Raw genomic sequence first — 41,040 nt, 5'->3', positions numbered from 1 at the left:
TCGGGGTGCTTGAGCAGTGGCCTCGATGCGGAGCATCGTGGGCGCTGGGCAAGTGCCGCGAGGTGCGTGCCTGGGCGCCGAAAGCGCCGTCGAACTTCCGACTCAGGACACTAGGAGCCGGAGCACCCGACCGCACCCGAATTGCTGCGGCGATCAATGCCCCAGTTGGCCGTGGCCGTGGTTCTTGAAGCGCTTCTTGTGGCGTTTGGCTGAGGACTGACCGCCGACGCCGCCGAAGAGGGCCAGGCCCTTGACCACGACGACGGGCGCGTCGGGATGCGGGTCGTCGCTCCCGCGGGCCCCGAAACCGCCGAAGATGCCGACGCCCTCGTTGCGGACGGTGACGCCCTCAGGGACGGTGATGTCGATCCCGCCGAACACGGCGAACGCCCAGATCGTCACCTCGCGGCCCTCGAACACCGCGTCGGTCATGTCCAGGTCGTGCCCGCCGAACACCGCGACCGCGTTGGTCCGGCGCTTCACCCGCCAGCGGCCGGTCCGCTCACCGCCGCCGAAGATCGCCAGCATGGTGTCGAAGCTGTCCTGCGGGTTCGCCGGCTCCTCGATCGGGACCGGGCTGTTCGACGTGGCCGGCTGGGCCATCGGCGTCGGCAGCGCCGTCGTCCCGCCTGGGATGACTAGGTCACTGGTGATCGGCTCGAGCTCGCCGAGGGTCTTGGCCTGCAGCGTCTGCTCCAGCCGCTCGGCATGCTCGTCCTGAGACAGCCGCCCCGACATCAGGGCTTCCCGCAGTACGTCGACAACCTGGTCGCGATCGGTGTCGGACGCGCGCAGCCGCGCATGCGGGTTCTGGCGGTCGGGCAGGTTCTCCATAAGACCGAACGATATATCGAGACAGGCCCGAAACGGAGCCTGAATCTTCCGGATCGATTCCCTGACCGCCGGGGTCAGGTCAGGGTCGGTGCACGGCGTACTCGGACGGCGAACAGCACTGCGATCAGCGTGATCGCGGAGAACGCCAGGGCGGTGCCGGGGTAGCCGCCGAGCCCCAAGCCGAGGCCGCCGATAGCCGCGCCGAGGAACGTGCCGAGGCTCATCCCGGCGGCGTTGACGCTGAGGGCCGAGCCGCGGAGGTCTCCACTGCGGCGGACCAGAAGAGTGGTGACGCAGGCGGCCACGGTCGCGTGGCTGGCGCCGAGGAGTGCGGTCAGGAGGAGAGCCAGCGGGAGTGTCGGGGAGAAGTAGAAGAGCGCGACGTTGGTCAGCGCGACGCCGAGGCCGATGAGCAGCATCTTCTCCGGGCCGATCCACGGTCGTTCGAGCGCGATGTAGCGGCCGGTCAGGAGGTTGCCGAGGAAGAACGATGCGCCGCTCAGCGACCAGACGAGCGCGAACCAGCCCGGGGCGAGGTCGAACTTCTCGTCATAGAAGGCGGCGAGATAGGCCAGGTAGCCCATGAAGGCAGCCGTCCGAAGCATCGCGACCACCAGCAGCGGGAGGGCGCCAGGGACCCTGGCCAGCTCGCGGTACGTCGTGAGGTAGCTCATCCGCCGGCTGCCGCCGGCCCGCAGCGGTGCCTTCCGGCCGCGACCACGCCAGAAGAACGCGGCCGACAACGCCAGCGAGACGACCGATGCGGCGAGCAGGTTGCCCCGCCAGCCCCACAGCAGCCCTGGTACGGCGAGAACCGGCGCAGCCAGCATCGCCATCATCGAGGTAGTCGCGGACACGAGCGTCGCGGCCCGTCCGGCCGCGGCCGGAGACGTGAACCGATCAGCCGCGGCCGCACCGATCGACGGCGCCAGGATCGAAGTGGATGCCCCGATCAGCAAACAGAACGCCGCCAGCGAGAACACGTTGCCCACAGCACCAAGTGCCGCCGAGATCCCCAGCAATGCCAGCCCACCCGCAGCCACCAACTCCCGCGCCAACCGGTCGATCAACGGCGCCACCAAGAACCCGACCACCAACGCGGCCAACCCACCCAGGCCGCGCAACCCTCCAACCTCGGCCACATCCCCACCAGCCGCGGCCGCGATCGGCACCAGATACATCCCGAAGACCGTGAACGGAATCAAACTCACCGCTGAAGCCACCAAGAACGGCCACAACCGCCGCACCATCGACAAGTCCCCAGGTACGTCTGCCGGTCGCCCGCCGACGACGTGTGCAGTGATCGCTGGGTTCTGACTAGGGCTGCTCATGTATCCGTCCTGGAGGGGTAGCGGTAGAGAGTGGTGGGGCGGGCACTGAACTGGGAGAAGGGGAACGGCTCAGCGGAGAGGGCGGTGACTCCGGAGCCCAGGAAGGCGCGGACGACGGCGCTGCCGGTCTGCGCATAGATCGCCAGCGGCTTCGCTTGCTGGCGGCAACGGTTCAGGAGTAGGTCGAAACTCCCGTTGGACAAGGTCATCCCGGTCGCCACGACGGCGTCGGCGGCATCGATGACCTCGGTCATGTCACGCGACACCAGCAGCCCGGATGCGGTCTCGCGCAGGTTGAAGTCGCAGGGTAGGCAGATCCCACCTCGCTCGGTGATCGCGTCGACGAGTGGGTTCACCACCCCGATCAGCGCAACCTTCCAGCCCGGTCGAACGTCGAGCAGCCCGGCGACCGCCGCATCCCGGGCCCGTGCGCGGATGTCCGGCGTACCGGCGGGGAGCACGATCTCCTCGGCTCCGGACGCCGAATGATGCGGCTCCACCGAGGCGAGATAGGCGTCCAGCGCCGCGATCTTCACCGGCAACGGACCATCCGCGATCAACGCGTCCAGCGAGACCCCGGACGCATCCGCGCAGTACGACGGATCGAGCTCGCCCGCCTCGAAGGAGCAGGCACCGAACACCTCGCCCACGCGGAGCAGGACGTAGTAGTTCCGGTACGTCACCTCGGCCCCCGGCAGCCGAGTCGTGTGGTGCAACCAGAACGCGCTCGTGACAGACAACGTCGACGGATCCGGGCCAAGCGAACCGGCGAGGACGGAGGAGGTGAGCGCAGCCACGGAAGCGGTCATCGGCCAGCCTTTCGGTCGTCGGTCAGACCAGACACTAATGCGACGGAGTCGCAGATGGAAACTCCTCGTGCCGTGTCCACGCGGATTCCCGGCGGTCCCACGACATCGCCGACCACGGCACCGCGAGCTGGTCCAGCGAGTCGATCTCGCGCGGGCGCATCGACTCCATCGGCCGGGCATCGGCGTGCCGGGCGAACGCGGACTCGACGTACCGCGTCCCGGTGTCGGCGGCCAGGAAGACGTGCTTGCGGCTGCTGTCGCAGTTGTGTTCCCACAGCGCCGAGAGGTACGCCGCGCCCGCGGACAGGCCGGCGAACACCCCGGACGTCCGCAGCAGGTCCACCGCGGCCGACATCGCGTAGTCGAACGACACCCAGTGCAGCCGGTCGTACAGCTCGTGCCGGACGTTGCGGAACTCGATCGAACTGCCGATCCCCGCGATGATCATCTCCGGATCCTGGGTGTGCCCGGCGCCGAAGGTGATGCTGCCGAACGGCTGCACGCCGACCAGGTTCACGTCCCGGCCGCGATCGCGCAGGTACTCCGCGATCGCGCCTGTCGACGCGCCGGTCCCGACCCCTCCGACGAGACACAGCGGACCGGCCGGCACGAGTTCGGCCACGAGATCCGCCACTGCGCCGTACCCGAGGTAGTGGATGTCGTCGTGGTACTGCTGCATCCAGTGGTACGACGGGTTGTCGCGCAGGATCTCGCCGATCCGGCGGACCCGGAGGTTCTGGTCGAGCTGCAGGTTGTTCGACGACGGCACCTGCTCGACGGTCGCGCCGAGGATCTCCAGCTGGATCTTCAGCGTCCGGTCGACGGTGGTCGAGCCGACGATGTGGCACCTCATCCCGTAGCGGTGACAGGCCAGCGCCAGCGCGTGCGCGTAGATCCCGCTCGAGCTGTCGATCAGCGTGTCGCCGGGCTGGACCGCGCCGGTCTCCAGCAGGTGCCGTACGGCGCCGAGCGCGGAGTACACCTTCATCGTCTCGAACCGCAGGCAGATCAGGTGATCCCCGACGCGGATCGGATCCGGGTCCTTGATTGCCTCCGCCAGGTGGTCGTGCAGTCGCGTCATCGGCGCGGTTCGCTCCTCGTGTCGAGTGTCAGCACGGGCGGAGATTGTGGGTGACCGATCGAGGCGGCCCTCACCAGCCGCCGGGTCAGTTCGTGGCGTGGGTCGGTCATCACGGTCGCGGGTGGTCCCTGCTCGACCACGCGACCGGCGTCGACCACCAGGACGTGATCCGAGACCGCCGCGACCAGGCCGAGGTCGTGGCCGATCCAGATCAGCGCGGTGCCGCCGTCTTTCAGCTCGGTCAGTAGCTCGACGACGAGCGCCGTACCGTGATCGTCGAGCGCGGTGGTGATCTCGTCGCAGATCAGTACGTCGGGGTGGGCGAGGACGGCCCGGGCCAGCGCGGCTCGTTGCAGCTCACCACCGGAGAGGCGGCTCGGCGTACGGGCCGCGGTCATCGCGGAGACGCCGAGGCGGGCCAGGGTGGCGACGGCTTCGGCGTGGGCCTGCTCGGGGTCGAGACCGCGGAGACGTTGGGCTGTCCGGGCGACTTGCTGGTCGACCGGACGGCGTTCGTCGAACGAGCCGCGGACCTCCTGCCAGACGTACTGGACGCGGCGGGTCTGGGTGCGTGATCGCTTGCGCAGGACGGGTAGTGATTCGTCGTCGAGCAGGAGCCGGCCGGTGTAGCGCTCGTGCAGGCCAGCCAAGCAGCGGGCCAACGTGGTCTTGCCACTGCCGGAACGGCCGACGACGCCCACGCACGCGCCCGGGCGGACGGCGAGGTCGATCTCGTGCAGGATGGGGTCGCGGCCGCGGGGACGCAGCGACGCGGACAGCTTCATTGCCTGGAGCAACGGATGCCCGGTGCTGGTGGTTCCCGATCGCTCCAGGTCTGGTGCTTGCGGGAGTACGTCGGGACCGCCGGAGTCGATCACCTGGCCGGCGGACAGCACCACGACGCGGGTGGCGAGTGCGCGAACCAGGTCGAGATCGTGACTCAGCAACAAGATCCCGAGTCCGTCGGCGGCGAGTTCCCTCAGCTCATGGACCAACTGCAGCCGGGTGATCGAGTCGAGGCCGGTGCTCGGCTCGTCCAGCACCAGCACCTCCGGGCGGCACGTCAACGCCTGTGCGAGTGCGACCCGCTGCCGCTGCCCACCCGAGAACTGATGCGGAAACCGCCGCAACGTCTCGCGATCCCCCGGCAGCTGTGCCGCCCTGAGTGCTCCCGGGACCACGGATTCTCCACGATGATGCAGCCCCTCGAGCTCCCGCAACGTCGTACCGATCCGCCGCGCTGGGTTGAGCGCGCTCCCCGGATGCTGGGGCATGTACGCCACCACCCGCCCTCGAACCCTGGCAGCCGCCGTGGTCACCCCGTTGCCGTCAACAACAACCTCGCCCCCAACCTCCACGACTCCCTCCAGCCGAACCCCCTCCCCAACCTCCCCCAACAACGCCAGCGCCGAGGTTGTCTTCCCCGAGCCCGAAGCCCCCACCAACGCCGTAACCTCGCCCGCTACCACCTCGAACGACACCCCATCCACCAGCACCGCGGACCCGGCGTACGCCCCGAGCCCCATGACCCGCGCCACCACGCCCGGCACTGTCCCACCCGGCTCCGCCACCACCCCCAGCCCCGGCCCACCCGGCTCCGCCACCACCCCCAGCCCCGGCCCACCCGGCTCCTGCCGCGTCTGCTGGGTTGACCCAGCAGACGCGGGGTTGGCCAGCCGGATTCCGGGGGGCAAACCCACCGACGGGTGGGTCAGCCCACGAGATGGCGGATCGGTGGGCCGGTCGGCGGGCGGATCGGTGGGCCGGTCGGCGGGCGGATCGGTGGATGGGGTGGTCATTGGGTCGCCTCGGTGGGGCGGCGGGTGTGGTGGAGGAGGCGGTCGGCGAGGAGGTTGAAGCCGAGCGTGAACGAGACCAGGAGGAGGGCGGGGGCCAGGACGGACCACGGTTGGAGGAGGAGGCCCTCGCGGTTGCGGGAGATGCTGACGGCCCAATCGGGGGCGGTGGGACTCAGGCCCAGACCCAGGAAGTTGACCGAGGCAACCAGGAAGACCGCGAGGGTGATGCGGGTGCCGAGGTCGGCGGCGACCGGGCCGAGGACGGAGCGCCCGACGTACCCCAGGTTGATGGTGAACCAGGACTCGCGTTGCATGCGGAGAGCCTCGACGACCGGGCTGCTCGCAGCGTCCAGTGCGGCCGCCCGCACCAGCCGGGCAACCGTCGGAACGTTGACCAGGGCAACCGCCAGAGTGATCGCCAGTGCGGACGCTCGCCAGCCGACCGCGACCACGCTGATCACGAGCAGCGAAGGCAACGGAAGCAGTACGTCGAGCGGCCGGATCAAGCCTTCGTCCAACCACCGGTGCCGCGTCGACGCAGCCACCAGCCCGATCAAACCACCGATCACGTACGCGATCACCACCGCACCGATCGCCATCCCCAGCGCCGTCCGCCCACCAACCAGCAGGAGCTGCAGCACATCCCGCCCCAACCCATCCGTCCCCAAAACCCCCTCCGACGCATACGGCAACCCAGGCTCGGCCCGGACCCGCACCAGAGGCCCAAACACCGCAACCACCACAGGAACCCCAACCAACCCCACCGCCACCACACCCGACACCCGCCCACCGACCGCACGAGACCATCCGAGAACGGCGGCACGCGTACGCCACCGAGCGGCGGGTGCCTCGAGCCGGGCGGGCGAGGCGCCGAGCCGGCGACCATGAGCGCGGTTCATCGGAGTAGTTCCGTTCGGGGGACCAGGCGGTTGCAGACCAGGTCGGCGGCGAGGTTGAGGAGGAGGGCTGCTACCGCGAGGACCAGTGTCAGGCCCTGGACTACCGGGACATCGCGGGTTTCGACGCCGTCTACCAAGGCGGTGGCGAAGCCGGGGATCGCGAAGATTGCTTCCACCACGAGGACCCCGCCCAGCAACGTATCCCCGGTCCGCGCCAGCTCCTGGACCCCGGGGACCGCGGCGTTCGGCAGCACGTGCCGCAACAGCAACCGCCGTCGCGGAACCCCGAGCCGCCGCGCCTGTACGACGTACTCCGCGCGCAGCGCCGTGATCGTCCCCGCACGGACCTGGCGTGACAACAAGCAGACCGTCCGCCCAAGAAGTACCGCGACCGGCAGCACGAGCAACACCGGGGAAGCGAGCAATGACCCGCCGATCCACGTCGCCGGCAACCACCCGAGCTTCAGCGAGAACACCGCCACCAGCAGCACCGCGATCACGAAGTCCGGAATCGCACTCAACGCCAGCGTCACCGACGTGATCACCCGATCGAGCCGCCCGTTCTCCCGTGTCCCCATCACGATGCCGAGGGCAACAGCCAACGGTACGACGACTGCGAGCGTGGCCAGCGTGAGCACCAGCGTCGCCCCCACCGAGCTCTTCACGATGTCGACCACCGGTCCCCCGCTGATCAACGACGTACCCAGATCGCCCCTCAACACGTTGCCGAACCAATCGACAAACCGTTCCACCAAAGGCTGATCCAGCCCAAGCTCAGCACGCAGCCGCAAGACCTGATCCGGCGTTAGCGTCTCGGTGAACCGCATGTCCGCCGCGTCTCCAGGCAACAAGGCAGTGAGCACAAACACGAGCACCGAGAGCACAGCCAACTGAACGACGGCGAGCACGGCCCGCTGTCCGGCGTACCACCGCATTCAGGCCAGCCACACCTTGTCGAACCGGCCGGAGTCCAGGGTGTTCGGCGGCACCGCCTGCACCCCCTGCACCGTGGCCGACACCGCGACCAGGTAATCCGGCAGCCCCCACGCGAGAATGCCGCCCTCATCCCGCAGCGTCCCCTGGAGTTCGCCGTACTTCGCCGACCGCGCACCCTCGTCCGTCAGCCGCTGCGCAGCCGCAAACCCGACATCGAATGCGGGCCTGCGCCAATGCGTCACGTTGAACGGCGACTTACTCAGCAGCCGATCCGTGACGTACTGCGGAATCGGCATCGCGCCGGATCGATGGTTGCCGATGACACCCTTCGAGAGCAGGTCCTTCGCATACGTCTGCGCACTCCCCGGGACCACCTTGAGCTTCACCCCGGCCTCGGCGACCTGCTCCGCGAACAGCGTGGCCGACTCGACGAACCCTGCCGACGCATCCGCGGTCAGGAACTCGATCTCCTTGTTCACCAACCCGGCCTTCCTCAGCAGGTTCTTGGCCTCCGAGACATCCCGCCCCCGCTGCGCCAGGTCGGCCGGATAGTACTGATATCCCTTGCCGAACAGGTCGTTGCCGACCTCACCCCGCCCGGCCAGCACCACGTCGACCAGCCGCTGCCGGTCGGCGAGCAGCTTGAACGCCATCCGCGCGTCCGGGTTGTCGAACGGCGGCTGATCCACCTTCATGACGAACGCCTGCATCGTGCTGGCTTTGGCGGCCACGATCCGCACCGTCCTGCCAGCTGACGCGGTCCGCGCGAAGGTCGCGGTCATGTCGTTCGCGTACTCCGCCTGTCCGCCGTGTACGGCGTTCGCCCGGGCCTCGGAGTCGGCGGAGAGGATGTGCACTTCCTCGATCCGGGCCGGCTCGTCCCAGTAGTCGTCGTACCGGTTCGCGATCATCGAGCGGCCGGCCTCGAACGAGACGAACCGGAACGGGCCGGTTCCGACCGGTTTCGCCGGATCCTTGAATCCGTCCCGCACGATCTGGGTCCCGATTCCCGCCAGCAGGGCAGGGAACTCCGCGTTCGGAGCGGTCAACGTCAGCTCGACCGTGCGCGCATCGACGGCCCGGCTGCGCCGCAGATCCAGGGTCGCCAGCGACGACTGGGCGACACGCGCGGGCACGGCCGGGTCGGCGATCCGCGCGAGGCTGTAGAGCACGTCCTCGCTGGTCAGCTTGCCGCCGTCATGGAACGTCGCATCCCGGAGGCTGAACCGCCAGGTCGTCGCCTGTCCGTCGTGCTCCCACTTCTCGGCCAGCCGCCCCACTGGCTTCAGATCGGACCCCAGCTCAACCAGCTTCTCGTACGTCGCCTTGTGCCGCGCGATGTCCACGAACAGGCTCTGCACGTGCGGATCGAGGACCTCTTTGGCACCGCCACCGGCGTACACGGCCCGCAGCCGGCCGCCGTTCTTCGGTTGGGCAGCGGCCTCGCCATCTGCGCCGCAACCGGTCAGTCCGGCCAGTGCCGACGCACCGGCCAACCCCAGGAACCCGCGTCTGTTCAGAGCATCGGACACGCGCCACATCCTCACGTTAGTGAAAACGATTGTCAAATCCAGCGCGCATCCGAACCCGACGCCATCATTCTTCCGACACCACCCACCCACTGCCCTCCGTGACGGCGTGTCACTTCCGCATACCGGGAGTCACCACCAGAAAACGAGAGCCCGCCCCGGCGCAGAGCACCGGGGCGGGCGAGAGACGTGAAGTGTCAGACAGCGGCGGGGACTCGGACGCCGGCGAGGGCGTTGCTCCAGCTGATCACCTGGTCGAGCATGGCGTGGACCTCAGGCTCGTGGAAGTCGGCCGGGGCGAACTCGGAGTAGTTCTTGAAGTCGGTGGCCAGCGACAACGTGACCTGGTTGCGGACGTCGGCGACCTTGAGCTCGCCCATCACCAGACGCAGGTGCTCGACCGCACGGGCGCCGCCGACCGCACCGTAGCTGACGAAGCCGGCCGCCTTGTCGTTCCACTCCTTGAACAGGAAGTCGATCGCGTTCTTCAGCGCGCCGGAGGTGGAGTGGTTGTACTCCGGGGTGACGAAGACGAACCCGTCGAAGGAGGCGATCTTGTCGGCCCAGGCGTGCGTGTGCGGCTGGCTGTACTGGCCCAGCGACGGCGGCAGGGCCTCGTCCAGGTGCGGCAGCTTGTAGTCGGCGATGTCGACCAGCTCGAACTCGGCGTCACTGCGCTGCTTGGCGAGATCCAGCACCCACTGAGCCACGGCTTCGCCGTTACGGCCCGGGCGCGTGCTGCCGAGGATGATCGCGATCTTGGGCATGACTGTTCCTTCACGAAGAGAGGGCGCCCGAAGGCTCTTTGGTGATGCATCACCAAAGTAGCCGATCGAGATGACATGTCAACCCAAGGGTCGCAACTCTCACCTGCTGGGACCGCCGGGGTGATCTATTCCTCGCAGTCCGGTGTCGCGCACGGGTTCGCGGGCACCGCAGTGAGGACGCGTTCGAGGAGGACGCCGAGCTGGCCCTGCTCCTCGGGACTCAAGTGGTCGAAGAAGTAGCTGCGGACGGCCTCGACGTGGTCCGGTGCGGCCGCCTCGATCGCCTTCCGGCCGAGGCCGGTGAGCCGAATCATCGAGCCACGGGCGTCCGACTCGCACTCCTCGCGGGTGACCAGGCCACGCTTCTCCATCCGGCTGACCTGGTGCGACAGCCGGCTGCGCTCCCAGCCGACCGACTTGCCGAGATCGCGAGTGCGCAGTACGCCGTCCTCCGCGACGGACAGCGGATGCAGCAGGGCGTAGTCGGCGCCGGACAGCCCGGAGTTCGCGATCAGCCGGGCCTCGAGGGCGCGCGTCAGCTCGCGATGCGCGTCACGGTACGACTCCCACAGACGCGCCTCACGCGCATCCAGCCACCGTGGTTCCGTCATCCACCCAGTGTACGGACATCTGTTGACATATCACCGAGTCAGCACGTCACGGCGTGCGCGAAAGGGCAACGGCCAAGCCCACAGTCCCGGCCATGATCAGCAGCTCGATAATCGCCAAGCGCCGGAACGCCGCCGGATCCCCGGCCGCCAACTCCGGGAGCGTTGTCCGCCGATGCCACCACCCGACCAGCACCAGCATCGCGAACGCCACGGTCTTCGCGAACACCAGAGCGCCGTACCCGCTGGTGACCCATTGCGTGATCAGCGCCCAGCCGTCGTCCCGCCCGCCGAGGTGGATCTCCGCGGTCAGCAACCCGGTGACGCCGATCGCCATCGCACAGACCAGTGCGAGCCGGCTGAACCGCTCGACGGCCTGCTGATCCCGGGCATACCGCAGTACGGCGCCCAGGCCGCCGATCCACGCCGTCGCCGCGAAGACGTGGACGACCAGTGAGGTGGTCGCGAGGACGGACCACACGTTCGTTCGCTCGATCGCGCCGTGTCCAGTGAGCAGCGGACCGGTCAGTGCAGCTGCGGTGAGCACCGCCGCGAACCGCGCGCCACGGACCGTCCTGCAGCCACTCAGGACAACCGCGAGAATCGCCGTCAGTACGACGGCCACCGCCAGAGCCCTGACTTGCAAGAGCTCCCCCGCCACGGACGCATGCTCGGCAAGGTGCGACAACGGGATCCCCAGGATCACCGCGCCCGAGGTGATCAGCCCGCCGATACTCGCCACCGCCCAGACCGCGGCCGCGATCGCCGCGTCCTGGCAGGCCCGCAAACCCTTCGGCGACAGTCTCCCATCAGTTGCTGGAAGCAACAGTATGACCGCTACGAGTGCACCGCCCGTCGCCACCGCGGCAGCATCGGCGACGAAACGCAGTACCGGAACCGACCAGGACAAAGGCATCCCGGCACCGATGAGACCGGCCGGCAACGGTTGCGGCGCACCGCCGGCCGCGAGCAGGGCGACGACCATCACCACGATGCCAGCGGCAACCATTCCGCCAGCGACGGCCGGCTTCGCCGACCTCATTGCGAGGCGGGCCGGCGGCGTACGATGACGATCGCGAGCGCCACCACGACCAGCATCACCAGGCACAGGGCCACGATCGTGACCGTGTTCGAGCCGCTGTCCTGACTGGCGGTCGGCGTACCGCCCGGCTGGGTGGCCGGGTGGCCGGCGTGGGTGACGGTGAATGATCCGGTGACGGTGATCGGGTGACCGTCAGCCGACACCACCCGGGCGTCGACCTGGTACCGGCCGGCGTCGACCATCGCGCCGACCGGCTGGGTCACGGTGTTGTCGATCACCTGCACGTCGCCGGTGGCCACATTGGTCCCGGACGGCGACTTGACCTGCACCTGCGTGCCGTTGCTGCCGACCGGCTCGTTGAAGGTCAGCACCACCTTGGTCGGTGGTGCGGACATGGACGAACCATCGGCCGGGGTCATCGACTCGAGCTTGGCGTGCGCCGCCGCCACTCCGGTGGACACCACCAGAGCGAGCAGCGACGCCACCAGTACTGCGATCAGTCGGCGCACGACTATGCCTTCTCGGATCCAGCCGGCTTGCGGGACCGGAGTCCCAGGCCCAAGCCGATCAGGCCCAGCAGCAGGCCGGCGCCACCGAGAACGCGAGCCAGCTGATCCGACGAGTCCCCGGTCTCCGAGGTCGTTGCCGCGACCGGCGTGATCGCTGCGGCCAGCTTGAGCGTCGGAGCCGGGTGCTCCGGCTCGTCAGCACCCTCCTTGGCGAGTTGGTCCCACTTGACCACCTCGCCATCGCTGTAGGACTGCACTGCGGGGAAGCTCAGCGCATCGACGCTGTCCGGAAGGCGCCCGACGGACAGGGAGAACTCGTCGAAGTTGCCGGCCGGGACACCACCGGCCGTGGCAGTCCAGGTCACGGTGGTGATCGCCTTGGTCAGCGTGACGTCGCCGATCTTGACCGGCGCGGGCAACTGCTCGGTCGTCTTCACCACCGTCCAGCCGGGCTTCACCTGCGCGCCGACGCTGGCGAACGGGTGGTCCTTGGGCAACGAGACGACGAGCTTCGTGGTGGCGGCCGTATCGGACTCGGTCGGCACGCGGAAGACCAGCTTCGCGTACCCACCGGGCTTGGCGTCCGGCGACGACACCGTGACGTGGGCCGACGCCGAGGTGGCGGCGCCGGCCAGCACCAGCGTGGACGCCGCCGCGATAGCGACAGCACGCAGGGCGAACTTCTTGGACATGGGAACCTTTCGCGGTCACACGGCACAACCCGGCCGCGAAGGCACGCGGCCGGTCAGGACATCGCTGGGATCGCCCGGATGACCGGCGGTCCGCGCCGCGAGACGTTCGAGGCGGGCCACCGCTGAACCAGTCGCGGTGACGGCGGTACGTCGAGCAGTACGACGGCGTACCGGCGTACTGGAGTCAGGATCGGCAGCCGCGGCAGGACGCGCGCGAAGATCCGCAGTACTCGGTGGACCCAGCGATGTGCGCCTGTGATCGCGAGGACGCCTGCGAGCAGGACGGTCAGGTGCGCGGCAGTCATGACGAGACTGCCGCCGATCCCCTGCGGCATGCCTCCGTGGTGCATTGGCATGGCCATCGGCTGGTGGGCCGCATCCAGGGTGACGTGGACGAACAGCTGGATCGCGGCGAGCACGACCACGGACAGTGCGCGTTCGCCGGCGAGGTACTCACCCAGCAGCCAGCAGACCGCGGTCAGGGCGAGCAGCGGCGAGACCAACTGGAGGGCGACGGTGCCGCCCGCGAGCGCGTGACCGGCTACCGCGACCACGACGCTCAGCGCCGCGACCACGGGCGTCGCACTGCTCTCGGCGTGCATTCCCCGATCCCCTCGAGTGTCACTCGTACCAGACACTCTACGGACAGGACTGCCGCGAGCGGCCCGCGCACCCTGCTGCTGTCAAGATGACCGGATGGACGTAGCGGTGCTGGAGATCGGGGGCAGTCACGTGACGGCGGCGGTGGTGTCGCCGGACGACTGGTCTGTGAACGTGGTGGAGCGGGCGAATCTCGCGTCGCAGAAGGCGGCCGAGGTGGTCGTCGCGCAGGTCGCGACGGCGGCCCGGAAGTTGCCGCTGGCAAACGGTCTGGCGGTGGCGCTGCCCGGTCCGTTCGACTTCGCCACCGGCGTCGCCTGGTATCGCGGACAGGACAAGTTCGACCAGCTGTACGGGTACAACCTGGGCGACAGTCTGCGCGCCGAGCTCGCCCTGGACCGGCTGATGTTCATGAACGACGCCGAGGCGTTCGCTGTCGGTGAGTGGACCGCGGGCGAGGTCCGCGGCGTCGAGCGGTGCGTCGGAGTCACCATCGGCACCGGCGTCGGTACGGCGTTCCTCGCCGACGGCCACGTGGTCCGCGAGGGCGGCACCGTCCCGCCCGGCGGTGAGCTCTACAAGACGGAGTACGCCGGCAAGCCGCTGGAGGACTCGATCTCCGGACGGGCGATCCTCCGCAGGTACTTCGCACGCACAGGTACCGAAGTGCCTGGAGTCAAGGAGATCGCCGAGGACGCGCGGGCCGGTGACGCCGCCGCGAAGGACGCCCTGCTGACGGCCTTCGGTGATCTTGCGACCGCACTCACCCCTTGGCTGGATCGCTTCGGGGTGACGAGGACCGTGCTGGGTGGCTCGATCTCGGGGGCTTTCGACATCGTGGCGGAGGTGTTCGGCTTCGACGTCGCGCCGACCGGTGACACCGAGCACTCGGCGCTGATCGGCGCGGCGGCGCACTACCTGCGCTCGAACTGAAGTGTCCACGGCTCTGGCTACGGTCACACCATGAAGATCGCCGCGCCCCGGCTGCGCACCCAGCTCGAGTCCGCCTCGCCCACGCCGGAGGACATCGAGGACGAAGCCAGGCTGCTCGACCTGTCCCTGGAGGACGTGGATCTGAGCGATCTCGTCGCCGAGCATCTCGAGCTGAGCGGCTGCCGGCTGACCCGCGCCAAGCTGGCCGGGTCGGACCTGGACAAGCTGATCCTGGTCGACGCGGAGCTGTCCCAGTGCGACGTCGCGAACGCCCGCTGGTCCGATGCCGCCCTCACCCGGGTGGCGATCAACTCGTCCCGGCTGACCGGGTTCGCCGGGCCGGGGATGAGCATCCAGCACGCCACGATCCGTGACAGCGTGCTCGACTTCGGCTCGTTCCGCTTCGCGAAGTTCGTGAAGGTGGAGTTCTCCGACTGCCGCCTGCAGAACGCGGACTTCGTCTCCGCGGACCTGACCGGCGCCGTGTTCCGCGGCTGCGACCTGACCGGGGCGGAGTTCTCCCAGGTCAAGGCGTCCGGGGCGGTCTTCGTCGACTGCACCTGGGACGCCGCCCGCGGCCTCACCGCCCTGACCGGTGCGACCGTGGCCGCCTCCTCCCCGATCGACACCCTGACCTTCACCAGCGCGGTCACCACGGCAGCCGGCATCACCCTTGCTCACCCGGACGACCTGAACGGAGCGTGAGCATGGACACGTCCGGTCTGGGCCGGGCGGACTGGCTATTAGGGTGGGGGCGGAGCTTGCCGACCTGAAGTGGAGCACGTGGTGACCGACTCGACCATCATCTACACCCACACCGACGAGGCTCCGGCGCTCGCCACGTACTCGTTCCTCCCGGTGATCCAGGCGTACGCCGGTCAGGCCGGGGTCGGGGTGGAGACCCGGGACATCTCGCTGGCGGGCCGGATCATCGCCCTCTTCCCGGAGTACCTGAAGGACGACCAGCGGATCGCGGACGCGCTGGCCGAACTCGGCGAGCTGGCCCGGACGCCGGAAGCCAACATCATCAAGCTGCCGAACGTCTCGGCCTCGATCCCCCAGCTGAAGGCGGCGATCGCCGAACTGCAGGCCCAGGGCTACGCGCTGCCGGACTACCCGGACGAGCCGAAGACCGACGCGGAGCGGGAGATCCAGACCCGCTACGACAAGGTCAAGGGCTCCGCGGTGAACCCGGTGCTGCGCGAGGGCAACTCGGACCGCCGCGCCCCCGCCTCGGTGAAGAACTACGCCAAGACCCACCCGCACCGGATGGGCGCCTGGTCGGCGGACTCCAAGACCAACGTCGCCACGATGGGCCAGGACGACTTCCGGTCCACCGAGAAGTCGGCCGTGATCGAGGCCGACGGCTCGCTGCGGATCGAGCTGGTCGGCGACGACGGCACCACGACCGTCCTGCGCGAGTCGGTGCCGGTGCTGGCCAACGAGGTCGTCGACGCGTCGGTGATGCACGTCGCCGCGCTGCGCGAGTTCCTCACCGCTCAGGTCGCCCGGGCCAAGGCCGACGACGTGCTGTTCTCGGTCCACCTGAAGGCCACGATGATGAAGGTCTCCGACCCGATCGTCTTCGGCCACGTGGTCCGCGCCTTCTTCCCGAACACCTTCGCGCAGTACGGCGACGTACTCGCCAAGGCCGGCCTGACCCCGAACGACGGGCTCGGCGGCATCCTCAACGGCATCGCGTCGCTGCCCGAAGGCGCCGAGATCAAGGCGTCGTTCGACGCCGAGCTGGCCGCCGGACCGGCGCTGGCGATGGTCGACTCGGACAAGGGCATCACCAACCTGCACGTCCCGTCCGACGTCATCGTCGACGCGTCGATGCCGGCCATGATCCGCACCTCCGGACACATGTGGGGACCGGACGGCCAGGAACACGACACGCTCGCCGTACTGCCGGACAGCAGCTACGCCGGGATCTACCAGGTCGTGCTCGACGACTGCCGCGCCAACGGCGCCTTCGATCCGTCCACCATGGGCTCGGTCCCGAACGTCGGCCTGATGGCGCAGAAGGCCGAGGAGTACGGCTCGCACGACAAGACCTTCGAGATCCAGACCACCGGGACCGTCCGGCTCGTCGACGAGGCCGGCAACGCCGTACTGGAGCAGGCCGTCTCGGCCGGCGACATCTTCCGCGCCTGCCAGACCAAGGACGCCCCGATCCGCGACTGGGTCAAGCTGGCCGTCACGCGGGCCCGGGCGACCGGCGACCCGGCGGTGTTCTGGCTGGACGAGACCCGCGCTCACGACGCTCAGATCATCACCAAGGTCCAGAAGTATCTGTTCGACCACGACACCGAGGGTCTGGACCTGCGCATCCTCGCGCCGGTCGACGCGATCAGGTTCTCGCTGGAGCGGATCCGCCGCGGTGAGAACACCATCTCGGTGACCGGCAACGTACTGCGCGACTACCTGACCGACCTGTTCCCGATCCTCGAGCTCGGCACCAGCGCGAAGATGCTGTCGGTCGTGCCGCTGATGGCTGGTGGCGGGCTGTTCGAGACCGGCGCCGGCGGTTCGGCGCCGAAGCACGTGCAGCAGCTGGTCAAGGAGAACTACCTGCGCTGGGACAGCCTGGGTGAGTTCTTCGCGCTGGCCGCGAGCTTCGAGCACCTGGCCCAGGCGACCGGCAACGCACGCGCCCAGATCCTCGCCGACACCCTGGACCGGGCCACCGCGACGTTCCTGAACGAGGACAAGTCGCCGACCCGTCGCGTAGGTGGCATCGACAACCGCGGCAGCCACTTCTACCTGTCCCTGTACTGGGCCCAGGAGCTGGCCAAGCAGACCGACGATGCCGACCTGGCGAAGGCGTTCGGCCCGCTGGCCGAGGTGCTCACGGCGAGCGAGCAGACGATCGTCGACGAGCTGATCGCCGTCCAGGGCAGCCCGGTCGACCTCGGCGGCTACTACCAGCCCGACCCGGCCAAGGCCGCCGCCGTCATGCGCCCCTCCAAGACGTGGAACGACGCCCTCGGCTCGCTCTGACGTCCGCGTCCGAGCGGACGCAACGACCCCCTCGGCTCGCTCTGACGACCGCGTCCGAGCGGACGCAACGCACCTGAACATCCGCCCCGTCACGCTGCTCTGTTGTCTCTCGCAACTCCCGGCGCCCGCCAGGGCGCCGGGAGTTGCTGCTTGTTAATGCGTGGCCGCTCCAGCGATCGCCTTCCTACACTGACCGGCATGACCGCAACCCGATCCGTGCTTGCCACTCAGGCCACGGACTTTCCCCGATGGTTCCAGGATGTGATTGCCAAAGCCGAGCTCGCCGACAACGGGCCGGTGCGGGGGACCATGGTCATCCGACCGTATGGGTACGGGATCTGGGAGCGGCTGCAGGCGGCACTGGACGAGCGGATCAAGGCTGCCGGCGCGGCCAACGCGTATTTCCCACTCCTGATCCCGGAGAGCTACCTGCGCCGTGAGGCCGAGCACGTGAAGGGCTTCAGTCCCGAGCTCGCCGTGGTGACGCATGCCGGAGGCAAGCAACTCGAGGAGCCGGCGGTGGTCCGTCCGACCTCGGAGACCGTCATCGGTGAGTACATGGCGAAGTGGATCCAGAGCTATCGCGACCTGCCGCTGCTGCTGAACCAGTGGGCCAACGCGGTCCGTTGGGAGCTGCGGCCACGGTTGTTCCTGCGGACGACGGAGTTCCTGTGGCAGGAGGGCCACACCGCGCACGCGACCGCCGAGGACGCCCGCGCGTTCGCCACCAGGATCCTGTACGACGTCTACCGCGACGTGATGGTGAACGTGCTGGCGATCCCGGTGCTGCCCGGCCGGAAGACGCGGCGGGAGCGGTTCGCCGGGGCGGTCAACACGATGACGCTGGAAGCCATGACCGGTGACGGCAAGGCCCTGCAGATGGGCACGGCCCACGAACTCGGCCAGAACTTCGCCCGTGCCTTCGACATCGGCTTCCTGTCGAGCGACGGGCAGCGCGAGCTCGCCTGGACCACCTCCTGGGGCAGCACCACCCGCATGGTCGGCGGGATGATCATGGTGCACGGTGACGACGCCGGGCTGCGCGTGCCGCCGGTCGTCGCGCCGACCCAGGTCGTCGTACTCGCAGTCAGGGACGAGACCCTCGAGGCCGCTCGGCGGATCGCGGACGAGCTGATGGCGGCCGGTCTGCGCGTCGAGGTCGACGATCGGACCGATCAGCCGTTCGGGCGGCGCGCGGTGAACTGGGAACTGAAGGGCGTCCCGGTCCGCGTCGAGCTCGGCCCCCGCGACCTGGACAGCAATGTCGCGACGGTCGCACGTCGGCTGCGGGGCTCCGGCAAGGAGACCGTCGGCCTGCCGGATCTCACGTCGACAGTGGTCGCGGCGATGGATGCGGACCAGGCTCTCCTGCTGGACGAGGCAGCCGCTCGCCAGACCGCGCGGACCACGGCCGTCTCCACCGTGGACGAGGCCCTGGAGGCGGCCGCGACCGGGTGGGCCAGCCTGCCGTACGACGTGGTCGGCGAAGACGGCGAGGACCGACTGGCCACGGCCGGCATCACCGTCCGCTGCCTGCAGCGCCCGGACGGCACACTCCCGACCGAGGACAGCGAGAGCGGCCTGACCGCGATCGTCGCCCGCTCCTACTAGCGCGGCACGGACCGCCAGGCCATCACAATCACGCGCCGGCGCTCGGCGCCCGCGGAGCACTGCCGCGAACAGCCCGTTGTGATGGCCTGGCGGTCCACCGGTCAGCGCGCCAGATACTTGCGGACGTCGTCGGCGACCTGGGCGCGATGGACCATGCCGTACTTGCGCAGGATCGCGCTGAGGTGGGTCTTGACCGTGTTCAGGCTGATCCCGAGCTCGGCCGCGAGCTGGTCGTTGTCCAGGCCGTCGACGAGCAGGACGGCGACGTTCTGCTGGGCCTTGGTCAGGCTGGTGAACCGGCGCTCAGGACCCTCGTCGGTGTCCATCAGCATCTCGATCAACTCGGACTGGATGTGCTCCGTCGCGTCGACGATGCGATGCAGATGGCCTTCCACCGCCACGGCCAGCTCGGACTCACTCAGCGCCTCGGTCGCGATCTCGCGGATCGACGCGACCCGGTGGGTCAGGTACTCCATCACGTGGTCGGAGGTGAGCAGGTTGGGTCCGGCGTCACCGGCCGGCAGCATCCGCAGCGCCTCCCGGTCCTCGCCCTCGCGGGTCAGCACCCGCTCCACCACGCCGCCCAGCCACTCGAACGCCCGGACGGCGTTGTCGTCGTAGCTGTTCGGCTCGTAGCTCTGCATCGACAGCATCCCGAACAACTGGTCCGGACCATCCTTGGACGGCCGGAAGATCGGCACCGTCACCGCGTCCTCGGACTGCCGTCCGACATCACCGATCGGTACGCCGGCATGGAGCGCGGCACCGTTGTCGTAGGCGTACCGGTACGTCTGCCGCCGCTTCAGCAACCACGCGGTCTGGCCGTTCGGACCGAAGTTGTGCGTGTCCGGGTCGACGTACCGGCCGTCGTCGTGGCCGTAGGGATAGCGGACCCGGCTGCTGCCCTGCAGGAAACCGACGAAGAACACGTCGACCCGCGCGACCTTGCCGGCCACCACCCGCACGTAGTCGTACAGGCCGTAGTGATCGGCCCGGAACAGCGCCTCGATCTTGTGATATGCCTCGCGCAGGATGATCGCGGTCTCCGCGTCGACCCTCAGCGGGGCGGACTTGTCTGCCTCCACGACGTCGACCCTTCAATCGATCACTCGACTATGACGCCGCCGCCGGGATATTGCCAGGTGCTAGTCCGCCAGGCGGACCCAGGCGGGCCAGACCGACGTTTTGTCCAGGTACGGCGCCAGCAGGACGCTCACCTCCGCATCGTCGGCGCCCCGCAACTGGTCGGAGGCGATCTTGCGGGTGATGCCGGCCAGGAAATCGGCGATCTGGATGCGATGGTCGGTGAAAGAGTCCACCTGCTCCAGCGCGGCGAATCCCTCGGTCGACTCCTGCAACCGGCCGACCCGCTCGGCCGACAACGTGGTCTGCCGATCGTGCGCGATCGCGACCGCCTGCCCGCCGTCGCTCCAGAACTCCACCGCCCGGACGATCGCCGGTATCAACGGGTCCAGCCGGGGGATCGGCGACTCGTCGGCGGCCCGGACGAAGTCGTTGGCGGCTTCCAGGAAGACTCGCGCCTCCGCGGTACGACGGCCGGCGTCGTACAAGAACCGGATCGTCTCGGATCGGGCGCCGAGGAAGTCGACCAGCCCGGAGACCAGGAAGTAGGTCTTGTCGACCAGGAACACGTGCGCGTTGCCCTCCAGCGGGCCGTCCGGTCCGAGGAACCAGAGCAGGACCGCGCGGTGCTTCGACCGGAGCAGGTGCCCGGCCTTGTACATGGTCGCGGGCGACTTGATCCGGGCCCGGAGTTCGGCGACGCACGCCGCCGCGGTCTGCTCGTCCAGTCGCACGCTCGCGTGCGCGAAGACGTCCGTCACGCCGCCGACGAGCTTCTCCCCCTCGTACCCGGACTCGTCACACGCGATCTCGACGGACCTGGGTTCCGTTGGCGCGGTGGTCGGCACGTCCCGACTCTCTCACCGCACGCAAGCACCGCGCACGCCGATTACACAGAGAAGTCGCGGGTGGTGGGTCCGAGTTCCCGAGTCGCCCTCCCAAGCCTCGGCCGAACTCCCCTCACCACCCGCGACCAGATCAGGACGCCAATTCCTGTGAGCCCCCGCGTCTGTCGATCTCACAGCCCCCTGTCAGATCGGCGACCCCCCGGCAGTTCTTCTGGCGTCCTCTCCCTCCCCCCGTTGACTACACCGTGCCACCTGGTATCGGGACCTGCCTATCGCCCACGGCATGAGGTTGTTGTGTCCTCAATCTCATCCCGGGGATGATGTAGTCGTTTACGAGTCCTGCGCCTCGGACAGAAACTTGCAGTCCTGCCTGGTCAGCGGGCCAGATAGCGGCGTACGTCGGCCGCCACCTCGGCGCGGCTCGCCAGCTCGTACTTGCTCAGGATCGTTCTGAGGTGGGACTTGACCGTGTTGACGGAGATGCCCAGCTCGGTCGCGATCCGGGTGTTGCCGGGGTCCTCGGCGAGGAGCAGCGCAACACTCTGCTGGGTCGGAGTCAGCAGCGCGAACCGTTGCTCGGGTCCGTCGTCCGCGTCGAGCATCATCTCGATCAGCTCCGACTGCGTCTGCTCGGCCTCCTTGATCAGCTTTCCGAGCGAGTCCCGCGCGGGATCGGCGACATCGGTCGACGCCATCGCCTCGTGCGCAAGCGCTCTCAGGATGGCGATCCGGTTCGACAGGTACTCCATCACCGAGTCCGAGGTGAGCACGTTCGGAGACTCGGCCCCGGCCGGGAGCAGCCGCAGCGCCTCCCGGTCCTCCGCCTCCCGGGTGAGCACCCGCGCAGTCATCCCAGCGAGCCATTCAAACGCCCGTACGGCGTTGTCGTCGTAGCTGTTCGGGCGATAACTGTGCATCGACATCATGCCGAACAGCTCGTCGGGTCCACCATCGCGGCCGGGCCGGAACATCGGCACGGTCACCGCATCCTCCGACCGCTTGGTCACGTCGCCGGCCGGGACACCTGCCTGCAGTACGGCGCCGTTGTCGTAGGCGAAGCGGTAGGTCTGACGCTGACGCAGCAGCCAGGCAGTCTGCCCGTTCGGCCCGTAGATGTGGCTGCCGGGATCGTCGTACTGTCCGCTGTCGTAGCCGTACGGGTACCGGACCCGGTTGGACCCGTGCAGGAAGCCCACGTAGAAGGTGTCGACCGAGGTGATCTTCCCGGCCACCGCGCGGACGTAGTCGAACAGGCCGTAGTGCGACGCCCGGTAGAGCGACTCGATCTTGTGGTACGCCTCCCGCAGGATGATCGCCGTCTCCGCGTCCACCCGCAGGACCCCCGGCGACCTGTCCTCCCCATCAACTGGCATCCGCAACCCACCCCAGGACATCGCATTGACGTCAGGTCACCGAGTATCCACCGTTCGGCCCGCCGGGGAGACGGGTCTCGGTGCGTCGGTCACCAGCTGGTGTCGAGGGGCTTGCCCTCGGCGTACCCGGCGGCCGTTTGCAGGCCGACGACCGCGCGCTCGTGGAACTCGGCCAGGTTCGCGGCGCCGACGTACGTGCAGGAACTGCGGATGCCGGACACGATCGAGTCGAGCAGGTCCTCGACGCTCGGCCGCTCCGGGTCCAGGTACATCCTGGCGGTCGAGATGCCCTCGCCGAAGAAGCCCTTGCGGGCCCGCTGGAACGGCGTGTCGTCGGCTGTCCGGGAGCGGACCGCGCGGGCCGACGCCATTCCGAAGCTCTCCTTGTAGATCCGGCCGTCGCTGTCGCGGTGCGGATCGCCGGGCGACTCGTACGTCCCAGCGAACCAGGAGCCGATCATCACGCTGGAGGCACCCGCGGCCAGCGCGAGCGCGACATCGCGCGGATGCCGTACGCCGCCGTCCGCCCAGACGTGCTTGCCGAGCTCACGGGCCCGTTCCGAGCACTCCAGGACGGCGGAGAACTGCGGACGACCGACAGCCGTCTGCATCCGCGTCGTACACATCGCGCCCGGTCCGACGCCGACCTTCACGATGTCCGCGCCGGCCGCGACGAGATCGCTGACGCCCTCGGCGGTGACCACGTTCCCGGCGACGATCGGGACCTTTGGCCCGAGGGCGCGGACCTGCTCGAGGACCTCGAGCATCCGCTCCTGGTGACCATGTGCGGTGTCGATGACCAGTACGTCGATGCCGACGTCGAGCAACGCCTTGGCCTTCTGCTCGGCGTCGCCGTTGATCCCGATGGCCGCCGCGACCCGGAGCTTCCCGTTCGCGTCGACGGCGGGCTGGTAGAGGGTGGCGCGGAGCGCGCGCTGGCGGGTGAGGATGCCGACGATGTTGCCGTTCCCGTCGACGACGGGCGCGAGCCGGTGCCGGCCGTCGTGCAACTGATCGAACGCGGCCTCCGCATCGGTCCCGGCCGGCAGGGTCAGCAACTCCCGCGACATGATCCCGTCGAGCTGGCTGAACCGGTCCACGCCCGCGCAGTCGGCCTCGGTCACCACGCCGACCGGACGGCCGTCGTCGACCACGATCACCGCACCGTGACCGCGCTTGGGCAACAGGTTGAGCGCCTCGCCCACGGTCCCGGTCGGCGGCAGCACCAGCGCGGTGTCGTGCACGGTGTGCCGTTCCTTGATCCAGGCAACCACCTCGGCGACCACGTCGACCGGGATGTCCTGCGGGATCACCGCCAGCCCGCCACAGCGCGCGATCGTCTCAGCCATCCGCCGGCCCGACACCGCGGTCATGTTCGCCGCGACGACGGGGATCGACGTACCGCTGCCGTCACTCGTGGACAGGTCCACGTCCAGCCGGGACGTGACACCGGACCGGTTCGGCACCAGAAACACATCACTGAACGTCAGGTCCCCCGCAGGCTCCCGATCATGATGAAACCGCATGGCACGACCCCTTCCGCCCGACAACAACCCCGCCAGCCTGACACGCGCCTACCCCACTCACAAGCAACTCCCGATCGCGCCTGGTTGCACAGAGTAAATGCAAATTGAAAGGTGCTTGAGCGAGGCGGATTGCTACGGCTCGGTGGCCCGCAGGTCCACTGCCCACTCGGCGAAGAACTCGCGCAAGGGCTCGACGTCTTCGGCGGCACACGGCAGCTCAGAATCGGTGAATCTGGCGACGGCGCCGGTCATTTCGGCGAAGACCTGTGCGCTGAATCCGGCATCTACTTCTGCGGCCCACGCCAGCAAGTCGCTCTTGTCGTACCGCTGAGCCAGGACGTAGACATCGGCGAAGTCCCTGGCTTCCGCTCGATCGAAGAGAGCGATGACCTTCCGGCCAGCGAGTTCTTCGAGGCCGAAGGTCGGCCCGGCGATACTCACCGTGGACGGACGGCTCGGCGCGGAATCCATCGCGAGATCGACGAGCAGGTCTTCGGATCCGAACACCACGATCCGGCAGAACGTTTCACTGTCGCGTACCCGCCGCACCGACCAGCCCCGCGCCGCTGCCGCGACTTCGAACGCGTCCCGGGCCGTCGGAACGTCGCCGCGGTCCGGTCCCGTGAAGAAGTCAAGATCCCTGGTAGGCCGTGATGTGAGCTGCTGTGCCGCTAACGCGGCTCCACCGGCGAGCAGGAAGCCAGAGCTGGCCGGCAGGCTGAAGAACATCTGTGCAACCTCGATCTGGAACGCTGTCAGACCGACTCGGTCGGGCGTCATGCGGCCGCTTCGACAGCGCTCTCGACGACTCCGGCCCAGGCGGCACGGACATCGCGCGGGAGCACCAGTTCCGGCCACAGATCGATCAGGAGCGCGCCGTCGACGTACGCGAGAACGTCCTCGGGACCGCCCTCCCGCAGAACGATCTCGTACACCCGTGCCCGCTGCACTCGATCGTGGAGGTTGAACCACCGGCCAGGCTCGGACCAATTCAGATGCAGTGGCAGTGCAACCACAGCAAATGCGCGGTCCACAGGTTGCCTGGGCAGCCGGGTGGGGACTGCAACCGTCCGGCCACGAGTCGTGATCTGCTCGACAAAGTCGATCCGCGGGCGAAGGCCCAACTCAAATCCCGCTTCGGCCAGCAGACGTGCGGCAGTGTCCAGCGTTGGCGACTTCCGGCCGTGCTCGTACGCGGACAGCGTCGGTCGAGACGTACCAGCGCGACGGGCAAGCTCTTCCTGACTTAACCCCGCGGCACGCCGAGCCTCTGCCAGCAAGTCTGCAGTGCCCTTCATGCTTCACCTCCATGTATCCGAAAGGATACACCCTGCCGGGATACCTGGCCGAACAGGACCGGCCCCCACCGGGGAGGTGGGAGCCGGTCTTGTTGTTGGGTTGTGGGTCAGGCGACGTCGAAGCGGTCCAGGTCCATCACCTTGGTCCAGGCGGCGACGAAGTCCTGGACGAACTTCGCCTTGGCGTCGTCGCTGGCGTAGACCTCGGCGACCGCGCGGAGCTCGGAGTTCGAGCCGAAGACGAGGTCGGCCCGGGTACCGGTCCACTTGGTCTCACCGTTGACAGTGGCCTCGAACGTCTCCTGGCTGTCGTCGACCGACGTCCACTCCGTGCCCAGGTCGAGCAGGTTCGCGAAGAAGTCGTTGGTCAGCACACCGGGAGTCTCGGTGAGGACGCCGTACGACGAACCGTCGTGGTTCGCCCCGAGGACGCGCAGACCGCCGACCAGGACGGTCAGCTCGGGCGCGCTCAGGGTGAGCAGGTTCGCCTTGTCCAGCAGCAGGTACTCCGCCGGGAGCCGGTTGCCCTTGCCGTAGTAGTTGCGGAAGCCGTCCGCGACCGGCTCGAGCGCGGCGAACGAGTCGACGTCCGTCTGCTCCAGCGACGCGTCCGTCCGGCCCGGCGTGAAGGGTACGGCGAGGTCATGCCCCGCACTCTTCGCGGCGACCTCGACACCCACGCCACCAGCGAGCACGATCAGGTCGGCCAGCGAGATCTTCTTGCCGCCGGTCTGCGCGGCGTTGAAGCTCTCCTGGATGCCCTCGAGCGTGCGCAGTACCTGCGCGAGCTGGTCGGGGTTGTTGACCTCCCAGCCGCTCTGCGGCTGCAGCCGGACTCGCGCACCGTTCGCGCCACCGCGCTTGTCACTTCCGCGGTACGTCGAAGCCGACGCCCACGCGGTCGAGACCAGCTGCGCCACCGACAGCCCCGAGGCCGCGATCTGCGCCTTCAGCGCGTTGACGTCGTCGGCACCCACGAGCTCGTGGTCCACCGCCGGCACCGGGTCCTGCCAGATCAGCGTCTCGGTCGGGACCTCGGGGCCGAGGTACCGACCGATCGGGCCCATGTCGCGGTGGGTCAGCTTGAACCAGGCCCGCGCGAACGCGTCCGCGAACTCGTCCGGGTTGTCCTTGAAGCGACGCGAGATCGGCTCGTAGATCGGGTCGAACCGCAGCGCCAGGTCGGTGGTCAGCATGGTCGGCTTGTGCTTCTTCGCCGCGTCGTACGCGTCCGGGATGATCTCCTCGGAGCCCTTGGCCACCCACTGGTTCGCACCGGCCGGGCTCTTGGACAGCTCCCACTCGTAGCCGAACAGGATCTCGAAGAAGTCGTTGCCCCACTGGGCCGGCGTCCTGGTCCAGGTGACCTCGATGCCGCTGGTGATGGTGTCCGGACCCCTGCCGGTGTTGTACGTGTTCCGCCAGCCAAGACCCTGGTGGTCGATCGGGGCGCCTTCCGGCTCCGAACCGACGTACTCCTCCGGGTCGGCCGCACCGTGCGTCTTGCCGAAGGTGTGACCACCGGCGATCAGTGCGACGGTCTCCTCGTCGTTCATCGCCATCCGGCCGAACGTCTCCCGGATGTCGCGCGCCGAGGCGACCGGGTCCGGATTGCCGTTCGGGCCTTCCGGGTTCACGTAGATGAGGCCCATCTGTACGGCGCCGAGCGGCTTCTCCAGGTCGCGGTCACCGGTGTAGCGCTCGTCGCCCAGCCAGGTGGTCTCCGGACCCCAGTAGACGTCGTCCTCCGGCTCCCACACGTCCGGACGTCCACCGGCGAACCCGAAGGTCTTGAAGCCCATCGTCTCGAGCGCGACATTGCCGGTCAGGACCATCAGGTCGGCCCAGGACAGCGCCTGGCCGTACTTCTTCTTCACCGGCCAGAGCAGCCGGCGGGCCTTGTCCAGGTTCGCGTTGTCCGGCCAGCTGTTCAGCGGCGCGAACCGCTGCTGCCCCGCACCGGCGCCGCCGCGGCCGTCGCTGATCCGGTAGGTGCCGGCACTGTGCCAGGCCATCCGGATCATGAACGGGCCGTAGTGCCCGAAGTCGGCCGGCCACCAGTCCTGCGAGGTGGTCAGCACCTCGGCGATGTCCGCCTTCACCGCGGGCAGGTCGAGGGTCTTGAACGCCGCGGGGTAGTCGAACTCCTCGCCCAGCGGGTTCGCGACGGCCGGGTTCTTGGCCAGGATCTTCAGGTTCAGCTGGTTCGGCCACCAGCCGCGGTTCGCGTTGCCGCGGGTCGGGTGGGCGCCCTGTCCGTGCGCTACCGGGCAGCCGCCGGCCGCCTGCGCGTTGTCTTCGCCGCGGCTCTCCTCACTGCCTTCGCCGGGCAGTGGTTCATGCTTCTCGGACATCGAATTCCTTCCAGGACTGGACGTTTTCAACAGGAAGTCAGGTACTGCGTGTGGACGAGCAATCGGCGCACAGGCCCCAGTAGATGACCTCGGCCTCGTCGATGACGAACCCGTGATCATCGGCCGCGGTCAGGCACGGCGCGTGCCCGACCGCACAGTCGACGTCGGCGATCGCCCCGCACGACCGGCAGACGGCATGGTGGTGGTTGTCCCCCACCCGCGACTCGTACCGCGCAACCGACCCGAGCGGCTGGATCCGTCGTACCAGGCCGGCCGCCGTCAACGTGTGCAGCGAGTCGTACACCGCCTGGTGCGACACCTCGGGCAGTTCGTTGCGCACGGCCCCTATGATCGAGTCCGTGTCGGAGTGAGGATGCGCGTACACCGCGGTCAGCACCGCCACCCGCGGCCGGGTCACCCGCAACGAGACGCCCCGCAACAGTTGCTGGAGCTCGTCGGTCGTCGGCACGTCGAGCAGTCTTGCGCCTTTTCTGGAATGAGTCAAGATTAGTTGATGTCGCAGAATGAGACGATGGTCGACGTACTGCACGAGGTCGAGCCCGACCGCCTCCCCGAGCTCCTGACGCTCTTCAACTCCGCCTGGTGGATGTCGGACCGGACGACTGAGGAGACCGAACACATCCTGCGCGAGTCCGACATCGTCGTGGCCCTCGCCGATCCCCCGTCGGACCGCCTGACCGGCTTCGCCCGTGTCCTCACCGACTACACCCACATCGCCCTGATCCTCGACGTGGTCGTCGCCCCGGAGCACCGCTCCTCCGGCCACGGCGCCACCCTGATGAGCACCATCGTCGACCACCCTCGACTGCAGACCGTCCGCAGCCTCGAACTGGTCTGCCAACCGGACCTCATCCCCTTCTACCGCCGCTGGGGCTTCACCACGGAAGTAGGCCAGTCCCTCCTCATGCGCCGTACGAACGACCCACGACTGACCCCCTGACATGTTGCGGGAGTGATGGGCCGCGGTGGGTAATCTGGGGGCATGCCTGTGGGTGGGCGGCTGTGGAAGCATCCGAGGGTGTCGATCGGCGTTGGCGTGGTCGCTCTCGCGGCGATCGCAGCCGTGGTCATCGCGCTTGTCAGCCGTGGACCTGAGACGCCGCAGACATTCGGCCCCTGGTATCCGTTGACCAATCAGAGCGGCGATCCGGCCGTTGCGGACTTCGAGAACCACGTGCCGTGCGCGATCGACGACCCGCCTGCAGCCGAGTGCCAGCGGGTGAAGCTCGGTGTCGTCCTGTACCGCGACGAGGCGACCGGAGCACCGTCGACGTACCTCATCTCTGTAATCCGGGTCGGCGTCGGAAACGACCGCGAGACCCACGAAGGAACCTGGACCGTCGCCCGCGGCACCGGGCTCGACCCGCAAGCCACCGTCTACCAACTCGACACCGGCGCTCCAGAACATCTCCGGCAGTACTGGCCGGTCGGTGACGACATCCTGTACCTCCTCGACAAGGACAAGATGCCGCGCGTCGGCGACGCCGCGTACGGCTATGCCTTGAACAGCGTCCCCGTAGGCCAGAAGGTCCAGGTACCAAGGTAGTCAGGGCCGGTGCGTGGACATCCAGTCAGTGGCGAAGTCGACGACTGCCCGTTGCGACATCAGCCGTGCCGTAGCCGCACCAACCATGCCGACCCGTGCTCCGCCCGCGGCCTCGAACGCTTCGCCGATCTGACCGAAGTCACCCTCGTCCTCGTCGACGTCCTCCCATTCCCGCCACACAGCGGTCCCGTCCGGCAGCCGCAACGAGGACCCGACAACGTGCCGAGGCGCTTTCGGGCTGCGCCACTCGGACAAGTGCATGGACGTGTTGCGCTCATGTCCGCACCCGAGCAACAGCACTGACCCATCCAACCGGTACACCGCACCCAACGGCGAAGACTCCCCCAGCCCATCATCAAGACGGTGTCCCTCGACGACCTCATCGGCCCGCGCCCCCAAGGCTGCAAACGAAACCTGCGGATGACTACTCCGCCGCGCCCCAGGCCACGTACGCACCAACTCCGACAGCCGCCCCAACGCCCGCCCGGCAGGCGTCAACGCCGGATCAAACCCCGGCGCCTCCTCCCGAATCACCGACCACCAGGCTTCCGGCACCGGCGGATTGACCCAATGCGCCGGATCCGTGTTGTCCGGCGTATGCGTAGGGACAACCAGCGTCCCCTCCACCCCCAGCACCTCCAACAACGCCTCCACCACAGCCTGAGGCCCCCCAGCCACAAACCCCAAACTCCGCAACGAAGAATGCATCAACAAAACCCCGCCGGCCCGCACCCCCAACCCCCTGAGATCCGCCACCAACGACCCCCGCGTCGCACACCCATCAACCATCCCGCGACCCTAAGCGCCAACCCCCCACCACGCAGCGCATTTAACTCTCCGCCATCCGCCAACCGGACGGAGGAAGCCACAACCGCACCACGAGGTCCTGCACCACAACCCCCGAGCGCAGCGAAGGCGCCTCCACCGCGGCGAGCAACCACCGCCGCCGAGCGCAGCGAAGGCGCACCCCAACACGCGACCCCAGCCACGGAGCCGAGCGCAGCGAAGGCGCACCCCACCGCGGCGGGCACCACAGCCGCCGTACCCAACAGGCGACCCCAGCCACGGAGCCGAGCGCAGCGAAGGCGCAGGGGGTGCGGGTGGCGGAGCCCCCGCTTGCGGCGAGCGGAGCGACGCCGCACAAACGACGAAGGCGACCCGCTCCGCGCTCTCCGCGGACACGAGTCGCCCATCGACTTCGTGGAGCTGAGGGGATTCGAACCCCTGGCCTCTTCGTTGCGAACGAAGCGCGCTACCAACTGCGCCACAGCCCCGAGTTGGTCGCCGGTTTCCTGGCGACCGCGAAACTCTAACACGCCTATGGTCGCGGGTTAAAACCGAGGTTGTCGAGTGGGTTTCAGTCTCCGACCGCGCGCTTGACCTCGGGTTCGGCGGGCTGCTCGACGGGCTCGGGGAGGGCGGGCTTGTCGGCCGGGTCGGTGGTGCGGGCGGAGGAGAAGACCTCGTCGTCGGACAGCGAGATGGTGCGGACGGTGCGGTCCGGTGCCTTCTCCTTCATGACGTACGTCGGCAGCGTCACCGGCACCGGATCCCACAGTCCCTCGGCCTGCGCGGGCTTCTCGACCGGGGGCTCGGGCAGCTTGACCTCGATCGTCAGCTCCTGGTCGGGAGACGGAGTGGGTGCCGGCTTCCCGGCCGGCCCGCGGTCGTGCCGCGCCTGGGCCTGCGCCCGCCGCTTGTCGGCCAGTCGGGCACGCGTCCGGGCCTGCCGTCGCAACTGGATCCGGGTGAGTACGACGAACCCGACGATCAGTGCACCCGGGATCGCGACGGTCCACCACAGCAGCATCCGCAGTCCCGCCAGCGCGGTGACCGACAACAGCGAAAGGGTCAGGATCGACAGCACCCGCCGGCGGCGCATGGCGGCCACCCGGCGGGCTCGGTTGGGGACGTACCGCGTCGGTGGCGGCAGGTCCTCGGCCGATCCCTTGTCGTCCACGGCACCTGCGGGACGTACGACGTACCGGGGCCGTGACGGGTCTCGTGAGAGTACGCGCGCATCGGCGGACGACGACACCGGGCGGCGCCGCGCCTCGTCGCCACGCTTGAGAATCATGGGGACGAGGTAAGCGGCCCACGCGGCGACGATCGCCACATAGATCAGCCCTGTCGTCCCCATGCGACGACGCTAAGGCGCACTGGGGGCCAGATGAGGTACGTGAGACGGTGTGTCGCAAGAAGACTCGTGTGACTGATGTGAACAGTACGCAGCGTAGTCACGGTAACCGCGATACGAGACCGGGCCCGACTTCCTCGATGTTCAACGCGAAGATGCGATGGTCGCGCCAGTCGCCGTCGATGTGCAGGAACCGCGGCCGCTCCCCTTCGTACCGGAAGCCGAGCTTCTCGACGACGCGCAGACTTGCCTTGTTCTCGGGGCGGATCGCCACTTCGATCCGGTGCAGCCCGAGGGTGAACCAGCAGTGGTCGGCTGCCAGCGCGACCGCGGTCGGGACGATGCCACGGCCGGCGTACTGCTCATCGACCCAGTAGCCGAGGTTCGCCCAGCGCGCCGAGCCGTAGGTGATCCCGGAGACGGTCAACTGCCCGACCAGCGGCCACTTCGACCGTGGCCCGACGCCCGCGGCACCGCCATACGTGATGACGAACGGGAGCATCCGCCCGTACCGCGCTTGCCGGTTCCAGTCTCGCGCCATCGCCCGGAAGGTCCGCGCACCGTCCTCCGCGCCGGGCGGCTGGGTGGCGTCCCACGGGCGCAGCCAGCTGACGTTGCGCTGGCGTGCGGCCGCCCACTCGCCGCCATCGCCTGCGCGCAGCGGACGCAGCGCGACCTGCCCGTGCTGGAGCTCCACAGGCCAGTGCACGATCGCCATCAGTCGGTGTCCGTCCTGACATGGTCGCCGCCGTGCACCTGGTCGACGGCGTGCCGCAGCAGCGGCTGCAGTACGGCGAGTCCGTCCTTCACACCGCCCCGGGACCCTGGCAGATTCACGATGACCGTCGCACCAGCCACTCCGGCGAGCCCACGCGACAGAGCGGCCGTCGGTACGCCGTTCGCCACGCCGTACGCCCTGATCGATTCGGCGATGCCCGGCACAACCTTCTCGATCACAGCAGCGGTCTGCTCGGGTGTCTCGTCGGTCGGCGAGATGCCAGTGCCCCCGGTTGTCAGCACTACGTCGTACGACGCTTCGACCGCGGCACGCAACGCATCACCGACCGGCGGACCGTCCGGCACGACCTGGGGACCGGAAACCTCGAAGCCCCATGACGTCAGGCGCTCGGCGATCACCGGACCGGTGGTGTCGGTGTAGACGCCGGCGGCGGCGCGGTTCGAGACGCTGATGACGAGAGCCCTCACGGCCGCTCCCAGTGCCCGGTCTTGCCGCCTTCTTTGAGCTCGACGCGGACGTCGGACAGAACGGCGGCCGGGTCGATCGCCTTCACCATGTCGATCACGGCGAGCCCCGCGACCGCGACCGCGGTCAGCGCCTCCATCTCCACGCCTGTGCGGTCGGTGGTCTTCACCGCGGCGGTGATCAGTACGGCGTCGTCCGCCACTTCGAGGTCGACCTTGGCTCCGGTGATCGCGATCGGGTGGCAGAGCGGAACCAGGTCAGGGGTCCGTTTGGCGCCCATGATGCCGGCGATCCGGGCGACGCCGAGCGCATCCCCCTTCGGTACGCCGTCGCCGCGCAGCGCGGTCACCACCTCGGCCGAGACAAGAACCTTGCCGCTGGCAACAGCCCGGCGATTCCCCACGTCCTTGGCCGAGACGTCGACCATCCGGGCGGCCCCGGTCTCGTCGACGTGGGTCAGCCCCGTCGGGTCCTCCGTCATCCGCTCTCCTCGTCCAGCAGCAACAGCTCGACCTGATCGCCGGCCCGGACCGACGTCACGTCCTCCGGCACCACGATCAGCGCGTTCGCACGGCTCAGCCCACCAAGCAGGTGTGAACCGTGCCCGCCGACTGTACTGGCCATCCAGCCCTGGTCGCCCGGCCTGGCCGCGGCGCGGACGAACTGCCGCCGTCCCGGCGGCGAGCTGAACGCGTCCAGCGACACGCCCTGGACCGTGGACCGCCGGTACGGCATCTGTCCCATCAGCTTGCGCAGCGCCGGCCGGACGAACACCTCGAACGACACGTACGCCGACACCGGGTTGCCGGGCAGCGTGAAGATCGGCACCTCGTCCTCACCGAGCACACCGAACCCCTGCGGCTTGCCCGGCTGCATCGCGACCTGCGGGAAGTCGACCGTGCCGGTCTTGCTGAGGATCTCCTTGACGATGTCGTACGCGCCCATGCTCACGCCGCCCGTGGTGATCACCAGGTCGGCTCGAACCAGCTGGTCGGACAACGTGTCCATGATCTTCTTCGGGTCGTCGTCGACAATGCCGACGCGGTAGACCACGGCCCCGGCGTCGCGGGCCGCGGCGGCCAGCGTGTAGCTGTTCGAGTCGTAGATCTGTCCCTCGCCCAGCCGGCTCCCCGGCTCCTTCAGCTCCGCTCCCGTCGAGACCACAACCACTCGCGGTCGCGGCCGCGCCTTCACCCGCGCCCGCCCGACAGCGGCCAGTACGGCGATCTGCCGCGGTCCGAGCACGGTGTCGCGCTCCAGGACCTGCTCCCCCACCCGCACGTCCTCACCGGCCCGGCGGACGGACATGCCGAGCGACGGCTGCTGAACGATCCGCACGTTCACGGTCCCGCCGTCGGTCCACTCCACCTGGACGACGCTGTCCGCACCCCGCGGCATCGGTGCGCCGGTCATGATGCGGACACACGTCCCCGGCGTGACCACGATCGGCTCGCTCCGGCCGGCTCTGATCTCACCGACCACCGGCAACGTGATCGGCTTGTCCTGCGACGCCCCGGCCAGGTCGGCGGCCTGCACGGCGTACCCGTCCATCGCCGAGTTGTCGAACCCGGGCAGGCTCACCCCCGAGACGACGTCCTCGCAGAGCACCAGCCCCAGCGCCTCCATCAGCGGCTGATCGAACGCCGGCAGGGCCGTCACCCTGCCGAGCACGGCCTCGAGATGCTCATCCACACTCCGTCTCACGAGCCCGACCCTAATCGGTACAGAACGACAGGAGGTAGTTGACGTCCCGCCCGGCCCCCACGCTCACGGTTGAGTCGGAGATGGCCGTCGGCGGCACTACCTCCTGTCGATATGCACGGCCTCCGGGTGGTTCCCCCAGGTCATCCGGATGTCCGGTGCCCGCTCCTCGTTCGCCGCGCCGTCGGTACGACGTACTTCGGTGAAGCCGTGCCGGGCGTAGAACGACTGCGCCCGGGCGTTGGTCTGGAAGGTCCACAACGCCAGCCCGCCGGGCCGCAGATCCTTCGCGAGCTCGACGAGCGTCGACCCGACGCCCTGACCGGCCGCGTCCGGGTCGACGTACAGCTGGTCGAGGTCGTCGCCGTCCAGCGTCAGGACCGCGACGATCCGGCCGTCGTCGAGCCCCACCCACGTCTGTGCGTCCGGTAGTAACACCTCCGCGAACCAGGTCGCGACCTGCTTCGCGGTGTGGATCGCGGGCGGCAGCAGCGAGGGCTCCGCGTGCCGCGAACGCCACCAGACCTGCGCGGCCTCGTCCGTGTCGTACGGCTCCAGCGGCCGGATCAGCAGGTCGTCCATCCAGTTCCCCCCAGCTCGTGGTGTCAGGCGCGGAGTTCGGCCCCGTCCGGGATCACCCGGCGCCGGCCGGCCGGTGACTCCACCTCGACGTCGCCGACCACCACCACATCCTTGCCGAAGGCAACGTCACCGCGCACCTCGAGCCGGTCGGCGCGGACCAGCGACGGCGGCCCGGCCGGGAACCGGACGTCGAAGTCGGCCAGGATCTTGAAGTACTCCGGGTCGAGGTCGACGTACGGCTCGTCGCCCTCGTGCGTGGTGGTCAGGTCGCCGGCCTCGTCCAGCTCGTAGACGTCGGAGCGCAGGACCAGCAAGTCGTTCGTGGTCTTCACCGGCTTGAACCGGCTGCGGTCGACCAGCACCGCCTGCGAGCCCTCGAAGGTCTCGATCGCGGTCCCCATCCCGGTCTCCAGCTGGATCACCTTGGGCGAGGACGGGTCGGCCGGGTCGACGGTCTTGCGGTTCACGATGATCGGCAGCCCGAGGATCCCGTCGTGACCCTCCATCAGCTCGGCCAGCCGGTCCAGGTCGATCCACAGGTTGTTGGTGTTGAAGGTCTTGTGCCGGGAGACGTCCTGGAAGTACTTCGTGTCCTCGGCCGCGACCTGTGCGCTGTCGCGCAGGATCAGCCGCCCGTCGGACCTGCGCACCGCAACGTGCCCGCCCTTGCGGTCGGACCGGGTCCGCCGGCAGACCTCCATCCCGAACGGTACGTCGTGCTCCGCCATCCAGGCCGCGATCCGCGGGTCCGCGGTCGCGCCGAGGTTGTCGGCGTTGGAGATGAACGCGTGCCGGAAACCGTGTTCACGCAACGCGTCAAGGGTGCCGGAGGCAACCAGTGCGGTGAACAGGTCGCCGTGCCCCGGCGGGCACCAGGCCAGCTCCGGGTCCGGCTCCCACTCCGCCGGCGTCAGGTCGTCGGCGAGCAGCTTCGGCTCCATGTTCTGCTGGAAGTCCAGCGGCAGCCCGTCGATCGCCAGACCGTCGTACTCGCTGAGGATCTGGCGCGACTCCTCCGTGGTCCGGAACGAGTTCATCAGCACCAGCGGCAGCGGAACGTCGTACCTGCGCCGGGTGCTGAGGATCTGCCGGGCGATGATGTCGAGGAAGCTCAGTCCGTCCTTGACCGGCAGTGCGGACTTCGGGCCGGTGACACCCATCGACGTACCGAGGCCGCCGTTGAGCTTGATCACCACCGTCTCGGCCAGCGCGGCCCGCTGCGCCGCCGAATCGGTGTCCAGGTGGTCCAGATGCGGCAGGTCCCCCACCGGCTCGATGTCGTCCTCGCGGATCGTGCCCTGCTGACCGGACTCGAGTAACCGGTAGTAGTGGGTGAAGACCCGGATCGCGACGTCGGCAGTGCCGGCCGCGCGCATCTTCTCCTGCGCCTGTCGTAGACCTGCCTCACTCATGTCCCAACACTAGGGGACGCGTGGTGATCACAGTGTTAACCGCGTCACGCCGCCTACGATCAGTAGGTGTTCGCGTCCAAGGCCGCTGCGCGGTCCCATTTCCTCGGTGCCCGCAGCAATCGATCGTCCGCAGGGGACTTGCTGGCAGGTGCCCGCTCGTTGGAGGCGGTGCAGAACGCCCGGCGAGTGGCTCTGTACGTGTCCAGGGGGCGCGAACCGCAGACTGGCGCCCTGATCGACTGGCTGCTGGCTACCGACCGTGACGTCCTATTGCCGATCCTGTACGCCGACAACGACCTCGGCTGGGGTGTGGCACCGGGAGCGGCCGACCTGGTCCCCGGCCGGCTGGGTCTGTCCGAGCCGCCCGTGGACCTGGGCCCGGACGCCATCGCCACCGCGGATCTGGTCATCTGCCCGGCTGTGGCGGTCGCCCGCGACGGCGTACGGCTCGGACGCGGTGGTGGCTCCTACGACCGGGCACTGGCACGAGTGCGGCCCGGTACGCCGATCTGGGCCGCGGTGTACGACGCCGAAGTCGTCGACAAGCTTCCAGCCGACGACCACGACCATCCGGTGCACGCGGCGCTCACGCCAAACCACTTGATCCTGCTGCGAGGATCTCTGGATGACTGAGACCGCGGTAGAAGCCGCAGCCACAGCCGGACGTGACCTCGGCCTGACGGTCACCGACCCGACAGTCCTGTACAGCGCCTTCTCGGTGGTAGTGCACCTCAAGCCGTCCCCCGTGGTCGCACGCGTGCCGATGAACCTGCCGGACTACCTGATGGAAAGAGAAGCCACCGCAGTACGTCAGCAGCGCGAGCTGGACGTGGCCGGGTGGCTGGTGGACCAGGGCAAGCCGGTGATGGCGCCGAGCCCGCTGGTACCACGGAAACCGGTGGAGAAGGACGGCCTCTCCATGACGTTCTGGCAGTACGTCGAGGAGGACAAGTCGGTCGAACCCGACTACGTCGCGGGGACGGTCCGGGCCGCCGAACTGCACGCCATCCTCGCGGAGTACCCGCGAGAGCTTCCGTGGCTGACCCCGCTGCTCGCTGTGCCGTCGGGCATCGAGTCGCTGGAGGCGGTGCCTGGGCTGCTCGAGCAAGAGGATGTCGACCGGGCGCGTGCCGAGTGGGCGGTGCTGGGACCGGTGCTGTCGAGCCGGGCCGCCTTCGAGGCGGTCTTCCCGTCGGCCACGATCCAGACGATTCACGGCGACGCTCCGTCGTACAACGTGATCCCGACGAAGGACGGAGTGCTGTGGTCCGACTTCGAGGACACGACGCTCGGCCCGACCGAGTGGGACCAGGCGGGGTTCGGCCCGGAGCTCGGCAAGGTGTACGACGAGGCGGCGGCCGCACTGGGACGCCCCCAGCTCGATGAAGCTGTGCAGCGGGTGATGGACATCGCTCGGGTCATGCAGGTCATCGTGTGTACGCCGCTGGTGCCGCGACTGCCGGACCTGGCGGACGGCATCCGGATGTTCGCCGCACAGTGGCGGGACATGCCGTTCGCTGGTGGACTGGGCTGATGCTCAGCGAGTACGTCGACACCGGTGTCCTCCCCGGTCTGATCTCACTGGTGAGTCGCGGCGACGAGACCCGGGTCGACGTACTCGGCAAGCTCGCGTTCGACGGTCCGGAGCTGCTCCGGGACAGCCTGTTCCGGGTCGCCTCGTTCACCAAGCCGATCGTCGCCGCGGCGGCGATGATCCTGGTCGACGAACTGCGGCTGTCCATGGACGCACCGGTCGCCGACCTCCTGCCGGAGCTGGCGGATCCCGTCGTACTGCGGCAGCCGGATGGATCACTCGACGACACGGTCCCGGCGGAGCGGCCGATCACCCTGCGGGACCTGCTCACGTTCCGCCACGGCCTGGGTGAGTCGGACCATCCGGCGCTGCGGGAACGCGAGCAGGACCTGGAGCTGCGCACGTTCGGGCCTCCGGTGCCGCGTACTCCGCTCGAACCGGACGAGTGGATGCGGCGACTCGGGACGCTGCCGTTGCAGTATCAGCCGGGTGAGCGGTGGATGTACTCGACCGGCTCACACGTGCTCGGCGTACTGATCGCGCGGGCGACCCGAGGGCCTTTGGAGACGTTCCTGCGGGAGCGGATCTTCGAACCGCTCGGCATGCGGGACACCGGGTTCACTGCGTCGGACCCGGCACGGCTCACGACGGCGTACCTCGGAGAGGACGTTCTGGACGCTGCGGCGGGCAGCCAGTGGCTGGAGCCGCCGTCCTTCCCTGATGCGAGTGGTGGGCTGATCTCCACGGTTGACGACTTCCATGCGTTCGCCCGGATGCTGCTGGCCGGCGGCGACGGTGTGCTGTCCCCTGCGGCGGTCGCGGAGATGACAACTGACCAGCTCACGGCAGGACAGCGTGCTGCCGCCGCCGACTTCCTCGGACCGGAGACCGGATGGGGCTACGGGTTGTCCGTCGGAGGAGGGCGGTACGGCTGGGCCGGCGGTCTGGGGACGCTGTGGTCGACGACGCCGGCCGACGGGACCATCTCGATCCTGCTGACCCAGCGTGCCCTGTGGACGTGGCCGGAGGCACTGTTCGCCGAGGCTAACGCTCCGGCTTGGTGAACGTCAGGAGATCCTTCCGGCTCTCCTCGACGGCGCCCTTGGTGTAGGCCCAGGGCAAGGTCTCGCCACGTGCCCACAGCTCGGTCTGGTCGGTGTAGTGGGACGAGAACGCGTGCCCGGACACACCGGTCAGGTTGATCCAGCGGGACTTGTCGAAGTCGGCCAGGTCGACCACCATCCGCATCGACGGTGTCGACGTCACCGTGTAGCCCTCGGCGGCATCCCATGAGGTCGCGTCCACGAGCGACGTACCGCCGCCCAACTCGTACGGACCACGGTTGAAGATCCGCTCGATCACGCCGATACCCGACGTACCGAGCGTCTGGTTGGTCAGCGTCAGCTTGTGCAGCTTGCCCCACTGCCAGTTCGCCGGCTCGCGGGCCATCTTCTGGGTGATCTCGGACCGGGCCTCGACCAGCGCCTCGCGCAGGATGTCGTCGCGGCTCTCCAACTGCGGCGTCCCGATCTTGTCCCACCACTTGCTGTTCGGCTGGGCGAGCAGTGTGTGGATCACTTCGAACCAGCGCGAACCACCGTCCGGCCAGGTGCTCTCCGGGAGCTGGTCGTGGAAGGTCAGCGCGAGGATGTTGCGCCACACCACGTTGAAGTAGGCCGCCGCCGCGGAGTCGGCCGGCTGGGTGAAGTCCCAGTTCTTGAGGGTGTCCTGGCCCTGCCGGTCGAAGCTGTCGTCGATGCCGATCCGGAGCAGATACGGCACCACCATCTCGGCCACCCGGTTCTTGGTGTCCAGCTGGATCGACGCCATCGCGTTCGCGTCCAGCTTCCCGGCCGCCTTGATCCGATCGGTGATCTGCTGCGACCGGTAGCCGTAGTCCCAGTCGTCGCTCAGGAAGTACTTGTACGTCGGCGGCACGACCGCCTGGTTCGCCGTGACGATCACGCCGCCCGCCGGATCGAAGTCACTCGGCAGCGAGTCGAACGGGATGTACCCCTTCCAGCGGAACTTCGGGTCCCAGCCCGGCACCGGCCAGTCGCCGCGGCCGGAGTTGCGGATCGGGATCCGTCCGGGCGCCTGGTAGCCGATGTGGCCGTCGGTGTCGGCGTACACCAGGTTCTGCGAAGGGACCTGGAACGACTTCGCCGCGGCCCGGAACTGGGTCCAGTTCTGGGCCCGGTTGATCGCGAACAGTGCGTCGGCGGTGCGGCCCGGGGTCAGTGCGGTCCACTGCAGTGAGACGCCGTACGCCTTCGGCTTTTTGCCGCGCTTGGCGACGATCTCCCCGATCTCGCGCTGGTCGTCACCGACGTCGGAGATGAGCGGACCGTGCCGGGTCTCCCGGACGGTGATCTTCACCGGTTCGTCCTCGCCGGCGACCTTGAACGTCTCCTCGCGCGTCGCCATCTTGCTCCACCGGTTGTTGTAGAGCACCTTGTTCCCGTTGACGCGCTCCAGATACAGGTCCTGGACGTCGGGGTCGAGGTTGGTGAAACCCCACGAGATCGCGTTGTTGTGGCCGATCACCACGCCGGGCAGTCCCGAGAAGCTGAAGCCCGATACGTCGTACGGACAGGCTCGGCTGACGTTGTTGCAGTGCAGGCCGACCTGGGTCCAGATCCCCGGCATGGTCGCGCCGAGGTGCGGATCGTTGGCCAGCAGCGGCTTACCGGTGGTGGTGTGGTCGCCGGAGACGACCCAGGAGTTCGATCCGATCCCGTCGCCCTGGCCGAGCAGTTGCGGCAGCCCCTTGGCCACCTTGTCCACGGTGTCCAGGGACTTCAGCAGGTCCTTCGTCAGCATCCCGCGCCGCAGCTCGGAGTCGACCGGCGCGGTGGTGAACTGACCGTCGCGACCGACGGAACCCGTCGCGAGGATCGGCTGGTTCCGGTCGAACGGATAGTCCGGGTAGAGGCTCTCGATGTTGCGCGCCGGGAACGACGCGAGCAGCTTGGTCTTGGTGATCTCGTCGTCCATGTTGCCGCCGAGGTCCCACGCCATCGCCTTCAGCCACGCCAGCGAGTCGGCCGCGGTCCACGGCTCCGGGCGATAGTCGGTGCCCTTCAGCGACAGTACGGCGTACTCCAGGCTCAGACCGGAGCCACTGTGCGTCGAGAGGTACGAGTTCACTCCGCGCGCGTAGTCGTCGAGGTACTGCCGGGTGGACGGGCTGAGCAGACCAAGCTCCTTCTCGGCGACCCGGCGCCAGCCCAGGGTGCGGATGAACTTGTCGGTCTCCAGAGCGCTCTCGCCGAACAGCTCGGACAGCCGCCCGGCGGTGACGTGCCGGCGGAAGTCCATCTCGAAGAAGCGGTCCTGCGCGGCCACGTACCCCTGCGCGGCGAACAGATCGGACGGACTGTCGGCATAGATCTGCGGGATGCCCTGGGCGTCGCGGACCACCTCGACCTCCGCGTC

At 68.6% G+C, this 41,040-nt stretch carries 40 protein-coding genes, 1 tRNA gene and 1 pseudogene (1 of these 42 cut by a window edge); 9 read left to right on the top strand and 33 right to left on the bottom strand.

From position 1 onward, the window contains the following. Nucleotides 1-153 precede the first annotated feature (153 nt). The 14 genes from AB0I34_RS23325 to AB0I34_RS23260 all read right to left on the bottom strand — a co-directional run bounded on the left by AB0I34_RS23325 (nt 154) and on the right by AB0I34_RS23260 (nt 13,438). Nucleotides 154-834, bottom strand: a complete 681-nt coding sequence (locus tag AB0I34_RS23325) for a DUF1707 domain-containing protein (protein WP_360448225.1) — start codon at nt 832-834, stop codon at nt 154-156. 74 nt (nt 835-908) lie between these two features. Beyond that, nucleotides 909-2,084 carry an MFS transporter gene (locus tag AB0I34_RS23320; RefSeq protein ID WP_360448235.1) on the bottom strand — a complete coding sequence of 392 codons (1,176 nt, stop codon included), beginning with the start codon at nt 2,082-2,084 and terminating at the stop codon, nt 909-911. A 77-nt stretch (nt 2,085-2,161) separates the two neighbouring features. Further along, nucleotides 2,162-2,974, bottom strand: coding sequence for a DUF364 domain-containing protein (locus tag AB0I34_RS23315; protein ID WP_360448223.1), 813 nt, complete (start codon nt 2,972-2,974; stop codon nt 2,162-2,164). Between the two features lie 34 nt (nt 2,975-3,008). Further along, nucleotides 3,009-4,055: a pyridoxal-phosphate dependent enzyme gene (locus AB0I34_RS23310; protein WP_360448220.1), complete on the bottom strand. Its 1,047-nt coding sequence runs from the start codon at nt 4,053-4,055 to the stop codon at nt 3,009-3,011. Further along, entirely contained in the window at nt 4,052-5,854 is a 1,803-nt protein-coding gene (locus tag AB0I34_RS23305) for an ATP-binding cassette domain-containing protein (RefSeq protein WP_360448217.1), read from the bottom strand. Before AB0I34_RS23305 ends, AB0I34_RS23310 begins: the two co-directional genes overlap by 4 nt. Then, a complete protein-coding gene (locus AB0I34_RS23300) occupies nt 5,851-6,507 on the bottom strand; it encodes an ABC transporter permease subunit (protein WP_360448214.1) in 657 nt (218 codons plus the stop codon). The genes AB0I34_RS23305 and AB0I34_RS23300 overlap by 4 nt, the downstream gene beginning before the upstream one ends. A 242-nt stretch (nt 6,508-6,749) precedes the next feature. Further along, nucleotides 6,750-7,688, bottom strand: coding sequence for an ABC transporter permease (locus tag AB0I34_RS23295; protein WP_360448212.1), 939 nt, complete (start codon nt 7,686-7,688; stop codon nt 6,750-6,752). Beyond that, entirely contained in the window at nt 7,689-9,230 is a 1,542-nt protein-coding gene (locus AB0I34_RS23290; RefSeq protein ID WP_360448232.1) for an ABC transporter substrate-binding protein, read from the bottom strand. A gap of 185 nt (nt 9,231-9,415) precedes the next feature. Next, nucleotides 9,416-9,985: an NAD(P)H-dependent oxidoreductase gene (locus AB0I34_RS23285; RefSeq protein WP_360448210.1), complete on the bottom strand. Its 570-nt coding sequence runs from the start codon at nt 9,983-9,985 to the stop codon at nt 9,416-9,418. A gap of 125 nt (nt 9,986-10,110) precedes the next feature. Then, complete coding sequence (locus tag AB0I34_RS23280) at nt 10,111-10,596, bottom strand: MarR family winged helix-turn-helix transcriptional regulator (RefSeq protein WP_360448208.1); 486 nt, start codon at nt 10,594-10,596, stop codon at nt 10,111-10,113. Nucleotides 10,597-10,642: 46 nt separating this feature from the next. Continuing rightward, nucleotides 10,643-11,602, bottom strand: coding sequence for a CopD family protein (locus AB0I34_RS23275; RefSeq protein ID WP_360448206.1), 960 nt, complete (start codon nt 11,600-11,602; stop codon nt 10,643-10,645). A gap of 29 nt (nt 11,603-11,631) precedes the next feature. Continuing rightward, entirely contained in the window at nt 11,632-12,144 is a 513-nt protein-coding gene (locus tag AB0I34_RS23270; RefSeq protein WP_360448203.1) for a copper resistance CopC family protein, read from the bottom strand. 2 nt (nt 12,145-12,146) lie between these two features. Next, nucleotides 12,147-12,836, bottom strand: coding sequence for a YcnI family protein (locus AB0I34_RS23265; RefSeq protein WP_360448202.1), 690 nt, complete (start codon nt 12,834-12,836; stop codon nt 12,147-12,149). Nucleotides 12,837-12,889: 53 nt separating this feature from the next. Next, entirely contained in the window at nt 12,890-13,438 is a 549-nt protein-coding gene (locus tag AB0I34_RS23260; RefSeq protein WP_360448199.1) for a hypothetical protein, read from the bottom strand. A 94-nt stretch (nt 13,439-13,532) separates the two neighbouring features. Here AB0I34_RS23260 and AB0I34_RS23255 point away from each other — a divergent pair, with 94 nt between their 5' ends. From AB0I34_RS23255 to proS, 4 genes are all read left to right on the top strand, one after another. Beyond that, complete coding sequence (locus AB0I34_RS23255; RefSeq protein ID WP_360448197.1) at nt 13,533-14,369, top strand: ROK family protein; 837 nt, start codon at nt 13,533-13,535, stop codon at nt 14,367-14,369. A 30-nt stretch (nt 14,370-14,399) separates the two neighbouring features. Beyond that, nucleotides 14,400-15,074: a pentapeptide repeat-containing protein gene (locus AB0I34_RS23250; RefSeq protein WP_360448194.1), complete on the top strand. Its 675-nt coding sequence runs from the start codon at nt 14,400-14,402 to the stop codon at nt 15,072-15,074. 78 nt (nt 15,075-15,152) lie between these two features. Next, complete coding sequence (locus AB0I34_RS23245) at nt 15,153-17,372, top strand: NADP-dependent isocitrate dehydrogenase (RefSeq protein WP_360448192.1); 2,220 nt, start codon at nt 15,153-15,155, stop codon at nt 17,370-17,372. Between the two features lie 198 nt (nt 17,373-17,570). Continuing rightward, on the top strand, nt 17,571-18,983 hold the full coding sequence (proS, locus tag AB0I34_RS23240) for a proline--tRNA ligase (RefSeq protein WP_360448189.1): 1,413 nt from the start codon (nt 17,571-17,573) through the stop codon (nt 18,981-18,983). 101 nt (nt 18,984-19,084) lie between these two features. On the opposite strand, the gene AB0I34_RS23235 is transcribed toward proS, so the two are convergent. The 9 genes and pseudogenes from AB0I34_RS23235 to AB0I34_RS23195 all read right to left on the bottom strand — a co-directional run bounded on the left by AB0I34_RS23235 (nt 19,085) and on the right by AB0I34_RS23195 (nt 27,934). Then, on the bottom strand, nt 19,085-20,068 hold the full coding sequence (locus AB0I34_RS23235) for a LuxR C-terminal-related transcriptional regulator (RefSeq protein ID WP_360448187.1): 984 nt from the start codon (nt 20,066-20,068) through the stop codon (nt 19,085-19,087). Nucleotides 20,069-20,128: 60 nt separating this feature from the next. After that, a complete protein-coding gene (locus AB0I34_RS23230) occupies nt 20,129-20,914 on the bottom strand; it encodes a hypothetical protein (protein WP_360448184.1) in 786 nt (261 codons plus the stop codon). 374 nt (nt 20,915-21,288) lie between these two features. Beyond that, nucleotides 21,289-22,287: a LuxR C-terminal-related transcriptional regulator gene (locus AB0I34_RS23225; RefSeq protein WP_360448181.1), complete on the bottom strand. Its 999-nt coding sequence runs from the start codon at nt 22,285-22,287 to the stop codon at nt 21,289-21,291. 89 nt (nt 22,288-22,376) lie between these two features. Beyond that, complete coding sequence (locus AB0I34_RS23220; RefSeq protein WP_360448179.1) at nt 22,377-23,813, bottom strand: GuaB1 family IMP dehydrogenase-related protein; 1,437 nt, start codon at nt 23,811-23,813, stop codon at nt 22,377-22,379. A gap of 132 nt (nt 23,814-23,945) precedes the next feature. Then, entirely contained in the window at nt 23,946-24,593 is a 648-nt protein-coding gene (locus AB0I34_RS23215) for a nucleotidyl transferase AbiEii/AbiGii toxin family protein (RefSeq protein ID WP_360448177.1), read from the bottom strand. Beyond that, a complete protein-coding gene (locus tag AB0I34_RS23210) occupies nt 24,590-24,748 on the bottom strand; it encodes a hypothetical protein (protein ID WP_360448241.1) in 159 nt (52 codons plus the stop codon). Before AB0I34_RS23210 ends, AB0I34_RS23215 begins: the two co-directional genes overlap by 4 nt. A 216-nt stretch (nt 24,749-24,964) precedes the next feature. Continuing rightward, a pseudogene (locus AB0I34_RS23205) lies at nt 24,965-25,111 on the bottom strand (helix-turn-helix transcriptional regulator); the annotation flags it as partial. A 107-nt stretch (nt 25,112-25,218) separates the two neighbouring features. Continuing rightward, a complete protein-coding gene (gene katG, locus AB0I34_RS23200) occupies nt 25,219-27,465 on the bottom strand; it encodes a catalase/peroxidase HPI (RefSeq protein WP_360448174.1) in 2,247 nt (748 codons plus the stop codon). 37 nt (nt 27,466-27,502) lie between these two features. Then, nucleotides 27,503-27,934 carry a Fur family transcriptional regulator gene (locus AB0I34_RS23195; protein ID WP_360448171.1) on the bottom strand — a complete coding sequence of 144 codons (432 nt, stop codon included), beginning with the start codon at nt 27,932-27,934 and terminating at the stop codon, nt 27,503-27,505. A 45-nt stretch (nt 27,935-27,979) separates the two neighbouring features. Between AB0I34_RS23195 and AB0I34_RS23190 the strand changes: the two genes are divergently transcribed. Both AB0I34_RS23190 and AB0I34_RS23185 read left to right on the top strand, forming a co-directional pair. After that, nucleotides 27,980-28,426, top strand: coding sequence for a GNAT family N-acetyltransferase (locus tag AB0I34_RS23190; protein ID WP_360448169.1), 447 nt, complete (start codon nt 27,980-27,982; stop codon nt 28,424-28,426). A 42-nt stretch (nt 28,427-28,468) separates the two neighbouring features. Continuing rightward, the gene (locus tag AB0I34_RS23185) at nt 28,469-29,032 is read left to right on the top strand and encodes a hypothetical protein (protein WP_360448166.1); all 564 of its coding nucleotides are present in this window, start codon (nt 28,469-28,471) and stop codon (nt 29,030-29,032) included. Here the strand turns inward: AB0I34_RS23185 and AB0I34_RS23180 are convergent, their stop codons facing one another. The 9 genes from AB0I34_RS23180 to AB0I34_RS23140 all read right to left on the bottom strand — a co-directional run bounded on the left by AB0I34_RS23180 (nt 29,033) and on the right by AB0I34_RS23140 (nt 36,068). Next, entirely contained in the window at nt 29,033-29,740 is a 708-nt protein-coding gene (locus AB0I34_RS23180; protein WP_360448230.1) for an AAC(3) family N-acetyltransferase, read from the bottom strand. Between the two features lie 493 nt (nt 29,741-30,233). Next, nucleotides 30,234-30,306, bottom strand: a tRNA-Ala gene (locus AB0I34_RS23175). Nucleotides 30,307-30,389: 83 nt separating this feature from the next. Next, nucleotides 30,390-31,172 (bottom strand): hypothetical protein, encoded by a 783-nt coding sequence (locus AB0I34_RS23170; RefSeq protein WP_360448163.1) that lies wholly within the window; start codon nt 31,170-31,172, stop codon nt 30,390-30,392. A gap of 97 nt (nt 31,173-31,269) precedes the next feature. Further along, nucleotides 31,270-31,887, bottom strand: a complete 618-nt coding sequence (locus AB0I34_RS23165) for a GNAT family protein (protein ID WP_131362872.1) — start codon at nt 31,885-31,887, stop codon at nt 31,270-31,272. After that, entirely contained in the window at nt 31,887-32,375 is a 489-nt protein-coding gene (locus AB0I34_RS23160; RefSeq protein WP_360448161.1) for a MogA/MoaB family molybdenum cofactor biosynthesis protein, read from the bottom strand. The genes AB0I34_RS23165 and AB0I34_RS23160 overlap by 1 nt, the downstream gene beginning before the upstream one ends. After that, nucleotides 32,372-32,854 (bottom strand): cyclic pyranopterin monophosphate synthase MoaC, encoded by a 483-nt coding sequence (gene moaC, locus AB0I34_RS23155; RefSeq protein ID WP_360448158.1) that lies wholly within the window; start codon nt 32,852-32,854, stop codon nt 32,372-32,374. The genes AB0I34_RS23160 and moaC overlap by 4 nt, the downstream gene beginning before the upstream one ends. Continuing rightward, the gene (gene glp, locus AB0I34_RS23150; protein WP_360448156.1) at nt 32,851-34,077 is read right to left on the bottom strand and encodes a gephyrin-like molybdotransferase Glp; all 1,227 of its coding nucleotides are present in this window, start codon (nt 34,075-34,077) and stop codon (nt 32,851-32,853) included. The genes moaC and glp overlap by 4 nt, the downstream gene beginning before the upstream one ends. A 96-nt stretch (nt 34,078-34,173) precedes the next feature. Then, nucleotides 34,174-34,656 (bottom strand): GNAT family N-acetyltransferase, encoded by a 483-nt coding sequence (locus AB0I34_RS23145; protein ID WP_360448153.1) that lies wholly within the window; start codon nt 34,654-34,656, stop codon nt 34,174-34,176. Between the two features lie 23 nt (nt 34,657-34,679). Continuing rightward, the gene (locus tag AB0I34_RS23140) at nt 34,680-36,068 is read right to left on the bottom strand and encodes a UTP--glucose-1-phosphate uridylyltransferase (protein WP_360448150.1); all 1,389 of its coding nucleotides are present in this window, start codon (nt 36,066-36,068) and stop codon (nt 34,680-34,682) included. A 66-nt stretch (nt 36,069-36,134) separates the two neighbouring features. Here AB0I34_RS23140 and AB0I34_RS23135 point away from each other — a divergent pair, with 66 nt between their 5' ends. Genes AB0I34_RS23135 through AB0I34_RS23125 form a run of 3 tightly spaced genes read left to right on the top strand, consistent with a single transcriptional unit; the run spans nt 36,135 to nt 38,666 of the window. Beyond that, nucleotides 36,135-36,701 (top strand): 5-formyltetrahydrofolate cyclo-ligase, encoded by a 567-nt coding sequence (locus tag AB0I34_RS23135; protein WP_360448149.1) that lies wholly within the window; start codon nt 36,135-36,137, stop codon nt 36,699-36,701. Further along, nucleotides 36,694-37,602 carry an aminoglycoside phosphotransferase family protein gene (locus tag AB0I34_RS23130; protein WP_360448146.1) on the top strand — a complete coding sequence of 303 codons (909 nt, stop codon included), beginning with the start codon at nt 36,694-36,696 and terminating at the stop codon, nt 37,600-37,602. The genes AB0I34_RS23135 and AB0I34_RS23130 overlap by 8 nt, the downstream gene beginning before the upstream one ends. Further along, nucleotides 37,602-38,666 carry a serine hydrolase domain-containing protein gene (locus AB0I34_RS23125; protein ID WP_360448143.1) on the top strand — a complete coding sequence of 355 codons (1,065 nt, stop codon included), beginning with the start codon at nt 37,602-37,604 and terminating at the stop codon, nt 38,664-38,666. The genes AB0I34_RS23130 and AB0I34_RS23125 overlap by 1 nt, the downstream gene beginning before the upstream one ends. Here the strand turns inward: AB0I34_RS23125 and AB0I34_RS23120 are convergent. Continuing rightward, a protein-coding gene (locus AB0I34_RS23120; RefSeq protein WP_360448140.1) for a penicillin acylase family protein crosses the window boundary here: on the bottom strand, nt 38,647-41,040 show its 3' portion. It continues 138 nt past the right edge of the window; the window shows 2,394 of its 2,532 coding nt (coding positions 139-2,532); the start codon falls outside the window, past its right edge; its stop codon occupies nt 38,647-38,649. The genes AB0I34_RS23125 and AB0I34_RS23120 overlap by 20 nt on opposite strands.

Source organism: Kribbella sp. NPDC050281, assembly GCF_040655855.1.
In the GTDB taxonomy this organism is placed as follows: Bacteria; Actinomycetota; Actinomycetes; order Propionibacteriales; family Kribbellaceae; genus Kribbella.
This window is presented reverse-complemented; position numbering and strand designations above follow the sequence as displayed.

Coding starts and splice junctions, on each gene's coding strand:
- AB0I34_RS23325 (WP_360448225.1), bottom strand. CDS start 834: ATGGAGAACCTGCCCGACCGCCAGAACCCGCATGCGCGGCTGCGCGCG.
- AB0I34_RS23320 (WP_360448235.1), bottom strand. CDS start 2,084: ATGGTGCGGCGGTTGTGGCCGTTCTTGGTGGCTTCAGCGGTGAGTTTG.
- AB0I34_RS23315 (WP_360448223.1), bottom strand. CDS start 2,974: ATGACCGCTTCCGTGGCTGCGCTCACCTCCTCCGTCCTCGCCGGTTCG.
- AB0I34_RS23310 (WP_360448220.1), bottom strand. CDS start 4,055: ATGACGCGACTGCACGACCACCTGGCGGAGGCAATCAAGGACCCGGAT.
- AB0I34_RS23305 (WP_360448217.1), bottom strand. CDS start 5,854: ATGACCACCCCATCCACCGATCCGCCCGCCGACCGGCCCACCGATCCG.
- AB0I34_RS23295 (WP_360448212.1), bottom strand. CDS start 7,688: ATGCGGTGGTACGCCGGACAGCGGGCCGTGCTCGCCGTCGTTCAGTTG.
- AB0I34_RS23290 (WP_360448232.1), bottom strand. CDS start 9,230: ATGTGGCGCGTGTCCGATGCTCTGAACAGACGCGGGTTCCTGGGGTTG.
- AB0I34_RS23285 (WP_360448210.1), bottom strand. CDS start 9,985: ATGCCCAAGATCGCGATCATCCTCGGCAGCACGCGCCCGGGCCGTAAC.
- AB0I34_RS23280 (WP_360448208.1), bottom strand. CDS start 10,596: ATGACGGAACCACGGTGGCTGGATGCGCGTGAGGCGCGTCTGTGGGAG.
- AB0I34_RS23275 (WP_360448206.1), bottom strand. CDS start 11,602: ATGGTTGCCGCTGGCATCGTGGTGATGGTCGTCGCCCTGCTCGCGGCC.
- AB0I34_RS23265 (WP_360448202.1), bottom strand. CDS start 12,836: ATGTCCAAGAAGTTCGCCCTGCGTGCTGTCGCTATCGCGGCGGCGTCC.
- AB0I34_RS23260 (WP_360448199.1), bottom strand. CDS start 13,438: ATGCACGCCGAGAGCAGTGCGACGCCCGTGGTCGCGGCGCTGAGCGTC.
- AB0I34_RS23255 (WP_360448197.1), top strand. CDS start 13,533: ATGGACGTAGCGGTGCTGGAGATCGGGGGCAGTCACGTGACGGCGGCG.
- AB0I34_RS23250 (WP_360448194.1), top strand. CDS start 14,400: ATGAAGATCGCCGCGCCCCGGCTGCGCACCCAGCTCGAGTCCGCCTCG.
- proS (WP_360448189.1), top strand. CDS start 17,571: ATGACCGCAACCCGATCCGTGCTTGCCACTCAGGCCACGGACTTTCCC.
- AB0I34_RS23225 (WP_360448181.1), bottom strand. CDS start 22,287: ATGCCAGTTGATGGGGAGGACAGGTCGCCGGGGGTCCTGCGGGTGGAC.
- AB0I34_RS23220 (WP_360448179.1), bottom strand. CDS start 23,813: ATGCGGTTTCATCATGATCGGGAGCCTGCGGGGGACCTGACGTTCAGT.
- AB0I34_RS23215 (WP_360448177.1), bottom strand. CDS start 24,593: ATGACGCCCGACCGAGTCGGTCTGACAGCGTTCCAGATCGAGGTTGCA.
- katG (WP_360448174.1), bottom strand. CDS start 27,465: ATGTCCGAGAAGCATGAACCACTGCCCGGCGAAGGCAGTGAGGAGAGC.
- AB0I34_RS23190 (WP_360448169.1), top strand. CDS start 27,980: ATGTCGCAGAATGAGACGATGGTCGACGTACTGCACGAGGTCGAGCCC.
- AB0I34_RS23185 (WP_360448166.1), top strand. CDS start 28,469: ATGCCTGTGGGTGGGCGGCTGTGGAAGCATCCGAGGGTGTCGATCGGC.
- AB0I34_RS23180 (WP_360448230.1), bottom strand. CDS start 29,740: ATGCATTCTTCGTTGCGGAGTTTGGGGTTTGTGGCTGGGGGGCCTCAG.
- AB0I34_RS23170 (WP_360448163.1), bottom strand. CDS start 31,172: ATGGGGACGACAGGGCTGATCTATGTGGCGATCGTCGCCGCGTGGGCC.
- AB0I34_RS23165 (WP_131362872.1), bottom strand. CDS start 31,887: ATGGCGATCGTGCACTGGCCTGTGGAGCTCCAGCACGGGCAGGTCGCG.
- moaC (WP_360448158.1), bottom strand. CDS start 32,854: ATGACGGAGGACCCGACGGGGCTGACCCACGTCGACGAGACCGGGGCC.
- AB0I34_RS23145 (WP_360448153.1), bottom strand. CDS start 34,656: ATGGACGACCTGCTGATCCGGCCGCTGGAGCCGTACGACACGGACGAG.
- AB0I34_RS23140 (WP_360448150.1), bottom strand. CDS start 36,068: ATGAGTGAGGCAGGTCTACGACAGGCGCAGGAGAAGATGCGCGCGGCC.
- AB0I34_RS23130 (WP_360448146.1), top strand. CDS start 36,694: ATGACTGAGACCGCGGTAGAAGCCGCAGCCACAGCCGGACGTGACCTC.
- AB0I34_RS23125 (WP_360448143.1), top strand. CDS start 37,602: ATGCTCAGCGAGTACGTCGACACCGGTGTCCTCCCCGGTCTGATCTCA.